The sequence below is a fragment of the Streptomyces sp. NPDC001339 genome, assembly GCF_042895955.1.
Taxonomy (GTDB): domain Bacteria; phylum Actinomycetota; class Actinomycetes; order Streptomycetales; family Streptomycetaceae; genus Streptomyces.
In genome coordinates this window covers 345,472-402,845 of sequence record NZ_JBIAWT010000007.1, presented here as the reverse complement: position 1 = coordinate 402,845, position 57,374 = coordinate 345,472, and the positions used below count along the sequence as shown (strand labels likewise).

General features: G+C 71.4%; 53 protein-coding genes (2 of these 53 only partly in view). 14 read left to right on the top strand and 39 right to left on the bottom strand.

Annotated elements, in window-relative coordinates; translation table 11 throughout:
* From trpC to hisI, 5 genes are all read right to left on the bottom strand, one after another.
* Positions 1-175, bottom strand: partial view of an indole-3-glycerol phosphate synthase TrpC gene (gene trpC, locus ACFY12_RS22695; protein ID WP_390717663.1) — the 5' portion only. 635 nt of this gene lie to the left of the window's left edge; only the first 175 of its 810 coding nucleotides appear in the window; the start codon lies at positions 173-175; the stop codon falls past the left edge of the window.
* Between the two features lie 387 nt (positions 176-562).
* Complete coding sequence (locus tag ACFY12_RS22690; RefSeq protein ID WP_390717662.1) at positions 563-808, bottom strand: HGxxPAAW family protein; 246 nt, start codon at positions 806-808, stop codon at positions 563-565.
* 163 nt (positions 809-971) lie between these two features.
* Positions 972-1,703, bottom strand: coding sequence for a TIGR02234 family membrane protein (locus ACFY12_RS22685; RefSeq protein ID WP_390717661.1), 732 nt, complete (start codon positions 1,701-1,703; stop codon positions 972-974).
* Between the two features lie 78 nt (positions 1,704-1,781).
* Positions 1,782-3,326 (bottom strand): anthranilate synthase component I, encoded by a 1,545-nt coding sequence (locus ACFY12_RS22680; RefSeq protein WP_390717660.1) that lies wholly within the window; start codon positions 3,324-3,326, stop codon positions 1,782-1,784.
* Positions 3,327-3,337: 11 nt separating this feature from the next.
* Positions 3,338-3,748, bottom strand: a complete 411-nt coding sequence (gene hisI / locus ACFY12_RS22675) for a phosphoribosyl-AMP cyclohydrolase (RefSeq protein ID WP_390717659.1) — start codon at positions 3,746-3,748, stop codon at positions 3,338-3,340.
* A gap of 32 nt (positions 3,749-3,780) precedes the next feature.
* On the opposite strand from hisI, the gene ACFY12_RS22670 reads away from it, so the two are divergent.
* Positions 3,781-3,957 (top strand): hypothetical protein, encoded by a 177-nt coding sequence (locus ACFY12_RS22670; protein WP_390717658.1) that lies wholly within the window; start codon positions 3,781-3,783, stop codon positions 3,955-3,957.
* Between the two features lie 125 nt (positions 3,958-4,082).
* Here ACFY12_RS22670 and ACFY12_RS22665 read toward each other — a convergent pair whose 3' ends face one another.
* Together ACFY12_RS22665 and ACFY12_RS22660 are read right to left on the bottom strand one after the other, a co-directional pair.
* Positions 4,083-4,715: a TIGR03085 family metal-binding protein gene (locus ACFY12_RS22665; RefSeq protein WP_390717657.1), complete on the bottom strand. Its 633-nt coding sequence runs from the start codon at positions 4,713-4,715 to the stop codon at positions 4,083-4,085.
* A gap of 9 nt (positions 4,716-4,724) precedes the next feature.
* Positions 4,725-5,747, bottom strand: coding sequence for a LysR family transcriptional regulator (locus tag ACFY12_RS22660; RefSeq protein WP_390717656.1), 1,023 nt, complete (start codon positions 5,745-5,747; stop codon positions 4,725-4,727).
* A gap of 150 nt (positions 5,748-5,897) precedes the next feature.
* Between ACFY12_RS22660 and ACFY12_RS22655 the strand changes: the two genes are divergently transcribed.
* The 3 genes from ACFY12_RS22655 to ACFY12_RS22645 are packed head-to-tail and all read left to right on the top strand — an operon-like array spanning position 5,898 to position 9,266.
* Positions 5,898-6,569, top strand: coding sequence for a succinate dehydrogenase (locus ACFY12_RS22655; RefSeq protein ID WP_390717865.1), 672 nt, complete (start codon positions 5,898-5,900; stop codon positions 6,567-6,569).
* Between the two features lies 1 nt (position 6,570).
* Complete coding sequence (locus tag ACFY12_RS22650; protein ID WP_390717655.1) at positions 6,571-8,523, top strand: fumarate reductase/succinate dehydrogenase flavoprotein subunit; 1,953 nt, start codon at positions 6,571-6,573, stop codon at positions 8,521-8,523.
* Positions 8,523-9,266 (top strand): succinate dehydrogenase/fumarate reductase iron-sulfur subunit, encoded by a 744-nt coding sequence (locus ACFY12_RS22645; protein WP_390717654.1) that lies wholly within the window; start codon positions 8,523-8,525, stop codon positions 9,264-9,266. Before ACFY12_RS22650 ends, ACFY12_RS22645 begins: the two co-directional genes overlap by 1 nt.
* 134 nt (positions 9,267-9,400) lie before the next feature.
* On the opposite strand, the gene hisF is transcribed toward ACFY12_RS22645, so the two are convergent.
* Genes hisF through hisD form a run of 8 tightly spaced genes read right to left on the bottom strand, consistent with a single transcriptional unit; the run spans position 9,401 to position 15,170 of the window.
* Positions 9,401-10,165: an imidazole glycerol phosphate synthase subunit HisF gene (gene hisF, locus ACFY12_RS22640; RefSeq protein WP_390717653.1), complete on the bottom strand. Its 765-nt coding sequence runs from the start codon at positions 10,163-10,165 to the stop codon at positions 9,401-9,403.
* Complete coding sequence (locus ACFY12_RS22635; RefSeq protein WP_390717652.1) at positions 10,162-10,560, bottom strand: RidA family protein; 399 nt, start codon at positions 10,558-10,560, stop codon at positions 10,162-10,164. Before ACFY12_RS22635 ends, hisF begins: the two co-directional genes overlap by 4 nt.
* Entirely contained in the window at positions 10,557-11,282 is a 726-nt protein-coding gene (gene priA / locus ACFY12_RS22630) for a bifunctional 1-(5-phosphoribosyl)-5-((5-phosphoribosylamino)methylideneamino)imidazole-4-carboxamide isomerase/phosphoribosylanthranilate isomerase PriA (protein ID WP_390717864.1), read from the bottom strand. Before priA ends, ACFY12_RS22635 begins: the two co-directional genes overlap by 4 nt.
* A gap of 8 nt (positions 11,283-11,290) precedes the next feature.
* The gene (gene hisH / locus ACFY12_RS22625) at positions 11,291-11,962 is read right to left on the bottom strand and encodes an imidazole glycerol phosphate synthase subunit HisH (protein WP_390717651.1); all 672 of its coding nucleotides are present in this window, start codon (positions 11,960-11,962) and stop codon (positions 11,291-11,293) included.
* Positions 11,953-12,117 (bottom strand): hypothetical protein, encoded by a 165-nt coding sequence (locus ACFY12_RS22620; RefSeq protein WP_390717650.1) that lies wholly within the window; start codon positions 12,115-12,117, stop codon positions 11,953-11,955. Before ACFY12_RS22620 ends, hisH begins: the two co-directional genes overlap by 10 nt.
* Positions 12,118-12,121: 4 nt before the next feature.
* Positions 12,122-12,715, bottom strand: coding sequence for an imidazoleglycerol-phosphate dehydratase HisB (gene hisB, locus ACFY12_RS22615; protein ID WP_066932313.1), 594 nt, complete (start codon positions 12,713-12,715; stop codon positions 12,122-12,124).
* Positions 12,712-13,845 carry a histidinol-phosphate transaminase gene (locus ACFY12_RS22610; RefSeq protein WP_390717649.1) on the bottom strand — a complete coding sequence of 378 codons (1,134 nt, stop codon included), beginning with the start codon at positions 13,843-13,845 and terminating at the stop codon, positions 12,712-12,714. Before ACFY12_RS22610 ends, hisB begins: the two co-directional genes overlap by 4 nt.
* The gene (gene hisD / locus ACFY12_RS22605; RefSeq protein ID WP_390717648.1) at positions 13,842-15,170 is read right to left on the bottom strand and encodes a histidinol dehydrogenase; all 1,329 of its coding nucleotides are present in this window, start codon (positions 15,168-15,170) and stop codon (positions 13,842-13,844) included. Before hisD ends, ACFY12_RS22610 begins: the two co-directional genes overlap by 4 nt.
* A gap of 308 nt (positions 15,171-15,478) precedes the next feature.
* On the opposite strand from hisD, the gene ACFY12_RS22600 reads away from it, so the two are divergent.
* From ACFY12_RS22600 to ybaK, 3 genes are all read left to right on the top strand, one after another.
* Positions 15,479-17,107: an oxidoreductase gene (locus tag ACFY12_RS22600; RefSeq protein ID WP_390717647.1), complete on the top strand. Its 1,629-nt coding sequence runs from the start codon at positions 15,479-15,481 to the stop codon at positions 17,105-17,107.
* Between the two features lie 67 nt (positions 17,108-17,174).
* The gene (locus tag ACFY12_RS22595; protein WP_390717646.1) at positions 17,175-17,909 is read left to right on the top strand and encodes an LON peptidase substrate-binding domain-containing protein; all 735 of its coding nucleotides are present in this window, start codon (positions 17,175-17,177) and stop codon (positions 17,907-17,909) included.
* A gap of 110 nt (positions 17,910-18,019) precedes the next feature.
* Complete coding sequence (ybaK, locus tag ACFY12_RS22590) at positions 18,020-18,514, top strand: Cys-tRNA(Pro) deacylase (RefSeq protein ID WP_390717645.1); 495 nt, start codon at positions 18,020-18,022, stop codon at positions 18,512-18,514.
* Positions 18,515-18,603: 89 nt separating this feature from the next.
* On the opposite strand, the gene ACFY12_RS22585 is transcribed toward ybaK, so the two are convergent.
* From ACFY12_RS22585 to ACFY12_RS22570, 4 genes are all read right to left on the bottom strand, one after another.
* Positions 18,604-19,287, bottom strand: coding sequence for an ABC transporter permease (locus ACFY12_RS22585; RefSeq protein ID WP_390717644.1), 684 nt, complete (start codon positions 19,285-19,287; stop codon positions 18,604-18,606).
* A 68-nt stretch (positions 19,288-19,355) separates the two neighbouring features.
* A complete protein-coding gene (locus ACFY12_RS22580) occupies positions 19,356-20,180 on the bottom strand; it encodes an ABC transporter permease (RefSeq protein ID WP_390717643.1) in 825 nt (274 codons plus the stop codon).
* Positions 20,181-20,349: 169 nt separating this feature from the next.
* A complete protein-coding gene (locus tag ACFY12_RS22575) occupies positions 20,350-21,363 on the bottom strand; it encodes an ABC transporter ATP-binding protein (RefSeq protein WP_390717642.1) in 1,014 nt (337 codons plus the stop codon).
* An 83-nt stretch (positions 21,364-21,446) separates the two neighbouring features.
* Positions 21,447-22,733, bottom strand: coding sequence for an NYN domain-containing protein (locus ACFY12_RS22570; protein ID WP_390717641.1), 1,287 nt, complete (start codon positions 22,731-22,733; stop codon positions 21,447-21,449).
* Positions 22,734-23,008: 275 nt separating this feature from the next.
* Between ACFY12_RS22570 and ACFY12_RS22565 the strand changes: the two genes are divergently transcribed.
* Positions 23,009-23,176: a hypothetical protein gene (locus tag ACFY12_RS22565; protein WP_390717640.1), complete on the top strand. Its 168-nt coding sequence runs from the start codon at positions 23,009-23,011 to the stop codon at positions 23,174-23,176.
* A 66-nt stretch (positions 23,177-23,242) separates the two neighbouring features.
* Here ACFY12_RS22565 and dnaE read toward each other — a convergent pair whose 3' ends face one another.
* Positions 23,243-26,800 (bottom strand): DNA polymerase III subunit alpha, encoded by a 3,558-nt coding sequence (gene dnaE / locus ACFY12_RS22560; protein ID WP_390717639.1) that lies wholly within the window; start codon positions 26,798-26,800, stop codon positions 23,243-23,245.
* 235 nt (positions 26,801-27,035) lie between these two features.
* On the opposite strand from dnaE, the gene ACFY12_RS22555 reads away from it, so the two are divergent.
* From ACFY12_RS22555 to ACFY12_RS22535, 5 genes are all read left to right on the top strand, one after another.
* A complete protein-coding gene (locus ACFY12_RS22555; protein ID WP_390717638.1) occupies positions 27,036-28,370 on the top strand; it encodes a DUF2252 domain-containing protein in 1,335 nt (444 codons plus the stop codon).
* A 79-nt stretch (positions 28,371-28,449) separates the two neighbouring features.
* A complete protein-coding gene (locus ACFY12_RS22550) occupies positions 28,450-29,106 on the top strand; it encodes a hypothetical protein (protein WP_390717863.1) in 657 nt (218 codons plus the stop codon).
* A gap of 65 nt (positions 29,107-29,171) precedes the next feature.
* Positions 29,172-30,029 carry a thioredoxin domain-containing protein gene (locus ACFY12_RS22545; protein ID WP_390717637.1) on the top strand — a complete coding sequence of 286 codons (858 nt, stop codon included), beginning with the start codon at positions 29,172-29,174 and terminating at the stop codon, positions 30,027-30,029.
* A 187-nt stretch (positions 30,030-30,216) separates the two neighbouring features.
* Complete coding sequence (locus tag ACFY12_RS22540) at positions 30,217-31,176, top strand: thioredoxin domain-containing protein (RefSeq protein WP_390717636.1); 960 nt, start codon at positions 30,217-30,219, stop codon at positions 31,174-31,176.
* Positions 31,177-31,328: 152 nt separating this feature from the next.
* Entirely contained in the window at positions 31,329-32,972 is a 1,644-nt protein-coding gene (locus ACFY12_RS22535; protein WP_390717635.1) for an alkaline phosphatase D family protein, read from the top strand.
* Positions 32,973-33,041: 69 nt separating this feature from the next.
* Here ACFY12_RS22535 and ACFY12_RS22530 read toward each other — a convergent pair whose 3' ends face one another.
* The 5 genes from ACFY12_RS22530 to ACFY12_RS22510 form a co-directional block, all read right to left on the bottom strand.
* The gene (locus ACFY12_RS22530) at positions 33,042-33,611 is read right to left on the bottom strand and encodes a dienelactone hydrolase family protein (RefSeq protein WP_390717634.1); all 570 of its coding nucleotides are present in this window, start codon (positions 33,609-33,611) and stop codon (positions 33,042-33,044) included.
* Between the two features lie 120 nt (positions 33,612-33,731).
* Positions 33,732-35,327 (bottom strand): Na+/H+ antiporter, encoded by a 1,596-nt coding sequence (locus ACFY12_RS22525; RefSeq protein WP_390717633.1) that lies wholly within the window; start codon positions 35,325-35,327, stop codon positions 33,732-33,734.
* An 81-nt stretch (positions 35,328-35,408) separates the two neighbouring features.
* The gene (locus tag ACFY12_RS22520; protein ID WP_390717632.1) at positions 35,409-36,350 is read right to left on the bottom strand and encodes an RluA family pseudouridine synthase; all 942 of its coding nucleotides are present in this window, start codon (positions 36,348-36,350) and stop codon (positions 35,409-35,411) included.
* 167 nt (positions 36,351-36,517) lie between these two features.
* Positions 36,518-37,126 carry a signal peptidase II gene (gene lspA / locus ACFY12_RS22515; protein ID WP_390717631.1) on the bottom strand — a complete coding sequence of 203 codons (609 nt, stop codon included), beginning with the start codon at positions 37,124-37,126 and terminating at the stop codon, positions 36,518-36,520.
* A gap of 165 nt (positions 37,127-37,291) precedes the next feature.
* Positions 37,292-38,074 carry a TraR/DksA family transcriptional regulator gene (locus ACFY12_RS22510; RefSeq protein ID WP_390717630.1) on the bottom strand — a complete coding sequence of 261 codons (783 nt, stop codon included), beginning with the start codon at positions 38,072-38,074 and terminating at the stop codon, positions 37,292-37,294.
* A 587-nt stretch (positions 38,075-38,661) separates the two neighbouring features.
* On the opposite strand from ACFY12_RS22510, the gene ileS reads away from it, so the two are divergent.
* Entirely contained in the window at positions 38,662-41,838 is a 3,177-nt protein-coding gene (ileS, locus tag ACFY12_RS22505; protein ID WP_390717629.1) for an isoleucine--tRNA ligase, read from the top strand.
* A gap of 179 nt (positions 41,839-42,017) precedes the next feature.
* Here ileS and ACFY12_RS22500 read toward each other — a convergent pair whose 3' ends face one another.
* The 14 genes from ACFY12_RS22500 to ACFY12_RS22435 all read right to left on the bottom strand — a co-directional run.
* Positions 42,018-43,112, bottom strand: a complete 1,095-nt coding sequence (locus tag ACFY12_RS22500; RefSeq protein ID WP_390717628.1) for a DivIVA domain-containing protein — start codon at positions 43,110-43,112, stop codon at positions 42,018-42,020.
* Positions 43,113-43,161: 49 nt separating this feature from the next.
* Positions 43,162-43,455: a YggT family protein gene (locus ACFY12_RS22495; RefSeq protein ID WP_360941721.1), complete on the bottom strand. Its 294-nt coding sequence runs from the start codon at positions 43,453-43,455 to the stop codon at positions 43,162-43,164.
* A gap of 102 nt (positions 43,456-43,557) precedes the next feature.
* A complete protein-coding gene (locus tag ACFY12_RS22490; RefSeq protein WP_066932143.1) occupies positions 43,558-44,178 on the bottom strand; it encodes a cell division protein SepF in 621 nt (206 codons plus the stop codon).
* Between the two features lie 123 nt (positions 44,179-44,301).
* A complete protein-coding gene (locus ACFY12_RS22485; RefSeq protein WP_390717627.1) occupies positions 44,302-45,027 on the bottom strand; it encodes a YggS family pyridoxal phosphate-dependent enzyme in 726 nt (241 codons plus the stop codon).
* A complete protein-coding gene (pgeF, locus tag ACFY12_RS22480) occupies positions 45,024-45,764 on the bottom strand; it encodes a peptidoglycan editing factor PgeF (protein ID WP_390717626.1) in 741 nt (246 codons plus the stop codon). Before pgeF ends, ACFY12_RS22485 begins: the two co-directional genes overlap by 4 nt.
* A 13-nt stretch (positions 45,765-45,777) precedes the next feature.
* Positions 45,778-47,034 (bottom strand): cell division protein FtsZ, encoded by a 1,257-nt coding sequence (gene ftsZ / locus ACFY12_RS22475; protein ID WP_390717625.1) that lies wholly within the window; start codon positions 47,032-47,034, stop codon positions 45,778-45,780.
* Positions 47,035-47,316: 282 nt separating this feature from the next.
* Positions 47,317-48,132: a cell division protein FtsQ/DivIB gene (locus tag ACFY12_RS22470; protein WP_390717624.1), complete on the bottom strand. Its 816-nt coding sequence runs from the start codon at positions 48,130-48,132 to the stop codon at positions 47,317-47,319.
* A 22-nt stretch (positions 48,133-48,154) separates the two neighbouring features.
* Positions 48,155-49,246: an undecaprenyldiphospho-muramoylpentapeptide beta-N-acetylglucosaminyltransferase gene (gene murG, locus ACFY12_RS22465; RefSeq protein ID WP_390717623.1), complete on the bottom strand. Its 1,092-nt coding sequence runs from the start codon at positions 49,244-49,246 to the stop codon at positions 48,155-48,157.
* Between the two features lie 6 nt (positions 49,247-49,252).
* Positions 49,253-50,722: a putative lipid II flippase FtsW gene (gene ftsW, locus ACFY12_RS22460; RefSeq protein WP_390717622.1), complete on the bottom strand. Its 1,470-nt coding sequence runs from the start codon at positions 50,720-50,722 to the stop codon at positions 49,253-49,255.
* 57 nt (positions 50,723-50,779) lie between these two features.
* Entirely contained in the window at positions 50,780-52,231 is a 1,452-nt protein-coding gene (gene murD, locus ACFY12_RS22455) for a UDP-N-acetylmuramoyl-L-alanine--D-glutamate ligase (protein WP_390717621.1), read from the bottom strand.
* On the bottom strand, positions 52,228-53,292 hold the full coding sequence (mraY, locus tag ACFY12_RS22450; RefSeq protein WP_390717862.1) for a phospho-N-acetylmuramoyl-pentapeptide-transferase: 1,065 nt from the start codon (positions 53,290-53,292) through the stop codon (positions 52,228-52,230). Before mraY ends, murD begins: the two co-directional genes overlap by 4 nt.
* Positions 53,293-53,297: 5 nt before the next feature.
* Positions 53,298-54,740 carry a UDP-N-acetylmuramoyl-tripeptide--D-alanyl-D-alanine ligase gene (gene murF, locus ACFY12_RS22445; RefSeq protein ID WP_390717620.1) on the bottom strand — a complete coding sequence of 481 codons (1,443 nt, stop codon included), beginning with the start codon at positions 54,738-54,740 and terminating at the stop codon, positions 53,298-53,300.
* Between the two features lie 86 nt (positions 54,741-54,826).
* Positions 54,827-56,587 (bottom strand): UDP-N-acetylmuramoyl-L-alanyl-D-glutamate--2,6-diaminopimelate ligase, encoded by a 1,761-nt coding sequence (locus tag ACFY12_RS22440; RefSeq protein WP_390717619.1) that lies wholly within the window; start codon positions 56,585-56,587, stop codon positions 54,827-54,829.
* Between the two features lie 18 nt (positions 56,588-56,605).
* A protein-coding gene (locus ACFY12_RS22435; RefSeq protein ID WP_390717618.1) for a peptidoglycan D,D-transpeptidase FtsI family protein crosses the window boundary here: on the bottom strand, positions 56,606-57,374 show its end. It continues 1,241 nt past the right edge of the window; 769 of the gene's 2,010 nt are visible here — the last part of the coding sequence; its start codon lies off the right edge, out of view; its stop codon occupies positions 56,606-56,608.

The window sequence follows — 57,374 nt, the reverse complement described above, 5'->3', positions numbered from 1 at the left end:
TGGAGCGCTTGACCTCGCAGATCACCCTGACGCTGTCGCTCTTGAGCGCCGCGACACCGTCCATCGCGGGGCGTGCCTTGCGGGCCCGCTCCTTGAGCTCGTCGAGGGTGACGCGCGCCTGCCGCTCCGCGAGGTCGGCGCGGACCCCGTCGATGATCTCGTCGAGCACACTCACGAGAGCGGCCTCCTTCTTGAGCGGTCAAGGCGGATCGTTGCCCCTGAGACGGGGTGCCCCAGCTGGCCCTCTGATGGTATCCGGGACGGGGAGGAGGTTTCGCATCCGGTTGACCGCACCCCCACGACCTGGACCTTTACGGTCCGCGGCGGCGTGCGCGCGCTGTCCTGGGCAGCGTGCGCGCACGGTCCGCGGCTGGGGTCCCCGCGCGCCGTTCAGGCGTGGGGGAATGCGCGAAGGCGCCGCTCACCGCCGTCGGGCGGGTGCCGGGAGAGCGGTCGGAAGCGGCCGGACGACGTCCCGGGGCCGTACGGGCGGCGGGGCTGCGGCGCCTTCGGAAGCGGGTGGCGGTCATGGCGCCGGGCGGCGGCGCCATCCGGGCGGGGCTCAGCCCTCCTGCGGCTGGGCCTTCGCCCGAGCGGCCGGGTTCGCCGAGCGCCGGGGCTCCTGGCCCAGACCGGCGGCGCGCATCAGGCCGCCCACCACGGCGCCGAGGCCGATCAGCACCATGCCGGCCCAGAAGCCGGGGGCACTCCCCGCCACGATGAAGGCTCCGGCGACGCAGAAGCCGATGAACGAGATGATGACGCCGGTCCAGGCGGCGGGGGTGTGTCCGTGGCCACTGCTCGACATTGACTGCTCCTCGTTGCTCTCTCGCGCCGGGGTCCGGCCGCGGTGATCCTCGCCGTCCATTGTCACCGATGCCGGGCGGCACCCCCTTACCGGGTCCTTACCGGGCGGGGTTCCAGGCCCTGCTGATCAGGGCTCTCGGCCCTGCCGGGCGGGGCTCTCGGCCCTACCGGGTGGGGTCCTCGCCGCGGTCCAGGGACTTCCAGATCTCCTCCGGACGCTCCAGGTCCGGGGCCGCCGGGGCGCGCCGCGGACCGCGGGCGCCGCCGGGTGTGCGCTCGTAGCGGCCGGACATGGCGGGCCAGTGGCGTCCGCGGAACAGCGCCAGCAGCCCGGCGGCCAGCAGCAGCACCCCGCCGGCCGTGGCCACCCACGGCCAGCCGGTGTGCGTGACGTTCTGCACATCGGCGCCGGCCAGTCCGACGGCGGTGGCGGCCTTCTCGCGCAGCGCCGAGGTGTCGCCGTTGCCCAGCACCGCGGCGGCGGCGACGCCCGCGCCGCTGAGCGTGAGCAGTGCGGCGACCAGAACCCGGCCGGTCCGGCGCACCGCGAAGACGGCGACCAGCGCGGCCAGGCCCACGACGGCCAGCGCGCCGGGCACGCCGGTGACATCGGCACCGGTCACGCTGCGCGGCAGCTCGCCCTGGGGCAGCAGCGCGGAGCCCTCGGCCCAGGTGCGGCCGGATGCCAGCAGCGCCAGGCCGGCACCGGCCGCGCCGGCCAGCAGCGCCGCCGCGAGGCTCCTTCTCGCGCCGCGGCCGGCGCCACGGCCGGGCGCGTGGGGCTCGGCAGGCGCATCGGGCGCGTCGGGCCCGGCGGGCACGGTCGCGGTGGCGTCCGTGGCGTCCGTGGCATCCGTGGGCGCGGTGTCGGTACGGGTCCGGGGTGCGGCAGTCACGCGTACCACTATCGCGCACCGGCCCGCCCGGACCGGTGCGCGGGGGTGGTCCCGCCGGGCAGCCAACCACCTGGGCAGCTAGCCGCCCAGGTGGTTGGCGGTGTGCACGGCCCGCAGAACCGCGGCCGCCTTGTTGCGGCACTCGGTGTCCTCGGCGACCGGGTCGGAGTCGGCGACCACCCCGGCGCCCGCCTGGACGTAGGCGGTGCCGTCGCGCAGCAGAGCCGTACGGATCGCGATGGCGGTGTCGGAGTCCCCGGCGAAGTCGAGGTAGCCCACACAGCCGCCGTACAGCCCGCGCCGGGTCGGCTCCAGCTCCTCGATGATCTGCATCGCGCGGGGCTTGGGCGCGCCGGAGAGGGTGCCGGCCGGGAAGCAGGCGGTGAGCACGTCGAAGGCGGTCCGCCCCTCGGCGACCTTGCCGGTGACCGTCGAGACGATGTGCATGACATGGCTGTACCGCTCGACGGACATGAAGTCGACGACCTCGACACTGCCCGGCTCGCAGACCCGGCCCAGGTCGTTGCGGCCCAGGTCGACCAGCATCAGATGCTCGGCGCGCTCCTTGGGGTCGGCCATCAGCTCGTCCGCCAGTGCCTGGTCCTGCTGGACCGTGGCGCCGCGCGGGCGGGTGCCGGCGATGGGGTGCACCATGGCCCGGCCGTCCTCGACCTTCACCAGCGCCTCGGGGCTGGAGCCGACCACGTCGAACGGCGGGGAGTCCGCACCGCCGTCGCCCTCGAAGCGGAAGAGGTACATGTACGGGCTGGGGTTGGTGGCCCGCAGCACCCGGTAGACGTCCAACGCGCTTGCCGTGCACGGGGTTTCGAAGCGCTGCGAGGGCACGACCTGGAAGGCCTCGCCGGCCCGGATGCGCTCCTTGATGTCCTCGACGGCGTCCTGGTAGGCCGGGCCGCCCCACTCGGCGGTGTACGGGGGGACCTCGGACGGCGGGAGCGCCGCGGCGCTGGCGGGGGCGGGCCGGGCGAGGTCGTCGGCCATGGTGTCCAGGCGGGCCACCGCGTCGGCGTACGCCTCGTCGACGCCGGTGTCGAGGTCGTTGTGGTTGATCGCGTTGGCGATCAGCAGGACCGTGCCGCTCCAGTGGTCGAGGACGGCGAGGTCGGAGCTGAGCAGCATGGTCAGTTCGGGCAGCCGGAGGTCGTCGGTGGTCCGCTCACCGATCTTCTCCAGGCGGCGCACGATGTCGTAGCCGAGGTAGCCGACCATGCCGCCGGTGAAGGGCGGCAGTCCGGCGCCCTCGACGAGGTCCCGCGGGGTGTGCAGCGCCTCGACGGTGGCACGGAGCGCGGCGAGCGGGTCGCCGTCGGTGGGGACGCCGACCGGCGGGGTGCCGAGCCAGTGCGCCCGGCCGTCGCGGGTGGTGAGGGTGCCGGCGCTGCGGACGCCGATGAAGGAGTAGCGCGACCACGACCGGCCGTTCTCGGCCGACTCCAGCAGGAAGGTGCCGGGGCGTTCGGCGGCGAGCTTGCGGTAGAGGCCGACCGGCGTGTCGCCGTCCGCGAGCAGCCGCCGGGTGACGGGGATGACCCGCCGGTCCTTGGCGAGGGTGCGGAAGGTGTCGAGGTCCGGATGCGCGGTGCCGGTGGTTCCCGTGGTCATGGCAGCGGAGCCTACTGGGCGTGGTCCTGTCCGGTGGGCAGTACGTCCGCATCGAAGCAGGTGCGGTCGCCGGTGTGGCAGGCGGCGCCGACCTGGTCGACCTTGACCAGCACGGTGTCCGCGTCGCAGTCCAGCGCGACCGACTTCACGTACTGGACGTGGCCGGAGGTGTCGCCCTTGACCCAGTACTCCTGGCGGCTGCGGCTCCAGTACGTGCAGCGTCCGGTGGTCAGGGTGCGGTGCAGCGCCTCGTCGTCCATCCACCCCATCATCAGCACCTCGCCGGTGTCGTACTGCTGGGCGATGGCGGGGATCAGGCCGTCGGCGCCGCGCTTGAGGCGGGCGGCGATGGCGGGATCCAGGGAGGGTGTGGCGGGAGAAGGGGGGCCGGAGTCGGCGGCGCTGGTGCGGCTGCTGGTCATGGGTCCATTGTGCCGTGCGGCATGCTGCGGACATGCACGATCGGCAGCCACCCTCCCCCATAGCCCCAAGGGCATGGGAGGTGCCCCCATCGCCACCGCCGCCGGATCCGGACCGGGCGGCGCGGGTGGCGCTGTGGGTGCTGGTGGCGCTGTTCGCCGCGGCCCTGGCGGTGGGTGTGGTGGTCGCCGTGCTGGTGCTGCGGAGGTAGGCGGCGCGCCGGGAATGCCCTCCGCACCCCCCGCGTTCTGGGCCCACAGGGGGCGCTCGTGACCCCTACGGGATCTGTTCGACCGCCCCCTACGGGAGCCCCCGGATCACCCCCCCAGCTTCGGACTAAATCCCCAGCTTCGCGTCGGTCAGCTGCGCGACCGCGTCCTTGTCGCCGTCCAGCTCCACCTCGGCCGCCTCCCGGCGTCCGAAGACGAACAGGGTCAGCTCGCCCGGCTCCCCGGTGACCGTGACCACCGGCGTCCCGCGGTGTGCCACCGCCGTCCGCCCGTCCGGCCGCCGCAGCACCAGCCCCACCGGCGATTTCCGGGCCAGCATCCGGGCGGCCCGTTCGAGCCTCGTCCACAGCGCGTCCGCGAAGACCGGGTCCAGCTCGCGCGGGGTCCAGTCCGGCTGCGCCCGCCGGACGTCCTCGGCGTGGACGTAGAACTCGACGGTGTTGGAGGCCTCGTCGATCTGCTTCAGGGCGAACGGCGACAGCTGCGGAGGGCCGGTCCTGATGAGCCGGATCAGCTCGTCGTACGGCTTGCCCGCGAACTCCTTCTGCACCCGTTCCAGCCGGGCCGCCAGGGGTTTGAGGAGGAGCCCGCCGGCCGCGTCGGGCCGTCGCTCGCGCACCACCACGTGCGCGGCGAGATCCCGCGCGGTCCAGTTCTCACAGAGGGTCGGTGCGTCGGGTCCGGCGCTCTCCAACAGGTCGGCGAGCAGGAGTCGTTCACGCTTCGCATGGGCCGTCATACGGCCACCCTACGACCGGCCGGGATCACCCGCCACGGGACGCCCGGACGCCACCGCCTTCCCCACCGGACTCCCGGACGCCACCGCCTCCCCCCTCGGGCGCCCGGACCCGCCGGACCCCACCGGACACCCTTCGGGACATCCCAGGTCCCGGTGCTCCATCAGGATCCGTTGCAGCTCACGGGCGGCGCGCGGCGGGGAGACGTCGCCACGGTGGGCGACGGAGACCACGCGGTGCATACCGGGGGTCGCGAAGCGGGTGACCCGCAGGCCGGAGCGTTCGGCGACCATGCTGGGGACGACGGCGATGCCCAGACCGGCCCGTACGAAGCCGAGCACCGCGTCCATCTCGCCGCCCTCGACGGTGAAGACGGGTTCGAAACCGGCCGCGCGGCACGCCGCGGTGGTGAACTCCCGCAGGTCGTAGCCGCGGCGGAACATGGCGAGCGGGCGGCCCCGGAGGTCCTCGACGCGGATCCGGGTGCGGCGTCCGGTCACCGGGGCGGGCCGGTCCGGGGCGGAGACCACGACCAGTTCCTCGCGCAGCAGGTCGGAGGTGTCCAGCGCGGGTGCCTGGACCGGGAGCGGGGTGATGATCAGGGCCAGGTCCAGGGCCCCGTCGGCGAGCGCGCGGACCAGGTCCTGCGAGCCGTCCTCGGTGATCAGCAGGTCGACGCCGGGATAGGCCGCGTGGAACGCCCGCAGGACGTCGGGGACGAGGCTGGCGCAGAGGCTGGGCGGGGCGCCGAGGCGGAGCCGGCCGCGGCGCAGCTGGGCGACCTCCTGGACCTCGCGGCGGGCGGTCTCGGCGTCGGCCAGGATCCGCCGGGCGATCGGCAGCAGGGTCTCGCCGGCGTCGGTGAGGGTGATGTGGCCACGGGCGCGGTGGAAGAGGTCGGCGCCCAACTCCCGTTCCAGGGCGCGGATCTGCTGCGAGAGGGAGGGCTGGGCGACGTGCTCGCGCTCGGCGGCGCGGGTGAAGTGGCGGGTGTCGGCCACGGCGGTGAAGTAGCGGAGCTGCTGGAGCTGCATAAGGGGAATGTACGGGGAACGTCCGGCGTCTCGATAGCTCTGGCCTATCGAGATGAGCCGAACCATGTCTTGGACTGATGGGGCCGTCCGGCCCTAGCGTCGGGACCCATGGCTCTGGCAACGCGGACACGGACGGACCGACGGCCGTCCGTGGCACGGACGATGTGGGACAGCTCCGTCGGCAAGAAGACAGTGATGGCGGTCAGCGGCCTGATCATGCTGCTGTACCTGGTCGCCCACATGATCGGGAACCTGAAGATCTACTTCGGGGCGGACGAGTTCAACCGGTACGGGCACTGGCTGCGCACGGTCGGCGAGCCGTTCATGCACTACACGTGGACGCTGTGGCTGATCCGCGTCGTCCTGGTCGTCGCCGTGGTCGCACACGCCGTCTCCGCGTACCAGCTCAGCCGCCGCGACATCAGGGCGCGCCCGAGCAAGTACGTGCACAAGAAGCGGCGCGCGAGCTACGCCACCCGCACCATGCGCTGGGGCGGGATCATCCTCGGCCTGTTCATCGTCTGGCACGTCCTCGACCTGACGACCGGCACCGTGCACTCCGGCGGCTTCCAGGAGGGCCACCCGTACCAGAACGTCGTGGACACCTTCTCCACCTGGTACGGCAACGTCATCTACATCGTCGCGATGCTCGCCGTCGGCCTGCACGTCCGGCACGGCTTCTGGAGCGCCGCACAGACCCTCGGCGTGGGCAGCCGCACCCGCGACCGCGCCCTCAAGACCCTTGCCAACGCCCTCGCGCTGCTGCTCACGGCGGGTTTCCTCGCCGTACCCGTGGGCGTCATGACCGGAGTGGTGAGCTGACATGACCGCTGAATTCGTCACCTACACGACCGGTGAGCCGCTCGTCGACACCAAGGCCCCGTCCGGCCCCGTCCACGAGCGCTGGGACACCCGCCGCTTCCAGGCGAAGCTGGTGAACCCCGCCAACCGCCGCAAGCACACGGTCATCGTCGTGGGCACCGGCCTCGCGGGCGGTTCGGCCGGCGCCACCCTGGCCGAACAGGGCTACCACGTCGTCCAGTTCTGCTACCAGGACTCGCCGCGCCGGGCCCACTCGATCGCGGCCCAGGGCGGTATCAACGCCGCGAAGAACTACCGCAACGACGGCGACTCCGTCCACCGGCTCTTCTACGACACCGTCAAGGGCGGCGACTTCCGGGCGCGGGAGTCCAATGTCCACCGGCTCGCGCAGATCTCGGTCGAGATCATCGACCAGTGCGTGGCCCAGGGTGTCCCGTTCGCCCGCGAGTACGGCGGCCTGCTCGACACCCGCTCCTTCGGCGGCGTCCAGGTCTCCCGTACGTTCTACGCCCGCGGCCAGACGGGCCAGCAGCTGCTGCTGGGCGCCTACCAGGCGCTCAGCAGGCAGATCGCCGCGGGGAACGTGGAGATGCATCCGCGTACGGAGATGCTCGACCTGATCGTCGTCGACGGGCGGGCGCGCGGGATCGTCGCCCGCGATCTGATCACCGGGAAGATCGACACGTACTTCGCGGACGCCGTGGTGCTCGCCAGCGGCGGCTACGGCAATGTCTTCTACCTGTCGACGAACGCCATGAACTCCAACGCCACCGCCGTCTGGCGGGCGCACCGGCGCGGCGCGTACTTCGCCAACCCCTGCTTCACGCAGATCCATCCGACCTGCATCCCGCGCACCGGCGACCACCAGTCCAAGCTGACGCTGATGAGCGAATCGCTGCGCAACGACGGCCGGATCTGGGTGCCGAAGGCGAAGGGAGACACCCGCCCGGCGAACAAGATCCCCGAGGAGGAGCGCGACTACTACCTGGAGCGCATCTACCCCTCCTTCGGCAATCTGGTGCCGCGCGACATCGCCTCCCGCGCCGCGAAGAACGTCTGCGACGAGGGCAGAGGAGTGGGCCCGGGCGGACAGGGCGTGTACCTGGACTTCGCGGACGCGATCCAGCGCATGGGCCGCAAAGCCGTCGAGGCGAAGTACGGCAACCTCTTCGACATGTACGCACGGATCACCGCCGAGGACCCCTATGAGGTCCCGATGCGGATCTACCCCGCCGTGCACTACACGATGGGCGGCCTGTGGGTCGACTACGACCTCCAGACCACCGTCCCCGGCCTGTTCGCCGTCGGCGAGGCCAACTTCTCCGACCACGGCGCGAACCGGCTCGGCGCCTCCGCTCTCATGCAGGGCCTGGCCGACGGCTACTTCGTGCTCCCCGCCACCATCAACGACTACCTCGCCCGCAACCCGCACAAGGACGAGGTGAGCGCCGGGCACCCCGCCGTGCGGCAGGTGGTGGCCGAGACCGAGGACCGCCTGAACCTGCTCCTGTCCGTCGGCGGCGACCGCACCCCGGACTCCTTCCACCGTGAACTCGGCGAGCTGATGTGGGAGTTCTGCGGGATGGCGCGTACGGACGAAGGCCTGCGGAAGGCCCTGGACCGGATCCCGCAGATCCGCGAGGAGTTCTGGCGGCGGATCAAGGTGCCCGGGACCGGCGAGGAGTTCAACCAGTCCCTGGAGAAGGCGAACCGCGTCGTCGACTATCTGGAGCTCGCCGAGCTGATGTGCCTCGACGCGCTGCACCGCGCGGAGTCCTGCGGCGGTCACTTCCGCGAGGAGTCGCAGACGCCGGACGGCGAGGCCGAGCGCCGCGACGAGGAGTTCTCGTACGCGGCGGCCTGGGAGTTCACCGACACGGGCGCCGCCCCCGTGCTGCACAAGGAAGACCTCGTCTTCGAGTACGTCCACCCCACGCAACGGAGCTACGCCTGATGAAGCTCACCCTGCGCGTCTGGCGGCAGCGCAACGCCGACGCCGAAGGCGCCATGTCCACCTACGAGGTCGACGGCATCTCGTCCGACATGTCCTTCCTGGAGATGCTGGACACCCTCAACGAGGAGCTGATCCTCAAAGGCGAGGACCCGGTCGCCTTCGACCACGACTGCCGCGAGGGCATCTGCGGCGCGTGTTCGCTCGTGATCAACGGCGATGCGCACGGCCCGGAGCGGACCACCACCTGCCAGCTCCACATGCGGTCGTTCTCCGACGGCGACACGATCGACATCGAGCCGTGGCGGGCGTCGGCCTTCCCGGTGATCAAGGACCTGGTGGTGGACCGGACGGCCTTCGACCGGATCATCCAGGCCGGCGGCTACATCACCGCGCCGACGGGTGCCGCTCCCGAAGCCCACGCCACGCCCGTTCCGAAGCCGGACGCCGACTTCGCCTTCGAGCACGCCGAGTGCATAGGCTGCGGCGCGTGCGTGGCCGCCTGCCCGAACGGCGCGGCGATGCTCTTCACCTCCGCCAAGGTCAACCATCTCAACGTCCTGCCGCAGGGCGCTCCCGAGCGCGAGACCCGCGTCCTGGACATGGTGGCGCAGATGGACGAGGAGGGCTTCGGCGGCTGCACCCTCGCCGGCGAATGCGCCACCGCCTGTCCCAAGGGCATCCCGCTGTTCAGCATCACGAAGATGAACCGGGAGTTCGTCCGGGCGGTCCGCAAGGCCCGCTGAGGCCGCGAGGCCGCCAAGGGCCGCCGAGGCCCGTTGAAGCGGCGCGGTCCGGGCCCTGGGGCACAACTCCCGCCTGCCCAACGGCCCGGACCGGTCGGCGCACCGGATGTCCGGTCAGCGCACCGGGTGTCCGGTCACCGCACCGGGTGTCCGGCCTCCCGCAGGGCGGACTTGACCTGGGAGATCCGCAGGTCACCGAAGTGGAAGACGGAGGCGGCCAGCACGGCGTCGGCGCCGGCGGCGACGGCCGGGGGGAAGTCGGCCAGTTTGCCGGCGCCGCCGGAGGCGATCACCGGGATGGTGACGTGCTTGCGGACCGCCTCGATCATCGCGAGGTCGTAGCCGTCCTTGGTGCCGTCCGCGTCCATGGAGTTCAGCAGGATCTCGCCGGCGCCCAGTTCGGCGGCGCGGTGGGCCCATTCGACGGCGTCGATACCGGTTCCGCGGCGGCCGCCGTGCGTGGTGACCTCGTACCCGGACGGGGTGCCGGCGTCGGTACGGCGGGCGTCGACCGAGAGGACCAGGACCTGGCTGCCGAAGCGCTCGGCGATCTCGCGGATCACGTCGGGGCGGGCGATGGCGGCGGTGTTGACGCCCACCTTGTCGGCGCCGGCCCGCAGCAGCTTGTCGACGTCCTCGGCGGTGCGGACGCCGCCGCCGACGGTGAGCGGGATGAAGACCTGTTCGGCGGTGCGGCGGACGACGTCGTAGGTCGTCTCGCGGTTGCCGGAGGAGGCGGTGATGTCGAGGAAGGTGAGTTCGTCGGCGCCTTCGTCGCCGTAGATCCTCGCCATTTCGACGGGGTCGCCGGCGTCGCGGAGGTTCTGGAAGTTGACGCCCTTGACGACCCGGCCGTTGTCGACGTCCAGGCAGGGGATGACTCGTACGGCCAGTGTCATGACTCGGGTGCCTCTCTGTACGCCTCCACTTCCACCTCGACGACCAGGCGAGGGTCCACGAAGCCGGAGACGATGATCATGGATGCGGCGGGGCGGACGGCGTCGAACAGCTCCTTGTGAGCCCGCCCGACCTCGTCCACGTCGCGGGCGTGGGTGAGGTACATACGGGTGCGGACGACGTCGTCCCGGCCGAGGCCCAGCTCCTCCAGCGCCGACAGCGCGGCATGGAAGGAGTTGACGGCCTGTTCGTACGGGTCGCCGGCGACGATCTGCCCGTCGACGACGGAGTTGCAGCCGGAGACCAGCACCAGGCCGTTGGGCAGTTCCACCGCCCGGGAGTGGCCGAACGCCTCCTCCCAGGGGCCGTCGGACGGGACGCGCCGTACGCCGCTCATGACGCCACGGCCTCCAGCGCCTCCTCCAGGGTGAACGCCTTGGCGTAGAGCGCCTTGCCGACGATGGAGCCCTCGACGCCCAGCGGGACCAGCTCGGCGATGGCGCGCAGGTCGGCCAGCGAGGAGACACCGCCGGAGGCGACCACCGGGCGGTCGGTGGCGGCACAGACGTTCCGCAGCAGGTCGAGGTTGGGGCCCTGGAGCGTGCCGTCCTTGTTGATGTCGGTGACGACGTAGCGGGCGCAGCCCTCGGAGTCCAGACGGGCCAGGGTCTCGTAGAGGTCGCCGCCGTCGCGGGTCCAGCCGCGGCCGCGCAGCGTGGTGCCGCGGACGTCCAGGCCGACCGCGATCCGGTCGCCGTACTCGGCGATGATCTTGGCGACCCACTCGGGGTTCTCCAGCGCCGCGGTGCCGATGTTGACCCGGGTGCAGCCGGTGGCCAGGGCGGCGGCCAGCGAATCGTCGTCGCGGATCCCGCCGGACAGCTCGACCTTGATGTCCATGGAGCGGGCGACCTCGGCGATCTGCGCGCGGTTGTCGCCGGTGCCGAAGGCCGCGTCGAGGTCGACCAGATGCAGCCACTCGGCGCCGGACCGCTGCCAGGCGAGGGCCGCCTGCAGCGGGTCGCCGTAGGAGGTCTCGGAGCCGGACTCGCCGTGGACGAGGCGGACGGCCTGGCCGTCGCGGACGTCGACGGCGGGGAGGAGTTCGAGCTTCGGCATCAGGGTGCTCACAGGGTGTTGATCCAGTTGGTCAGGAGCTGCGCGCCGGCGTCGCCGGACTTCTCGGGGTGGAACTGAGTGGCCCACAGCGGGCCGTTCTCGACCGCGGCCACGAACCGCTCGCCGTGGGTGGCCCAGCTGACCTTCGGCGCGGCGATATGCGGGTTGCCGGTCTCCAGCTCCCAGTCGTGCACCGCGTAGGAGTGCACGAAGTAGTAGCGGGCGTCGGCGGGCAGGCCGGCGAAGAGGTACGAGCCGTGGGCGGCGTCGACGGTGTTCCAGCCCATGTGCGGGACGACGTCGGCCTTGAGCGGGCCGACCGTGCCGGGCCACTCGTCCAGGCCCTCGGTCTCCACGCCGTGCTCGATGCCGCGGCCGAAGAGGATCTGCATACCGACGCAGATGCCCATGACCGGGCGGCCGCCGGCCAGCCGCCGGCCGACGAGCCAGTCGCCGCGCGCCCGCTTCAGTCCCCGCATACAGGCGGCGAACGCGCCGACACCGGGAACCAGCAGCCCGTCGGCGTTCATCGCCCGCTCGTAGTCACCGGTGATCTCCACGTCCGCGCCGACGCGGGCCAGGGCGCGCTCGGCGGAACGGACGTTGCCGAAGCCGTAGTCGAAGACCACGACCTTCTTGGTCGGCTTGGTCGGCTTGGCCGTCTGCGCGGTCAATTCCATACCTCCAGCCGCAGCACGCCGGCGACCAGGCACATCGCCGAGCCGATGGACAGCAGCACGATCAGGCTCTTGGGCATCTCCTGCTTCTTGAAGGAGTAGACACCGCCGAGGAGGAAGAGGCCGAGCACGATGAAGAGGGTCGACATACCGGTCATGGGGTTACAGCGCTCCCTTGGTCGACGGGATGATGCCCGCCGCACGCGGGTCCCGCTCGCTGGCGTAGCGCAGCGCCCGGGCCAGCGCCTTGAACTGGCACTCCACGATGTGGTGGGCGTTGCGCCCGTACGGGACGTGGATGTGCAGCGCGATCTGGGCCTGGGCGACGAACGACTCGAAGATGTGCCGGGTCATGGTCGTGTCGTAGGTGCCGATCATCGGCGCCATGTTCTCCGGCTCGGTGTGCACCAGGTAGGGGCGGCCGGAGAGGTCGACGGTCACCTGGGCGAGAGACTCGTCCAGGGGGACGGTGCAGTTGCCGAAGCGGTAGATGCCGGACTTGTCGCCCAGGGCCTGCTTGAAGGCGGCACCCAGCGCGAGGGCGGTGTCCTCGATGGTGTGGTGGGTGTCGATGTGCAGATCGCCGTCGGTCTTGACCTTGAGGTCGAACAGGCCGTGCCGGCCGAGCTGGTCGAGCATGTGGTCGTAGAAGCCGACGCCGGTCGACACCTCGACCTCGCCCCGGCCGTCGAGGTCGATCTCGACGAGCACGGACGTTTCCTTCGTCGTGCGCTCCACGCGTCCTACGCGGGTCATCGCTCGTTCTCCTTCAAGCTGCGTTCTTTGAACAGCGTGCGAACCGCGTCCAGGAACGCGTCGTTCTCGGCCGGGGTGCCGGCGGTGACCCGCAGCCAGCCCGGTACACCGTTGTCACGGACCAGGACACCCTGGTCGAGGATCGCCTGCCAGGCGGCGTGCGCGTCGTCGAAGCGGCCGAACTGTACGAAGTTGGCGTCAGAGGCGGTGACCTCGCAGCCGATCGCCCGCAGCTCGGTGACCAGCCGGTCCCGCTCCGCCTTGAGCTGCTCGACGTACTTCAGCAGGGTGTCCGTGTGCTCCAGGGCGGCCAGCGCGGTGGCCTGGGTGACGGACGACAGGTGGTACGGCAGCCGGACCAGCTGGACGGCGTCGACCACGGCCGGGTCGGCGGCCAGATAGCCCAGCCGCAGCCCGGCGGCGCCGAACGCCTTGGACATCGTCCGGGAGATCACCAGGTTCGGCCGGCCCTCGATCAGCGGCAGCAGCGAGGAGTGGTGGCTGAACTCGCCATAGGCCTCGTCGACCACCACCAGTGCCCCGGCGGTGCCGGCCTTCGCCGCCTGCGCGGCCTCGTACAGCGCGAGCACCGTGTCCGCCTCGACGGCGGTACCGGTGGGGTTGTTGGGCGAGCAGACGAAGACCACGTCGGGCCGCAGCTCGGCGACGGCTGCCCGGGCCGCCTCGACGTCGATGGTGAAGTCGTCGCGGCGCGGGCCGGAGATCCAGCCGGTTCCGGTGCCGCGCGAGATCAGCCCGTGCATCGAGTACGACGGTTCGAAGCCGATGGCGGTACGGCCCGGGCCGCCGAAGGTCTGCAGCAGCTGCTGGATGATCTCGTTGGAGCCGTTGGCCGCCCAGATCTGGTCCTTGGTGACCTCATGACCGCCGGTGCGGGTGAGGTAGCGGGCCAGCTCGGTGCGGAGCTCCACCGCGTCCCGGTCGGGGTAGCGGTTGAGGTGCCGGGCGGCCTCGGTCACCCGCTCGCCGATCCGCCGGACCAGCGGCTCGGGCAGCGGGTAGGGGTTCTCGTTGGTGTTCAGGCGTACGGGCACGTCCAGCTGCGGGGCGCCGTACGGGGACTTGCCGCGCAGCTCGTCCCTGATGGGGAGATCGTCGATACCGGTCACTTGGTGCTACCGGGAACCTTCCAGTCGAACCTTGCCTTGATCGCCGCGCCGTGCGCCGGGAGGTCCTCGGCCTCGGCGAGGGTCACCACGTGGTGGGCGACCTCGGCCAGTGCGTCGCGGGTGTAGTCCACGACGTGGATGCCGCGCAGGAAGGACTGCACGGACAGCCCGGAGGAGTGGCAGGCGCAGCCGCCGGTGGGCAGGACGTGGTTGGAGCCGGCGCAGTAGTCGCCGAGGGAGACCGGGGCATACGGGCCGACGAAGACCGCGCCGGCGTTGCGGACCCGGGCGGCCACGGCGGCGGCGTCGGCGGTCTGGATCTCCAGGTGCTCGGCGCCGTACGCGTCCACGACGCGGAGGCCCTCGTCGATGCCGTCGACCAGGACGATGGCCGACTGGCGGCCGGAGAGCGCCTGGACGATCCGGTCCTCGACATGCCGGGTCGCGGCGATCTGCGGGGCGAGTTCCTGTTCGGTCTTCTCGGCCAGCTCGACGGAGTCGGTGACCAGGACCGCGGCGGCCATCGGGTCGTGCTCGGCCTGGCTGATCAGGTCGGCGGCGACATGCGCCGGGTCGGCGGTGTCGTCGGCGAGGATCGCGATCTCGGTGGGCCCGGCCTCGGAGTCGATACCGATCCGGCCCTTGAGCAGGCGCTTGGCGGCGGCGACATAGATGTTGCCGGGGCCGGTGACGAGGTTGGCGGGCAGGCACTCGTCCGTGCCGTACGCGAACATCGCGATGGCCTGGGCGCCACCGGCGGCGTAGACCTCGTCCACGCCGAGGAGGGCGCAGGTCGCAAGGATGGTGGGGTGCGGAAGACCGTCGAAGTCGGCTTGCGGCGGGGAGGTCACGGCCAGCGAGGCGACGCCGGCCTCCTGCGCGGGGACGACGTTCATGACCACCGACGAGGGGTAGACCGAGCGGCCGCCGGGGACGTACAGCCCCACCCGTTCGACGGGGACCCAGCGCTCGGTGACCGTGCCGCCGGGGACGACCCGGGTGGTGACGTCGGTGCGGCGCTGCTCGCGGTGGACGATCCGGGCGCGCCGGACGGACTCCTCCAGGGCGGCGCGGACGGCCGGATCCAGCTCCTCCAGGGCGGTCTTGAGCGCCTCCGTAGGGACCCGGACCCGCTCGATCCCGACACCGTCGAACCGCCGCGCGTACTCGATCAGCGCCGCGGTGCCGCGATGGCGTACGTCCTCGCAGATGGGCCGCACCTTCTCCAGGGCGGCTTCCACGTCGAACTCGGCACGGGGCAGCAGGTCACGCAGGGCGCCGCCCTCGGGGAGGGCGTCACCGCGCAGATCGATTCGGGAGATCACGCCCCCAGTGTCTCAGACCCGCTCCCGGGCCCGATCGCCCGTATCGGTGGGTGATACACAGCGGCTGCACGGCGATGCACGGCCCAGGGGGCGCCGTACCGCGGCCCGGCGAAGTTGACCGGAGTTGGCCCTGACTATCCGTGTTCAAGTGGTCACGGTATGGGCAAGGGCCTGGTAGCGGCGCACGGGGGAGACCTGTGGGACGTATGCGGCACCGCGCGTCGGCCACGCGCGGCATACGTCCGACCGGATCGCGGCACGCACAGCGGCAGTCCGTACGGCAGACCGAGGGCAGTAAGGGGGAAACAGTGACCGAGCTCAGGGACGGCGACGCGCCCGCCGACCTGCGACTGACGTCGGCGGAGTGGAGCATGTGGCAGGCCTTCCGCAACGGCAGTACCTGCGATCTCCAGAACGGCGACCCCGAGCAGGACGATCCGCACGGGCAGCATCTGTGGGGCCCCGAGCGCCGGGTGCGGGCCCGGGTCGTGGCGCTGCTGCTGCTCGGCGGGCCGCCCGCGCAGCCGGGCCGGGTCGCCGCGCTCAAGCTCACCGGGGCGTACATCACGGACACTCTCGACGTCGCGGGCGGCACGATCAAGCCATTCGTCGAGCTGCGGGACTGCCGCTTCGAGGCCGAGGTGGTGCTGCCCGAGAGCCGGTTCACCACGCTGCGGATGGTGAACTGCGCGATACCCCGGCTGGAGGCGGCCCGGCTCCAGACCGAGGGCGACCTCCACCTGCCGCGCTGTGTGGTGCTCTCCGGCATCCGGCTGACCGACGCGCACATCGGCACGGACCTGATGCTCAACCAGACGGTGGTGCACAAGGACCGGCAGGGCCGTTCGATCAGCGCCGACGGGCTGACCGTCACCCAGGACCTCCAGGCGGAGATGCTCCAGTCCTACGGCGAGCTGTCACTGCGCGGCGCCACCGTCGGGGTGTCGCTGAGCCTGCGCGGCAGCCGGCTGAGCAACCCCTTCGGCCGCCGTGCGCTCAACGCCCCCCAGCTGACCGTGGAACGCACCTTCTACCTGACGGCCGCCGGCCTCGCCAACTCCCCCTTCTCCAGCGGCGCCACTCCCCCGTACGGCATCATCCCGCCCGCACCCCCCGGCGGCATCCCGCACACCCCCGTGGGCGGCAGCCGTATGCAGCGCTTCGAGTGCGAGGGCGGGATACGGCTGGACGACGGCCGGTTCGGTGACGCCGTGGACTTCGAGCACGCCCGCTTCACCATGGAGTCCGACCAGGAACTCTCGCTGCGCCGGATCCAGACGCCCGAACTGCGGTTCCTCGGCGAACGGCCGCAGCGCGGACGCGTCGTCCTCGCCGGCGCCCGGGTCGTCAACCTCGTCGACCGGGCGGCGAGCTGGCCGGGGCTCGGCCGGCTGCGGATGGCCGGCTTCGCCTACGAGACCCTGATTCCCCGCGGGCCCTTCCCGCTCGCCCAGCGATTGGAGTGGGTGGCGGCGGCGACGGCCGAGTACGCGCCCGAGCCGTACGAGATGCTCGCCACCTCGCTGCGGCGCAGCGGTGAGGACTCGGACGCCCGCGAGGTGCTGCTGGCCAAACAGCGCCGCCGCCGCGAGACACTGCCGCTGGCCGCGAAGGCCTGGGGCTTCCTCCAGGACTGGACGGTGGCGTACGGCTACCGCCCCGGGCGGGCCGCTGTCTGGATGGCCGTCCTGTGGGCGATCGGCGCGGTCTACTTCTCGGCGTCCCCGCCGGCGCCCCTCAAACCGGACGAGGCCCCGCCGTGGAACCCCTTCCTCTACGCCCTCGACCTGCTGCTCCCGGTGATCGATCTCCATCAGGGCGCCGCCTGGGAGCCGGCCGGCGCCGCCCAGTGGGTGGCGGCGGTGTTCATCCTCGCCGGGTGGGTGCTGGCGACGACGGTGGCGGCCGGCGCGTCCCGCCTGCTGCGGCGGCAGTGATCGCCGCGTCCGCCGGCCCCTCCCGCCGTGGGAAACGGGCCGGGGGCAGCGGTTAGGCTCTTGCGTCGTGACCTCTCTGCCGCTCTTCCCCCTCAACACCGTGCTGTTCCCGGGGCTCCTGCTCCCGCTGAACGTCTTCGAGGCGCGGTACCGGGCGATGATGCGCGATCTGAGTGCGGCGCCCGAGGAGCAGCGGCGCTTCGCGGTGGTGGCGATCCGGGACGGCCGGGAGGTCGCCCCCACCGCCCAGGGCATGCCGGACACCACCGCGGTGACCGCCCAGGGGCCGGCGGCGGGATTCGGTGACGACCCGGTGCAGGCGTTCCACACCGTGGGCTGCATCGCGGACGCGGCCACCATCCGGGAGAAGCCGTCGGACGCCGGCTACGAGGTCCTGGCCACCGGCACCACCCGCTTCCGGCTGCGGTCGGTGGACGCCTCCGGTTCGTATCTGACGGCCGAGGTGGACGAGCTGGCGGAGGACCGGGGCGAGGGCGCGGGTGCGCTCTCCTCGGGCGTGGTCCGGGCGTTCCGTACGTATCAGAAGCGGCTGGCCTGGGCGAACGAGCGGACCCTGGCGAGCGGGCAGGACCTGCCGGCCGATCCGTCGGTGCTGTCGTACCTGGTCGCCGCGGCGGCGGTGCTGGACGTCCCGGCCAAGCAGCAGCTGCTGGAGGCGCCCGACACCGCGGACCGCCTGCGGCAGGAGCTGAAACTCCTTCGCCAGGAGTCGGCGCTGCTCGGTAAGCTCCCGTCGCTGCCGGCCGTGGAGCTGACCCGGCAGCCGACCAGTCCCAACTGACGCGCGGCGCGAAGCTGGCGCGGGGCGCGAAGCTGACGCGGGGCACGAAGGCGCGCAGGCACAAGGCGCGGGAAGAGCGGGAAGAGCGCGAAGAGCGGGAGGGGCCGAGGGTGGCGAAGAAGTCCAGGAAGTCCGTCGGCACTCCGGCGACGGTCGCGCTCACCGAGGCGGGGGTCTCTTTCACGACGCACGCGTACGCGCACGATCCGGCCGCGGCCTCGTACGGCGAGGAGGCCGCCGAGGCGCTCGGGGTGTCGCCGGACCAGGTGTTCAAGACACTGCTGGCGGATGTCGACGGCACGCTGACGGTGGCGGTGGTGCCGGTGTCGGGGTCGCTGGACCTCAAGGCGCTGGCGGCCGCGGTGGGCGGCAAGCGGGCCGCGATGGCCGATCCGGCGGTGGCCGAGCGCACCACGGGATACGTGGTGGGCGGGATCTCGCCACTGGGGCAGCGCAAGCGGCTGCGGACGGTCGTGGACGCCTCGGCCGAGGGCCGGCCGACGGTGTGTGTCTCGGCGGGGCGGCGCGGGCTGGAGGTCGAGCTGTCGCCGGCGGATCTGGCGGCGCTGACGGGGGCGCGGTTCGCGCCGATCGCACGGGGCTGAGGCGGCCACGCCGAGACGGCCAGGGGGGCGACGGCCTGGAGGGCGGCCAGGGGGCGGCCTGGAGAGGCTGCCGCCCCCGAGGGGCCGCGTCAGTGGTCGGCGGGGGGACCGGCAGGGGGAGCCGGCGGACCGGCCGGGGGAGCCGCCGGGTGCTCCTGGTCGGCGGGCCACAGCCAGGGCGCCGGCTCCGGCTCCGGGTCGCGCGGGCCGAAGAGCCCGGTCAGCAGCAGCTGGGTGAGCATCGAGGCGATCGGCCAGAACAGCAGCGCGCCCATGGCCTGGAGGCGGAGCGGGCCGTCGAAGGTGACGCCGGGGCCGGCCTCCTTGGCGTGCGCGGCCAGGTCCGAGGTGGGGCCCACCGACATGCCGGTCTGCCAGGCCACCACCGCGCCCAGCAGTCCGCCCAGGGCGAGCGCCACGACCACCGGGATCCCGGCGCGGCGGCGAAAGAGGAAGACCGCGGCCGCGCTGAGCACACCGAAGCCCAGGGACAGCAGGATGAAGGTGACGTCGGCGCCGATCGCCTCCTCGCTCTCGGCGTACTTGAGGTAGACGTTGCGGCTGTCCGAGATCAGCGGGACATGCGGGGCGAGCCAGTTCCAGAGAAAGCCGAGGAGTACGCCGCTCACCGCGACCACGATCGCGATCAGCGCGGCCTCGCGCAGCTCGCGGGCGTCGGGCACGGCGGAGGCATCGTGGCCGTCGGAGGCGGCCCCGGAGTGCTGCGGCTCTTCGGGCGGTTGCTTGTCGGGGGGCGTCAGCGGTGCGGTCACCCCGTCATCGTGCCAGGTGGGGCTGGTGGGACCGGCGGCAGGACGGCCGTTCGGGGCGGCGGCGCCGGTCACCGGGTGGCCGCCCTGCGGTACGCCCAGGTCGCGACGGCCAGCGAGAGCACACCGACGGCGGCGCAGACGCCCAGGTCCGCGGCGACCATGGCCCAGTCCGGCTGCGGGTCGAAGCTGTGGGCCAGCGCCTCCACACCGTAGGTCGACGGCAGCAGATCCCGGGCCCAGCCGATCACCTCGGGCATCCCCCCGGCCGGCAGCACTCCCAGGAGCAGCGCCGCCGACATGCCCAGCTGGCCGCAGAGCGTGGCGAGTTCGGGGCGGGGGGCAAGCAGTCCGAGAGCCGCGCCGAGGCCGGCCAGCGCGGCTCCGGCGAGCGGGAGCACGGCCGCCAGCACCCAGAGGTGGGCCATCGGCAGCTGGAAGAGCAGACAGCCGGTGATCGCGGTGACGAGCGTGCCAGGCACGGTGAAGGAGGCGTAGGCGGCGGCCGCGCCGAGCACCACGGCGGCCGGCGGCACCGGCAGCGTCGCGTAGTGGTCGAGACCGCCGCCGGCCCGGAGCTGGCCGAAGTACTGGGCGAGGAGGTTGAGCGCCACGAAGGCGACGACCAGGACGCTGGAGCCGGAGACCACGGCCCGCGCGGGCTCGCCGCCGTCGACCACTCCGCGCAGCAGGACCATGATCCCGATGGACTGGAAGGTGGCGACGAAGAGGAGCGGGATCCGCGCGACCCGGGCCCGGGAGAGCTGGGCGCGGTAGACGGCGCCAAGCGCGGGCACGAAGCGGGCGCGCGGCGCGAGCGGGGCGCCCCCGTCCTCGGGCCACGCCCCGGCGCCGGGCGTCGCCCCGGCCACCGCCTGCGCGGGAACCACACTCACACTGCCACCCGGCCTTTCTCACAGCGTCCACGGTGATCGACGCAGTCGACACATCCGCCGTACCCAGCCCCGTTCACGCCTTCACCAGGCCCTCGGCCCGCCCGCCCAACGCCAGACCGCAACACCCGGGGGCCAACCCCCGGCCCCCCCGGCCGACAGCCGCGCCCGCTCACGCCTTCACCAAGCCCTCGGCCCGCCCGCCCAACGCCAGGTACACGTCCTCCAGGCTCGGTGTCGTGAGGCTGAAGTCGTCGAGGGCCGCGAAGGCGGGGCCCGCGGTGACCGCGGCGACGGCGGAGCGGGCCTGGTCGGCGGGGAGGCGGAGGGTCCAGCGGCGGCCGGAGGTGCGGGCGCCGGCCTCCAGGGCGGCGACCTCGGGGACGTCCAGCGGCGGGCGGTCGCGCCAGACCAGCTCCAGCCGGACCTCGTCGCTCACCATGTCCTTCAGTCCGCCGGGCGTGTCGCAGGCGATGACCCGGCCCTGGTCGAGCACCGCGACCCGGTCGAGCACGCTCTCGGCCTCCAGGACGTTATGGGTCACCAGCACCACCGTGGCACCGCGTTCGGCCCGGCGCCGGTCCACCGCGGCCCAGACGGCGCGCCGGGCGACCGGGTCCATACCGGTGGTCGGCTCGTCCAGCACCAGCAGCGGACGCGCGCCGATCAGCGCGGTGGCGAAACAGGCGAGCCGCCGCTGGCCGCCGGAGAGCTTCTTCAGTACGCGGCCCGCGAGGTCCGCCAGGCCGAGCTCGGCGATCACCGCGTCCCGCTCGGCGCGCGCCTCCCGGGTGCCGAGACCGCGCAGCCGGCCGGTGGTCTCCACGGCGAGGGCGACGGTCAGCTCGTCCAGTGCGGTGGACTCCTGCCCCAGATAGCCGAGCAGCCGGGCGGCCCGCTCCGGGTGCCGCACCAGGTCGTGGCCGAGGACGGCGATGCTGCCGGAGTCGGGGCGCAGCAGTCCGGTCAGCTGGCGCACCAGCGTGGACTTGCCGGCGCCGTTGGGGCCGAGCAGCCCGAAGATCTCCCCGCGGCGGACGTCCAGGGTGATGCCGTCGTTGGCCCGTACGGCGGGCGCCTGTGCCGCACCGCGGCGCCCGCGCATCGCGGGGTACGTCTTGACCAGATCGCGCACGGCGCACACCACCGGCCGCCCGCGCTCCGCCTGTGTTGCGCCCGTCCTCACGAGCTATGAGGGTACGCGTCCCCGGACCGCGCCCGGCCCGCGGGGCACCGGGGCGGGGCGGAACCGGGGCGGACCGGAGGCTGTCAGTCCGCGGCCGGGGCGTGTTCGGCGGCGGTCCGTACGTCGACCTCGCGCCAGAATCCGGCCCGGATGGCGTAGCGGTCGTGCTCGTCGATCTGGTCGTCCTTGTGGGCGAGCAGCCCGAACCGGGCGGCGTAGCGGAGCAGTTCGCCGTCGATGCGGTGCGGGATGCGCGGGTACTCCGTCGAGAGCTGCTGGAGGTGCGCCGGGTCGGAGAGCCGGTCGGTCCAGCGGCGGGCGAAGACCTGGCCGACCTCGAAGGGGTCGCCGCTGACGGCGGTGATGTCCTCCTCGCGGTCGGCCCAGCGCTGCTCGGCGCTGGTGAGCTGGGCGAGGGTGGGCAGGCCGGCGGTCCCGTCGGCTTCGCCGACCGGGCCGCCGCGCTCGACCCACCCCTTGTCGGACGACCAGCGCAGGGTGGCTCCGGCCACGGACTGGACGCCGTTGCCTGTGCCCTGCTGGCCGGCCGCGCGGTCCCGCCCGAGCCCGGCGAGGTCCTTGGGGGTGGGCACGCACCGGGTGCCGGCGGTGCCCGGCTCGGCGCCGGCCGTCCGGTCGCCGTCGGCCTCGGACCGCGCCGCTCCGTTGGAGCCGTTGTGCTCGGGCGTACGGCCGTCCGCCTCCGGGCCGGGTCCGGAGGCGGCGGCCGCGGCGGCGACCGCGGATTCGGGCAGCGGCGCGGAGAGGATGGCGGCGATCTCGGGACGGGGCGCGGGCGGTGTGGCACAGGGACCGCCGATCTCCTTGGCACGGACCGCCCCGGTGATCCAGGCCCGGTCGAGCACCCGCCGCTCATCGGCCTCGGCCACCAGGTCCTCGGACTGGTTGTAGTCGCCGTCGGCGGCCTGGACGGCCCAGAGGTGGACGGCGACACCGTGCTCCTTGGCCGACATCAGGCCGGGGAGCAGATCGCCGTCGCCGGTGACCAGGACGATGTCGGAGCAGGCGCGGTTGCGGGCCAGCTCGGTCAGTTCGGCGTGCATGGCGGCGTCCACGCCCTTCTGCGCCCAGCGGCCGTCGCTGCGGGTCAGGGCACCCAGCCGGACGGTGACCCGGGGCATCACCCGCAGTCTTCGGTGCTCGGGCTGGGGGACCCGGTCGGGCGCGCCGTCGAACCAGTAGATCCGCAGCAGGGGGCGTTCGGTGTCCGCCTCGGCGCGTTGCCGGAGGCCCTGGATGAGGGCGGCGTGATCGACGGTGATACGGGCACGGGCGGGTTCTCCGGCGAGCAGGCTCGCGGCGGCACCGAGCAAATACCCGGCGTCCACCAGGACGACACAGCGGTCCACGTTCCACCCTCTTCCCTGAGGTGCCTGAAAATCCGGTCGTCCCCCGGCTCGGCCTGTGGCACGAGTTTCTCTTCGGCTTCCTTCGAGTCTGCCCGACCGTACGGGTGTTATCTGCCGGAACTCGATCATCGGCGTGGCGGATTCGGCGGGGATCTCGGGCACAGCGTGCGATCGCCCGCACTACAGAGGGTAATTGCCCGAAATGCAGGGTTCTGTCCGGCGTGTAAGTCTGGTCCCGGCTCCGATCCCAGATTCCCCCTCAGGAGGCAACGGTCATGGCCAAGAACAAGAAACAGGACCGGAAACAGAAGTCCGGCGCACCGGCGGAGCACGGACAGCGGGAAGCCCAGCACACCGCCATGGAAGCCCAGACCAAGTCCACCGGAATCAGCCCCGGGGATGTCGCGCGCAAGCACCGCGAGAAGCGCTTCGGCCACAACTGACCCTCCCCATACCGTGAGGGGCGCGCCCGCAACAGGCGCGCCCCTAGGAGGTCATGGTGTGCGGACTCAGCCGGCCAGGCAGGACGGGCCGAGCAGCACCTTGAGATCACCGAAGAGCGACGGGTCGGGCGTGACCCGGTGCCGGTCCAGCCGCAGCACGGTGGTCTTGCGCGTCCCCAGCAGCTTGATCCGCACCTCGGTGGAGCCGCGGTGGCTGTTGAGGACCTCGCCGAGCTTCTCGACCATCGGCGGGGTGACCTTCAGCGTCGGAATGGTGATCGTCACCGGGGCGTTGGCGCCCGCCTCGGAGAGGTCCGGGACCATCAGCTCCATGGCGACCAGACGCGGGACGTCCTCGCGCTTGTCGAGGCGGCCCTTGACGAACACGATGGCATCCTCGACGAGTTGGGTGGACACCAGCTGGTAGGTGGCGGGGAAGAACATGCAGTCGAGGGAACCGGCCAGGTCCTCGACGGTGGCGATCGCCCAGGCGTTGCCCTGCTTGGTCATCTTGCGCTGCAGGCCGGAGATGATGCCGCCGATGGTGACGATCGAGCCGTCGGAGTAGTCGCCGCCGGTGAGCTGGGCGATGGCGGCGTCGGCCTTGTCGGACAGCACGTGTTCGAGGCCGAAGAGCGGGTGGTCGGAGACGTAGAGACCGAGCATCTCGCGCTCCTGGGCGAGGAGGTAGGTCTTGTCCCACTCGACGTCCGAGAACTCGATGTCCAGACCGAAGCCGGGCCCGTCGGAGGCGCCGTCGCCGGAGTCGCCGCCCAGGCCGCCGAAGAGGTCGAACTGCCCCTCGGCCTCCTTGCGCTTGACCTGGACGACGTTGTCGATCATCGGCTCGTAGTGCGCCATCAGGCCCTTGCGGGTGTGGCCCATCTCGTCGAACGCGCCGGCCTTGATCAGCGATTCGGTGGTGCGCTTGTTGCAGACCACCGCCTCGACCTTGTCCAGGTAGTCGGGGAACGAGGCGTACTTCCCCTTGGACTTGCGGCAGCGGATGATCGAATCGACGACGTTCTGGCCGACGTTGCGGACCGCGGTGAGGCCGAAGAGGATCACGTCGTCGCCCTGGGCCGCGAAGTTGGCCTCGGATTCGTTGACGTTGGGCGGCAGCACCTTGATGCCCATCTTGCGGCATTCGTTCAGATAGACCGCGGACTTGTCCTTGTCGTCGCGGACCGAGGTCAGCAGCGCGGACATGTACTCGGCCGGGTAGTTCGCCTTGAGGTAGGCGGTCCAGTAGGTGACCAGGCCGTACGCGGAGGAGTGCGCCTTGTTGAAGGCGTATCCGGCGAACGGGACCAGCACGTCCCACAGCGCCTGGATCGCCGCGTCGCTGAAGCCGTTCTTCCGCGCGCCGTCCTGGAAGATGGTGAAGTTCTTCGCCAGTTCCTCGGGCTTCTTCTTGCCCATCACGCGGCGCAGGATGTCGGCCTCGCCGAGCGAGTACCCGGCGATGATCTGGGCGGCCTTCTGCACCTGCTCCTGGTACACGATCAGGCCGTAGGTCAGGCCCAGCGTCTCCTTCAGGGGCTCTTCGAGCTCCGGGTGGATCGGCGTGATCTCCTGCCGGCCGTTCTTGCGCTCGGCGTAGTTGGTGTGCGAGTTCATGCCCATCGGGCCGGGCCGGTACAGGGCCGAGACGGCGGAAATGTCCTCGAAGTTGTCGGGCTGCATCTGGCGCAGCAGCGAACGCATCGGGCCGCCGTCGAACTGGAACACACCGAGCGTGTCACCGCGGCAGAGCAGTTCGTACGTCTTCGGGTCGTCCAGCGGGACCGACAGGAGCTCCAGCTTGACGCCCTTGTTGGCCTCCACCATCTTCACGGCGTCGTCCATGATCGTGAGGTTCCTGAGGCCCAGGAAGTCCATCTTGATCAGGCCGAGCGACTCGCACTGCGGGTAGTCCCACTGCGTGATGGTCACGCCGTCGGTGTGCCGCGTCCACAGCGGGGCGTGGTCGACGATCGGCTCGCTGGACATGATGACGCCGGCCGCGTGCACACCCATCTGCCGGACCAGGCCCTCGACGCCCTTGGCGGTGTCGATGACCTTCTTCACGTCCGGCTCGTTCTCGTACATCCCCCGGATCTCGCCCGCCTCGCTGTAGCGCGGGTGCTTCGGGTTGGTGATGCCGTCGAGGTCGATGCCCTTGCCGAGGACGTCGGCGGGCATGGCCTTGGTGAGGCGGTCGCCCATCGCGTACGGGTAGCCGAGGACCCGGGCGGAGTCCTTGATGGCGTTCTTCGCCTTGATCTTGCCGTAGGTGCCGATCATGGCGACCTTGTCGGAGCCGTACTTCTCCGTGACGTACCGGATCACCTCGACGCGCCTGCGCTCGTCGAAGTCGATGTCGACATCGGGCATGGAGACGCGCTCGGGGTTGAGGAACCGCTCGAAGATCAGCCCGTGCTCGATCGGGTCGAGGTCGGTGATGCCCATGGCGTACGCGACGATCGAACCGGCCGCGGAGCCACGGCCGGGGCCGACCGCGATGCCGTTGTTCTTGGCCCACATGATGAAGTCGGCGACCACGAGGAAGTAGCCCGGGAACCCCATCTGGATGATGACGTCCATCTCGTACTCGGCCTGCCGCTGGCGGTCCTCGGGCACACCGTTCGGAAAGCGGCGGATCATGCCGCGCCGCACTTCCTCCTTGAACCAGGTGGTGTTGGTGTAGCCCTCCTCCGGGATCTCGAACCTCGGCATCAGGTCGCGCTTCTCGAACATCCCCGTGACGTCGATCTGGTCGGCGACCAGCCGGGTGTTGTCACAGCCCTGCTGCCAGGCGTCCGAGGAGTCGATGGCGTACATCTCCTCGGTGGACTTCAGGTAGTAGCCGGTGCCGTCGAAGCGGAAGCGGTCCGGGTCGGAGAGGTTCTTGCCGGTCTGGATGCAGAGCAGGGCGTCGTGCGCGGTGGACTCGTGCGCGTAGGTGTAGTGCGAGTCGTTGGTGACCAGCGGCGGGATGCCGAGCTCCTTGCCGATCTTCAGCAGGTCCTCGCGGACCCGGCGCTCGATCTCGATGCCGTGGTCCATCAGCTCGAGGAAGTACCGGTCCTTGCCGAAGATGTCCTGGTAGTCGGAGGCGGCCTGGCGCGCCTCCTCGTACTGGCCGAGGCGCAGCCGGGTCTGGAGCTCACCGGACGGGCAGCCGGTGGAGGCGATCAGCCCTTCGGACCACTGGGCGATGGTCTCCTTGTCCATCCGCGGCCACTTCTGGAGCCAGCCCTCGGCGTAGGCGTCCGAGGAGAGCCGGAAGAGGTTGTGCAGACCGGTCTTGTCGGCCGCCCAGATTGTTTTATGCGTATACCCGCCCGAACCGGAGACGTCGTCGCGCTTCTGGTGCGGCTGGCCCCACTGGATCTTGCGCTTGTTGCGCCGCGACTCGGGGGCGACGTACGCCTCGATGCCGATGATCGGCGTCACGCCCGCCTTCTGCGCCGAGTGGAAGAAGTCGTACGCGCCGTGGAGGTTGCCGTGGTCGGTCATGGCGACATGCGACATGCCCATGTCGGACGCCGCCGTGAACATGTCCGACAGCCGCGCCGCACCGTCCAGCAGCGAGTACTGGGTGTGCACGTGCAGGTGGGTGAACGGCGGCTTGTTGGCCACGGCGCTGGACCTCCGGGGACGGCTGGGGGTGGGGTGGAACGGTGTCGAAGTCTACGACTCCCCACTGACAGCCGCAGGGCACGAGCCGCCCGTCCCGGGGCGATCGCGAGTAGCCTCGGCCGTTGTCGCGGCGGACGCGCGGCACCGGTGCGCGACGCCGCCCGGCGACGCGCGTCCGCCCCGGCTCCCGCTCCGTACATCCGCACGACATCCGCACGTCAGGAGGCACCCAGCGATGCCGTCCCAGTACGCCCCGGCGCAGGACGCCGCACAGCGCGGCGAGGAGATCCTCGCCGTCTTCGACACCGCGTTCGGGGAGCTGCTCGCCGCCGACCCCGCGGCCTTCCGCGTGAAGTTCCGCAAGATGGCGGCCTCCGCCTTCGCCTTCTACCGCGGCACGGCCTGCCTCTTCTACCACGACCTGGCGGCCGGGAAGCGGACCGGCCCGTACGAGGACGACCGGACGAGCCGGGTGTGGATCCACGGCGATCTGCACGCCGAGAACTTCGGCACCTACCTGGACTCCACGGGCCGGCTGGTCTTCAACGTCAACGACTTCGACGAGGCGTACGTGGGCCCCTTCACCTGGGACCTGATGCGCTTCGCGGCCTCGGTCGCGCTGATCGGCCGCGCCAAGGCCCTCAGCGACGAGCGGATCACCGCACTCGTACGGACCTACGCCGCCGCCTACCGCGAGCGCGTGCACGCCCTGGCCACGGGAGCCAAGGGCGACGAGGTACCGCCCTTCACCCTCGACACCGCCACCGGACCGCTGCTGGGCACGCTGCGCGGCGCCCGTGCGCGCACCCGCTCCGGGCTGCTGGCGGCGACCACCGAGATCCGCGACTTCGAACGCCGTTTCAAGCCGGGGAGGACCACCGTCGAGCTCGACGCCGCCTCCCGCTACAAGGTCCTGGCCGCGTTCGACGGCTATCTGGAGACGCTGCCCGACACGAGCCTGGTCCGCCCCGACTCGTACCGCGTCAAGGACGTGGTCGGGCGCCGCGGTATGGGCATCGGCTCGGCCGGACGGCCCGGCTACGACCTCCTCCTGGAGGGCGGCAGCGACGCCCTGGAGCACGACGTGGTGCTCTATATGAAGCGGGCGGAGATCCCCGCGGTCTCCCGCCACCTCACCGACCCGGAGGTACGCGGGTACTTCCAGCACGAGGGCCACCGTACGGTCGTCTCGCAGCGCGCGCTGCAGGCGCACGCCGACCCGCTGCTGGGCTGGACCGAGCTGGACGGCCACGGCCAGCTGGTGGCCGAGGACTCCCCGTACGCCCTCGACCTGGACTGGTCCGACATCGACGACCCGGAGGAGATCGCGGAGGTCGTCGCGGACCTCGGGCGGGCCACGGCCACGATGCACGCGTCGGCGGACGACACCTCCGGCGAGTCGCTCGTGCCGTTCTCCACCGAACGGGCCATCGACGCGGCCATCGCGGCCGACGAGGACGGCTTCGCGCCGCTGCTGGTGGACTTCGCGCACTCCTACGGCGCCCGGGTCCGCGCCGACCACCAGCTCTTCGTGGACCTCTTCCGCAACGGGCGGATCGCTGGTCTGTAGCGGCTTGTATACGGGCGTCCGGCCCTCTTATCGGCCCCTTAGGTGCCACTTATCCCTGCCCATGGCACACTCGGCAGCGATGGACATCTCGGCGGCACACCTGCGGACACTACGCGCAGCGCTCTTCACGGCGCTGTGCGTCACGCTGTCCGCGGCGTCCCATGTGCTGCTGTCCCGGATGCCGCTGCCGCTGACCACCGTCGCCGCGCTCTCCGCGGCCGTCTTCGCGCTCGCCTACGCGCTGGCCGGCCGGGAGCGCGGCTACTGGCGGATCGCGGCGCTGCTGGTCCCCCTGGAGCTCGGCGCCGACCTGGTCTTCAGCCTCGGCCAGCACGCCTGTTACGGCGCGGCCGGCGGCCCGGTGGCCGGCCCGCTGCGCTCGCTGGGCGTGGACCTGCTCTGCGGCAGCGGCGGGGTCGGCGCTCCGCTGGCCCGGCTCTCCGCGGACGCCCCCGCGCCCGCCGCCTCCTACCTGCTGCTCGCGGCGCATATCGCCGTCGGGCTGCTGGCGGCCGGCTGGCTGCGCCGCGGCGAGGCGGCACTGACCCAGCTGCTCGGCGCGGTGGCCGGCTTCGCCTTCCGCCCGCTGCTGATCGCGGTCGCGGTCATCGGCGCCACGCCGGCCTGCCGCCGCCCGGCGCCCGCCCCGCTCCGGACCGGACGGCCGGCCCGGCCCGTTCCCCTGCTCGTGCACTGTGTCGTGCGCCGTGGGCCGCCCTGCGCCCTCGCTGCGTAGGCGCGCAGCCCGCACCCGCACCACGTCCCACGGACCACACGGATCTCCACGGAGCAGGAACAGACATGAGCAACCGCAACAGCCAGGCCAACAAGCAGGCAGCCCGCGAGCGGCTGCGCGCCGAGCGCGAGCGGCAGGCGAAGAAGGACCGGATCCGCCGGCAGCTGACGGTCGGCGGGGCGATCGTCGGCGTTCTGGCGATCGCCGGCGGTATCGGGGTGGCGGTCGCCACCTCGGGCGGTGACGAATCGGGGGTGGCGAACGCCGCGGGCGGCAACTCCGCCTGGGTGAAGGCCGCCAAGGCCCAGCTGGTCAAGCCGGCCCACACCACCGGGGACAAGGGCACCACCATCGTCGTCGGCAAGGCGGACGCCAAGAACACCGTCAGCTTCTTCGAGGACCTGCGCTGCCCCGGCTGCGCGGGTGTGGAGCAGAACATCGGCGGCACCGTCGAGAAGGACCTCAAGGACGGCAAGTACAAGGCGTCCTACCACCTGGGCACGTTCCTCGACGCCAACCTCAAGGGCACCGGCTCCAAGAACGCGCTGAGCGCCCTGGGCGCCGCCCTCGACGTCAGCACGGACAGCTTCCTGAAGTACAAGTCCGCGCTGTTCTCCAAGGAGTTCCACCCGGACGAGATGGGTCCGGACAAGTTCGCCGACGACAGCTACCTGCTGAAGGTCGCCGACACCGTCCCGGAGCTGAAGGGCAACGCCGCCTTCAAGAAGGCCGTCGCGTCCGGCACCTACGACCGGTGGGCCCTGGAGATGTCCGATGCGTTCAACGGGTTCAAGGACGTCACCAGCACCCCGACCATCAAGGTCAACGACACCGTGATCGGCACGGACACCCCGCGGGGCAAGGCCGCGCCGTCCACCCCGGAGGCCTTCAACTCGATGGTCGACAAGGCCCTCAAGAAGTGACCCGGGACGCCCGGGAGAAGTGACCGGGAGGCCCGGGAGGAACAACCCGGGCCGGAACACCGGCCTTTGGCATCGGCCGGCCTGCACCTCCGCAGGCCGGCCGATGCCAAATCTTGACCCGGTCCCGCGCCGTGCTCATGGCAGACTCCCGGCCACGAAGGCGACTCCGTGAGGAACGGGACCCCCCATGAGCAATCGCAACAGCCAGGCCGCCAAGTCCGCGGCCCGCGAGCGGATCCGCGCCGAGCGCGAGCGGCAGAAGAAGCGGGACAGGATGCGCCGCCAGCTCGTCGTCGGCGCCTCCGTCGTCGGCGGCCTGGCGGTCGCCGGCGCCATCGGCTTCGGCATCGTGAAACTGACCGAGCCGACCGGCTGGGAGGCCGCCGCGGAGGCCCCGCTGGTCAAACCGGCCCACACCCAGGGCAAGAACGGCACCGAGATCCTGATCGGCGACCCGAAGGCCAAGGAGACCCTGGAGGTCTTCGAGGACGTCCGCTGTCCGACGTGCGCGTCCTTCGAGCAGACCACCGGTGCGGAGCTGCTGAAGAACATCAAGGACGGCCGGTTCAAGGTCCGTTTCACGATGTATACGTTCATCGACGGTATGGCGGGCGGCGAGGGCTCGAAGAACGCGCTGAACGCGCTCGGCGCGGCGCTGAACGTCAGCCCCGAGGCCTTCCTGAAGTACAAGTCGGCGCTGTACTCCGAGAAGTACCACCCCGATGAGCGCGAGGATCTCTACGCCAAGGACTCCGAGCTGCTCAAGGCCGCGGCCGAGGTACCGGAGCTGAAGAACAACGCGGCGTTCGAGAAGGCGGTCAAGAACGGCACCTACGACCGTTGGACGATGGACATGACGGCGCTGTTCGGCCGCAAGGGCGTCGAGGGCACCCCGACCTTCCTGCACGGCGACAAGAAGCTGGTGATGGACGAGATCCCGCGGCGCCGGATGACGCCGGAGCAGTACCGCGAACTCGCCGTGCAGAACTTCCGGAAGATGATCGACAAGGAGTTCGGCCCGGCGAAGGGCACGGGCGCCGGGAAGGACGCGGGAAAGGAGTCGGGCAAGGAGTCGGGGAAGGGCTCCGGCGCGGGCGGGGAGAAGGGGATCCGGGAGGGCGAGAAGGATCCGACCGGCACCCGCTGAGCGGTAGGGCGGACGGGGACGCCGCCACACCTTGAGGCAGGGGGAAGGGAGGGCGAACTCCCGGGAATTCCAGGGGAATTCCGAGGGAACTCCCGGATTTCCCCGGAGGAAGCCCTCCCCCATTCACCTACCCCCCAGTAGGGTGAACGGCCGTGAATGATCATGAAACGATCTCGCGCCGCACGGCCGTCACCGCCGTAGCCGCCACCGCCGCCCTCCTGCCGCTCGCCGGCGCCACCACCGCGGACGCCCAACCGGCCCCGGACCAGGGCCGGTTCTTCCGGCACGGAGTCGCCTCCGGTGACCCGCTCCCGGACGGCGTCCTGCTGTGGACCCGGGTCACCCCGGAGCCCTCGGCCACCCCGGGATCCGGCCGCGGACCGGCCACCGAGGCCGGCTGGGAGGTGGCGCGCGACAAGGACTTCGCCACCGTCGTCGCCCGGGGCCGCCTGACCACCTCGGCGGCGAGCGACCACACCGTCAAGGCCGACGTCCGCGGCCTGCGCCCGGCCACCGACTACTACTACCGCTTCACCGTCGGCGGGCAGCACTCCCCCATCGGCCGCACCCGCACCACCCCCGCCCACGACTCCGCGGCCGGCCACGTCCGCTTCGGCGTGGTCTCCTGCGCCAACTGGGAGGCCGGTTACTTCTCGGCGTACCGGCATCTGGCCGCCCGCACCGATCTGGACGCGGTGCTGCACCTCGGCGACTACCTCTACGAGTACGCGTCCGGCGTGTTCCCCTCCTCCCGGCACGTCGTCCGCCCGCACTCCCCCTCCCACGAGCTGCTCACGCTCGCCGACTACCGCGTCCGGCACGGCGTCCACAAGACCGACCCGGACGCGCTGGCCCTGCACGCCGCCCACCCGGTCATCGCCATCTGGGACGACCACGAGTTCGCCGACAACGCCTGGAAGGGCGGCGCGGTGAACCACACACCGGACACCGAGGGTTCGTGGTCCGCGCGGATGGCCGCCGCGAGACAGGCGTACTTCGAGTGGATGCCGGTGCGCCCCTCGATCGCCGGCACCACCTACCGCCGGCTGCGCTTCGGCAGCCTCGCCGATCTGCACCTGCTGGACCTGCGGACGTTCCGCGACGAGCAGGTCCGACCGGGCAGCGGCGCGGTCGACGACCCGGGCCGGACGATCACCGGACGGGCCCAACTGGACTGGCTCAAGGCCGGACTTGAGCGCTCGGACACCGCCTGGCGGCTGGTCGGTACCTCGGTGATGATCTCGCCGGTCGCCTTCGGCGCCATCCCCGCGCACCTGCTCGGCCCGCTCGCCGAGATCCTCGGGATACCCAAGGAGGGCCTGGCGGCCAACACCGACCAGTGGGACGGCTACACCGACGACCGGCGCGAACTGCTCGGCCACCTCAGCGACCGCGGTATCGGCAACACCGTGTTCCTGACCGGCGACATCCATATGGCCTGGGCCAATGACGTACCGCTGCGGGCGGCGACCTACCCGGCCACGCGACCGGTGGCGACGGAGTTCGTGGTCACCTCCGTCACCTCCGACAACGTGGACGACTTCCTGCACGTCGCCCCGCACACCGTCTCCCTGGCCGGCGTCGCCGCCGTCCGGGCCACCAACCGGCATGTGAAGTGGCTGGACATGGACTCGCACGGCTACGGGGTACTGGACGTCAGCGCCGAGCGTACGCAGATGGACTACTACGGCATCTCCGACAGGACCGACCCCCACGCGACCAGCCGGCACCTGCGCTCGTACCGCACCCGCAACGGCAGCCGACGGGTCGAGCGGGCGGACGGGCCGGTCGTCTAGGACGTCGAACGGGCTGACGGGCGGACGGGCCGGTCGTCCAGGACTTCGACGGGCCGGTCGCCCAGGAGTTCAGAGCCCGGCCAGGAAGCCCAACGCCACCTGCCAGGTGCGCTCCGCCGCCTCGGCGTCGTAGTCCGGCAGATCCGGGTCGGTGAAGAGGTGGCCGGCGCCGGCGTAGCGGTACACCTCTACGTCAGCGCCGGCCCGGCGCATCCGCAGGTACCAGGCGGTCAGCCAGTCGTGCGGCTCGTACGGGTCGGGCTCGGCGACGTGCAGCTGCACCGGCAGATCGTCGGCGGCCGCGTCCTCCGCGATATCGGAGGTGCCGTGCAGGAGGAGCAGCCCGCGGGCCTTCTCGTCGCCCAGCGCGAGGTTCTGCGCGACCGCGCCGCCGAAGGAGAAACCGGCGTAGACCAGACGGCGGTCGGAGTACGGCGCGACGGCCGTGATGGCGCGCTTGAGCAGCTCCTCCTGGCCGATCTCGTCCTTGATCAGGATGCCGTCCGGCACCGATCCGGCGGTCCGCCCGTCGAACAGGTCGGGGACGATCACCTCGTGTCCCGCGGCGCGCAGCCGGTCCGCCGCGGCGTGCACCGCGGGGCGCAGCCCGTAGACGGAATGGAACAGGGCAATCGTCAAGGGCCCGCCGGTCGCGGGCTCGGTGGAGGCCGGCACTGCATCACTTCCCTGGATCGGATCGTTCTGGCCCCATCGTGCCAGGTACGGGCCGGGCGACCGGACATCAGGACACCGCGACGGTCAGCCGACGCCGCCCCGCAGGCTGCGCATGTCCAGATGCCGCAGCACCCGGTCGACGACCTCCGGGTCGGCGCCCGGCTCGTTGCGCGCGGCCAGCACCTCGTGCCGGGCGGCCGAGAGCATCTCGCCATGGATGCGCTGGACCTTCTTCATGCGGGTGAGGCGCTTGTCGAAGAGCTCGCGCCGCTCGTCGTCGACGATGTCCGGTGCGATCCGGGCGCCGAGGTCGTAGCACCGGCGCGCCAGCTGGTCGCTGACCTCGTCGGGCACCTCCTCGACCGCGAGGATCTCCTTCAGCCGCCGCTTGGAGGCCTTGATGACGCGGAGCGCCAGCTCCCGCTCCTGGGCGTCCACGGCATCGGTGTCGGCCCGTACCCCGAGCCCGCGCACCAGCCAGGGCAGGGTGAGGCCCTGGACGAGGAGGGTGGAGAGGACCACCGCGAAGGCGAGGAAGAGGATCTCGTCGCGGGCGGGGAACGGGCCGCCGTCGACGGTGTACGGGATGGCCAGCGCCAGGGCCACGGACGCCACTCCGCGCATCCCCGACCACCACATGACGAGCGTCTCCCGCCAGCTCATCGGGATGTCCTCGTCGTAGTCGCGGCGCTTGTGCATCCGCTTGGCGAGCCAGGCGGCGGGCAGCAGCCACACCAGCCGGACGCCGACGACCACCGCGATCACCGCGGCGGCGGCGCCGAGCAACTCGCCCCAGCGGTGCGCGGCAATGCCGACGACCCTGTGCAGTTCCAGGCCGATCAGCCCGAAGGCGACGCCGGTGACGAGAGTGTCGACGACCTCCCAGAAGGTGTACCCGGTGACCCGGCCCATCACGTCGTCCGGGTCGACCGCGTACTGGGCCAGGTAGAGCGCGCAGGTCAGCACGGCCAGCACCCCGGATCCCTGGAGCTCCTCGGCGAGGACGTAGGCGACGAACGGCACCAGCAGCGTCAGCCCGGTCTGGAGTGTCGGGTCGCCGAGCCGTCCCATCAGCTTGTTGGCCGCCCAGCCGATGACCAGGCCGACCGCTATGGCGACGACGGCGGAGAGCACCAGCGAGCCGAGTGCGCCGGGCACCGAGAAGGTGCCGCTGACCGCCGCGGCGAGCGCGACGTGGTAGAGCACGATCGCGGTGACGTCGTTGAACAGGCCCTCGCCCTCCAGGATGGAGACCATCCGGCGGGGCAGCCCGAGCTTGCCGGCCACAGCGGTGGCGGCGACCGGGTCGGGAGGGGCGACCAGCGCGCCGAGCACCACCGCGGCGGCCACCGGCAGCCCGGGCACCACAGCCTGGGCGACCGCGGCGACCGCGGCGGTGGTGGCGAAGACCAGCGCGACGGCGAGCAGGAGGATCGGCCGGAGGTTGGCCGTGAACTGCCGCCACGAGGTGCGCTGCACGGCCGCGTAGAGCAGCGGCGGCAGCACCAGCGGAAGGATGAACTCCGGCGGCACCTCGACGTTGGGGACGAACGGCAGCAGTGCCAGGACGGCGCCGGCGACGGTCATCAGCACCGGCGCCGGCAGTCCCAGCCGGTCGCCGACCGGCACCATGACCACGGCTCCGAGGAGAAGAACGAACAGCAGAGCCAGCTGGTCCACGGTGGCTACGCTCCGGGGTGGGCGGATTCGATCACTTTCGCCCCAAGAGTGCCACGTACGGGCGGAAAACCCGCCCCGGGGTCAGCTGCTCTCGTCGCGCACGGTGTCGAGGGCGCGCTGCAGATCGTCCGGGTAGGCGCTCTCGAACTCGACCCAGCGGCCGTCGGAGGGGTGCTCGAAGCCCAGCCGGACCGCGTGCAGCCACTGCCGGCTCACGCCCAGCCGCTTGGCGAGGGTGGGGTCCGCGCCGTACGTCAGGTCACCGACGCAGGGGTGGCGATGCGCGGCCATGTGCACCCGGATCTGGTGGGTGCGCCCGGTCTCCAGCTTGATGTCGAGGAGGCTGGCCGCGCGGAACGCCTCGATGAGGTCGTAGTGGGTGACGCTCGGCTTGCCGTCGGCGGTGACCGCCCACTTGTAGTCGTGCTGCGGATGCCGGCCGATGGGGGCGTCGATGGTGCCGCTCATCGGGTCCGGGTGGCCCTGGACCAGGGAGTGGTAGCGCTTCTCGGGGACGCGCTCCTTGAACTGCCGCTTCAGTGACGTGTACGCCCGCTCGGACTTGGCGACCACCATCAGGCCGGAGGTGCCGACGTCGAGACGGTGCACGATGCCCTGGCGCTCGGCGGCGCCGGAGGTGGAGATGCGGTAGCCGGCCGCGGCCAGTCCGCCGATGACGGTGGTACCGGTCCAGCCGGGGCTCGGGTGGGCGGCGACGCCCACCGGCTTGACGATCACGACGATGTCGTCGTCGTCATGCACGATCTCCATGCCCTCGACGGGCTCGGCGACGATCTCCACGGGCGGCGCGGCCTGCGGCATCTCGACCTCCAGCCACGCGCCGCCGCGCACCCGCTCGGACTTCATCACCTCGGCCCCGTCGACCCGGACCTTTCCGGCGGCGGCGAGCTCGGCCGCCTTCGTACGGGAGAAGCCGAACATCCGGGCCAGCGCGGCGTCTACACGCTCGCCCTCCAGGCCGTCCGGTACGGGCAGGGTGCGGATCTCGGGAATCGTGCTCACCTTAAGGAGTATGGCAGCCTCGGCACCCCTCGTCGGGGCGGGCCGGGGCAGGAGCCGTGGGTGGTGCGGATCGGTGGACGTCGGCGCCCATGACAGCCTCGGCACCCCGCGTCGGGGCGGGCCGGGGCAGGAGCCGTGGGGGGGCGGATGGAGGGAGGCCGGCGCTGTCAGTCCTTGTGCACCGTGCCGTCCGGGTCCAGGCCGCGGAACGACAGGATCACGATCAGGATGCCGCCGCAGACGATCGCCGAGTCGGCGAGGTTGAAGACCGCGAAGTGCGCGGGGGCGATGAAGTCGACCACCGCGCCCTCGAAGATGCCCGGCGAGCGGAAGACCCGGTCGGTGAGGTTGCCGAAGGCGCCACCGAGCAGCAGCCCGAGCGCGAGGGCCCAGGGCAGGCTGTAGAGCTTGCGGGCGATCCGGGCGATCACCACGATCACCGCGGCGGCGATGATCGTCAGGAAGATCGTCAGCGCCTCACCGATGCCGAAGGCGGCACCGCGGTTACGGATCACCCGGAGCTGGAGCAGCGTCCCGACGATCTGGATGGGGTCGTGGTGCTCCAGCTTGGCCACGACGAGCATCTTGCTGACCAGGTCCAGCAGGTAGACGAAGCAGGCGACCAGCAGCAGCGCGGCGATCCGCCGCTTGCCCCGGCCGGCGCCACGCTCGCGCTCCTGCTCGGCCACCCCTCCCCCGTCGGAAGCCGGTGTCGGCTCCGCTCCGGATCCCGGCTCGGGTTCCGGCGTACCGGTCATGCGCTCCGCCTCTGCCACGTGTGAGTCCCTCAGCCCGTTGTGTCCGCGACCAGGCCGTGCCTGGCTGAACCACGAGAGTACGGCACACCCGTACGGCGCCGGGCGCTGTGGGTACCGCCCCGCGACGGGCCGGGTCCGCCCGGTCCGGCCGGCCGTCTCATCCGCCCGGTCCGGCCGGCCGTCTCAGCGGCGCTCCTGCTGCTGTTTGCACTCCACGCACAGCGTCGCCCGGGGGAAGGCCTGCATCCGGGCCTTCCCGATGGGGTTGCCGCAGTTCTCGCAGAGCCCGTAGGTGCCGGCGTCAAGACGGCCGAGGGCCCGCTCGGTCTGGTGGAGCATCTCGCGGGCGTTGGAGGCGAGCGCCAGCTCGTGTTCCCGGGTGATGTTCTTGCTGCCGGTGTCGGCGTCGTCGTCCCCGGCGCCGTCGCCGGAGTCGCGCATCATCCCCGCGATGGCGTCCTCGGCCGAGACGATCTCCAGGCGCAGCCGCGCCGCCTCGTCCATCAGCTCGGTGCGCGCCTCGGCGACCTCGGCCGGGGTCCAGGGGTCCTCGCCGGGCCGTACGGCGAGCTCGCCCGGCGCCGCGGCCATCGGGGCCGTGGCGAGAGCGGCACCACCACCGCCGCGCGCCTCGGCCGTCGCGGCCACCGTCTTCTTCGCCACCACCGTCTTGGCTCCCGTCTTCCTCGCGGGCGCTGCGGCCTTCTTGGCCGGAGCCTTCTTCGCGGCCTTCTTCGCCGTCGTCTTCTTCGCCGTCGTCTTCTTGGCCGCGGTCTTCTTGGCCGCCGCCTTCTCAGGAACGGCCTTCTTCGCCGGGGCCTTCTTCTCTGCCGTCGTCTTCTTCGCTTCTGCCGTCTTCTTCGCTGCGGCCTTCTTCAGAGCGTCGTTCTTCGGGGCAGGCTGCTTCGCGACGGCCTCGTCAGCAGGCGTCGTGCTCTTCTCCGCGGCGGTCTTTTTCGCCACCATGACCGCGCCCCTTTACATATGTGACTTTGTTCGCGAATCGTGACGGGAACGATAAATCTCCGCACGGCGGGCGGCAACGGGACGCACCGCCCCGAGGGGCCCTGACACCCGGCCCGGACGTGCGGTATGCCTCGGTTGTGCCCCGCTGCCCGCCCGGTAATCCGCCGGCCGGGCGGCGAGGACGGCTCCTGGCCATTCGGGTCACGCCGGAATTCGGTCGGCCGCTGTCGGCGGGGCCCCGTACACTGTGGGGGTGCCCCCTGCTCGAGCGAAGCCGAGAGCTTGGGGGAGGAGCGACAGGCATTGATGGGACGAGTAGCGTCGTACGCAGCCGCCAGCGACCCGGGGACGGTGGAAGCCCGGGGGGCGTGCACGACGTGAAGATCACCCCGGAGTCGCCGGAAGAAAGTTTTGGATAGTGGGCTCCGCCCACGGGCTCAGGCCCCCAGGACGAGTAGACCCGGCAGCGCGACCCCAATGAGGGGGCGGTGCGGCGAGCACCGCCAAGGAGGGTGGTACCGCGGGAGCCCAGGGCTCTCGTCCCTCCGGACGGAGAAGCAGCAGGTGTCCGCCGGAGGAAGCCCCCGATGAGTGAGCAGCCCCTGTACCGCCAGGTACCCGCCCAGGTAGACCTCCCCGCCCTTGAGCACGCGGTGCTCGAGTTCTGGCAGGAGCAGAAGGTCTTCGCCCGTACCCTCGCGCAGTCCGAGGGACGGCCCGAGTGGGTCTTCTACGAGGGCCCGCCGACGGCCAACGGCATGCCCGGTGCCCACCACATCGAGGCGCGCGTCTTCAAGGACGTCTTCCCCCGCTTCCGCACGATGCAGGGCTACCACGTCGACCGCAAGGCCGGCTGGGACTGCCACGGCCTCCCGGTCGAGCTGGCCGTGGAGAAGGAGCTGGGCTTCAGCGGCAAGAAGGACATCGAGGCGTACGGCATCGCCGAGTTCAACGCCAAGTGCCGCGCATCGGTGACCCGCCACACCGACGCCTTCGCCGCCCTCACGACCCGTATGGGCTACTGGACCGACCTCGACGACCCGTACCGCACGATGGACCCGGACTACATCCAGTCCGTGTGGTGGTCGCTGAAGGAGATCTTCACCAAGGGCCTGCTGGTCCAGGACCACCGCGTCGCCCCCTGGTGCCCGCGCTGCGGCACCGGCCTGTCGGACCACGAGCTGGCGCAGGGCTACGAGACCGTCGTCGACCCCTCGGTCTACGTCCGCCTCCCGCTGACCTCCGGCCCGCTCGCCGGCGAGGCGTCCCTCCTCATCTGGACGACGACGCCCTGGACCCTGGTCTCCAACACGGCCGCCGCCGCGCACCCGGACGTCACCTATGTCGTCGCCACCGACGGCGAGGAGAAGCTGGTCGTCGCCGAGCCGCTGCTGGAGAAGGCCCTCGGCGAGGGCTGGACCGCCACCGGCCGGTCCTTCACCGGACGGGAGATGGAGCGCTGGTCCTACGAGCGCCCGTTCTCGCTCGTCGAGCTGGAGGGCGCCAACTTCGTCGTCAACGCCGAGTACGTCACCACCGACGACGGCACCGGCCTCGTCCACCAGGCCCCCGCCTTCGGTGAGGACGACCTCAGGACCTGCAAGGCGTACGACCTGCCGGTGGTCAACCCGGTCCGCCCGGACGGCACCTTCGAGGAGCAGCTGGCCCTTGTCGGCGGCCAGTTCTTCAAGAAGGCCGACGAGCACCTGGTGGCCGACCTCGATGCCCGCGGCCTGCTCTTCCGGCACATCGCCTACGAGCACAGCTACCCGCACTGCTGGCGCTGCCACACCGCGCTGCTCTACTACGCCCAGCCGTCCTGGTACATCCGCACCACCGCGGTCAAGGACGCCCTGCTCCGCGAGAACGAGAACACCAACTGGTTCCCCGAGTCGGTCAAGCACGGCCGCTTCGGCGACTGGCTCAACAACAACATCGACTGGGCGCTCTCCCGCAACCGCTACTGGGGCACCCCGCTGCCCATCTGGCGCTGCGAGGAGAACCACCTCACCTGCGTCGGCTCGCTCGCCGAACTGACCGAGCTGACCGGCACCGACCAGTCCGGCCTCGACCCGCACCGCCCGTTCATCGACGAGGTCACCTTCGCCTGCACCGCCGAGGGCTGCTCGCTGGAGGCCACCCGCGTCCCCGAGGTCATCGACGCCTGGTACGACTCGGGTTCGATGCCGTTCGCGCAGTGGGGCTACCCGTACCGCAACAAGGAGCTGTTCGAGAAGCGGTACCCGGCGCAGTTCATCTCCGAGGCGATCGACCAGACCCGCGGCTGGTTCTACACGCTGATGGCCGTCGGCACCCTGGTCTTCGACAAGTCGGCGTACGAGAACGTGGTCTGCCTGGGCCATATCCTCGCCGAGGACGGCCGGAAGATGTCCAAGCACCTGGGCAACATCCTCCAGCCGATCCCGCTGATGGACCAGCACGGCGCCGACGCGGTCCGCTGGTTCATGGCCGCCGGCGGCTCCCCGTGGGCCGCCCGCCGGGTGGGCCACACCACCATCCAGGAGGTCGTCCGCAAGACCCTCCTCACCTACTGGAACACCGTCGCCTTCCAGGCGCTGTACGCCCGTACCTCGGGCTGGGCACCGTCCGCCGCCGACCCGGCCCCCGCCGACCGCCCGCTGCTGGACCGCTGGCTGCTCGGCGAGCTGAACACCCTGGTCGAGGGCGTCACCGAGGCCCTGGAGTCCTACGACACCCAGCGCGCCGGCAAGCTCCTCTCCTCCTTCGTCGACGACCTGTCCAACTGGTACGTCCGCCGGTCCCGCCGCCGCTTCTGGCAGGGCGACGCGGCCGCGCTGCGCACCCTCCACGAGGTCATCGAGACGGTGACCCGCCTGATGGCGCCGCTGACCCCCTTCATCACCGAGCGGGTCTGGCAGGACCTGGTCGTCCCGGTCACCCCGGACGCGCCGGATTCGGTCCACCTGTCGTCGTGGCCGGTGGCCGACTCCGCGGCCGTCGACCCGGCGCTGTCCGGGCAGATGCTGCTGGTCCGCCGGCTGGTCGAGCTGGGCCGTGCCACCCGCGCCGAGTCCGGCGTCAAGACCCGTCAGCCGCTGTCCCGCGCGCTGGTCGCGGCCCACGGCTTCGCGGACCTCTCCGAGGACCTGCGGGCGCAGATCGCCGAGGAGCTCAACGTCAGCTCCCTGGCCTCCCTCGCAGAATCCTCCTCCGGTCGAGGGGGCGGCGGCTCGCTCGTCGACACCACCGCCAAGGCCAACTTCCGTGCCCTCGGCAAGCGGTTCGGCAAGGGGGTCCAGGCGGTCGCCAAGGCCATCGCCGCCGCGGACGCCGCGGCCCTCTCGCTCGCGCTGCGCGACGGCACGGCGAGTGTGGAGGTGGACGGCGAGACCGTCCCGCTCACGCCCGACGAGGTGATCATCACCGAGACGCCGCGTGAGGGCTGGTCGGTGGCCTCCGACGCGGGCGCCACGGTCGCCCTCGACCTGGAGATCACTCCGGAGCTGCGCCGGGCGGGCCTGGCCCGCGACGCGATCCGGCTGATCCAGGAGGCCCGTAAGAACAGCGGTCTGGATGTCGCCGACCGGATCGAGCTGCGCTGGCAGTCCACGGACGACGAGGTCCGCACGGCCCTCACCGACCACGCCGGCCTGATCGCCGACGAGGTCCTCGCCGCGGCCTTCCTGGATGAGCTCAGCGCCTCGGGCGAGCCGGACGGAAGCTATGGCCCCGCCTTCACCGACGAGACCCTGGCACTGACGTTCCGCCTCCGTAAGGCGTAATCCCGCAATTCGCACCTGTGCCCCGGCGTTCCCCACGCCGGGGCACAGTGCTGGCCCGGGCAGAGTGCTGCGCGAGCCACCGGCTACGACAGCACACATACGACAGCGCAAAAGGGCCGGGCCCCGAGGAGAACCTCGGGGCCCGGCCCTGATTGCCGACGGTACGCGCTAAGCGGACCTCAGTTGTCGTCCTCGTCGATGAGGAATCCCCGCATCGGCGACGGCGTCTGCATCGGCGACGGGCTCTGCGGCCGCACCGGAGCCATCGGCTGGGTCATCGCCGGCGACATCTGCTGCTGACCGCCGTAGGACGGACCGCCGCTGGACTGCCCGGCCATGGTGTGGTTGCCGCCCATCGACGGACCGCCACCCATGGTGTGGTTGCCGCCCATGGTTCCGGCGCCGGCCGACGCCATCGACGGGGACGGCGGCAGCGAGGCGGCCGCCGGGGTCCGCGGCGGAGCCAGCGAGTCGTCCGACTGGTTCTCCAGCTGGCGCAGCTGGCTCTCCAGGTAGGACTTCAGCCGCGTACGGTACTCGCGCTCGAAGCCGCGCAGGTCCTCGACCTTGCGCTCCAGCGTCGCGCGGGCCGACTCCAGCGAGCCCATCGCCACACGGTGCTTCTCCTGCGCGTCCCGCTCCAGCGCGTCGGCCTTGGCGCGGGCGTCCCGCTCCAGGCCCTCGGCACGGCTGCGCGCCTCGCCGACGATCTTGTTGGCCTCGGAACGGGCCTCCGCGATCGCCTGGTCGGCGGTCTGCTGTGCCAGCGACAGCACGCGGGCCGCGCTGTCACCGCCGGGGCCGCCCTGCTGGCCGCCGCCGAGCTGCGGTCCGGGGCCCATCGGGCCGCCCATCGGACCGCCGGGGCCCATCGGGCCGGGGCCGTGCGGGCCCTGCGGGCCGGGGCCGTGGCCACCGGGGCCTGGAGGCAGCTGCGGTGCACCACCGGGCAGTTGGGGCGGGCCACCCATCCCCTGCTGCTGCGGCGGGACCGGCTGCGGACCGGATATGGCGGCGGGTACCGGAGCCCCGGGACGCTGCTGCTGCTCCTGCTGCTGGTCCGGCCCCTTGCGCAGACCCTGCTGCTGGTTCTGTGCCGCGGCACGGGTGGCGGCGGCCAGCTTGGCGCGCAGATCCTCGTTCTCCCGCAGGAGCCGGGTCAGTTCGGCTTCGACCTCATCGAGGAAGGCATCGACCTCGTCCTCGTCATAGCCTTCTCGGAGGCGGACGGTTGTGAACTGCTTGTTCCGCACGTCCTCGGGGGTCAACGGCATCTCTACTTCACCTCAACGTAGTCGTCGGCAATCGGCAAGACCGTATCGTTCACACCAACAACACCGACCTCACGACGGTGATCAGGATGTACACGATGATCATCAATACGAAGAAGGACAGGTCGAGCGCCACGCCCCCGAGACGCAGCGGCGGAATTACCCGCCGCAGAAGCTTGAGTGGCGGATCAGTGACAGTGTAGGCGGCCTCAAGAACGACCACCATCGCCTTGCCGGGTTGCCATGAACGGGCGAACTGGAACACGTAGTCCATCACCAGCCGGAAGATCAACACGATCAGGAAGCAGTACAGCGCGATATAGATCACCTGACCAGCGACACTCATCTCGCGCTTCCCTCTCCCCTGAACTACCCCCGCGGGTGCGGGGACGTCTTTGCCTTGCTGTCGTGTCGGCCTGCCGGCCGTGGTGTTGCCCGGTGTTGCGTCTCAGCTCTGGTTGAAGAACCCGCCCTCTGCGATACGGGCCTTGTCCTCCGCCGTGACATCGACGTTAGCAGGCGACAACAGGAACACCTTCTGCGTCACCCGCTCGATGCTGCCGTGAAGACCAAACACCAATCCGGCCGCAAAGTCGACAAGTCGCTTCGCGTCCGTGTCGTCCATCTCCGTGAGATTCATGATCACCGGAGTGCCCTCACGGAAGTGTTCCCCGATGGTACGGGCTTCGTTGTAGGTCCGCGGGTGCAGCGTGGTGATGCGGTAGGGCTCCCGCTCGGACACAACCTTGGGCATGATCACCGGTGCGTTCTTCTCCAGATTCGGGCGTTCAGGTGTGATGGATGCCACGGGGGCAATTCGGGCGGGTCGTCCGCTTTCTGACGCGAGCGGGGCCGGTTCGCGGGGCGCCGGGGGCGTCACCGCTCGGACGGGTTCGTCCCGTTCCGGGAGTGTTTCGGCCTGCACTTGGTGCTGCTGCCGCCGTCCCCGATCGGGCTCCGGGTCAAGCTCGGGCTCGAACTCGTCGTCGGGGTCGAAGCCCCGGCCGTCGTACCCATCGTCCTCCACGAGGCCGAGGTAGACCGCCATCTTGCGCATCGCGCCGGCCATTCTCTGCGTCCTCCGCTCTGTGGTGGATCGGCTCCGTCACCAGGGGCCTTGGATCCACGCGGCATCCCCGCTTTCTGCGGAAATGACCATATTTTGTGCTGTGGTCCGACCTGCTTGGCGACGTTACCCGAGCCGTGGTCGGACTCCGAGTACCGCGGTGCCGACGCGCACATGTGTCGCACCGGCCGCCACCGCGTCCTCGAGGTCCGCGCTCATCCCTGCCGACACCATGGTGGCAGCAGGATGGGTGGCGCGCAGGTCGGTTGAGATTTCCATGAGTCGTTCGAATGCGGCGAGTTGGCGCCCGGCATAGGGCCCGACCAGCGGCGCGACCGTCATCACACCGTCCAGACGCAGCCCTTGGGCCGCCGCGACCGCCTCGGCCAGCGCCTCGACACCGTCGGGTGCCACCCCGCCGCGCGCCCCCTGCCGGCCCGACTCCGCGTCAAGTGCCACCTGGATCAGGCAACCCAGCTCGCGCCCGGCGCGCACCGCTTCCCTGGAGAGCGCGGTGACGAGTCTGGCCCGGTCGACCGATTGAACAATCCCGGCATAACCGGCCACTGACCGCACCTTGTTGGTCTGCAGTTGTCCAACGAAGTGCCAAGTAAGGGGCAAATCAGCGCAATCGGCGGCCTTGGGTGCCGCTTCCTGATCGCGGTTCTCCGCGACCTGGCGCACCCCCAACTCCGCGAGCAACCGGACATCGCTCGCGGGGTAGGTCTTGGTGACCACGATCAGTTCTACGTCGTCACGCGGCCGGCCGGCCTCGGCGCAGGCCGCGGAGATACGTTCCTCCACCCGCGCCAGGTTGTCCGCCAGCTGCGTTCTGCGGTCGTCGTCCGTCACCGTTCCGTCTCTTCCAGCCACACATAGCTCGCGAGCCGTCCGGTCGTACGGTCGCGCCGATAGGAGAAGTGGTCGGCGGATTCACGGGTACAGATGTGGGAATCCTCACGCACCGCCACCCCCGCCGCGGCGAGTTGGGCCCGGACCCCCGCGGTGACGTCCACCGCCGGGGTGCCCCAGCTCGTCGTCGCGTACGCCTCGGGTACCACGGCGCTGACGTCGGCGCGCATCGCCTCCGGCACCTCGTAACAGCGCCCGCAGATCGCGGGTCCGGTGTACGCCAGGATCCGGGACGGCTCGGCGCCCAGCTTCCGCATCGCTTCCACGACCGCCGGCACCACCCCGGCGACCAGGCCGGGCCGGCCGGCGTGCGCCGCCCCCGCGACCCCGGCGGCCGGGTCGGCCAGCAGGACCGGGGTGCAGTCGGCGGTCAGTACCGCCAGTGCCAGGCCCCGGCGGGCCGTCACCACCGCGTCCACGCAGGGGATGTCCGCCTCGCGCCACGGTCCGTCGACCACCGCCACGTCCCGGCCGTGGACCTGGTTCATCCAGACCACCGCAGCCGGGTCGAGGCCCAGTGCGCCGGCCGCGCGGGCTCGGTTGGTGTGTACGGCGCGCGGGTCGTCGCCGACCGCGCCGCCCAGGTTGAGCTGCTCATACGGAGCGGCGCTCACCCCGCCCCACCTGTCGGTGAAGGCGAAGTGCGCGCCGCTCTCGTGGTGCTGTTGCCCTATCACTTCGGTGCTTTTGTCACTTCAGGAAGTCGGGAACGTCCAGTTCCTCGGCGGAGTCGGTGTACGACGGGCGGGCCGGGGGAACCTGCGGCGCGGCCGCGGGCGGCGCCGGTACCTCACCCAGTGAAGAGGACTCGGCCGGGGACGGCTCGCCCGCCCGCTCGGCGGAGGCGGTTCCCGCGTCCCGTACCGGGACCGAACCGAGGCCGCCGAAGGAGGAGGACGTCCGCGGCTCCGGCGGGGCGGCCGGACGGGCCGGGGCCGGTGCGGGCTCCTCACGCTTCGGGGACGACAGCGCGGCCTGCGTGTCGCGGCGGGCCGGCGGCTGACCGCCGTCGAAGCCCGCGGCGATGACCGTCACCCGGACCTCGTCGCCCAGCGCGTCGTCGATGACCGCGCCGAAGATGATGTTGGCCTCCGGGTGCGCCGCCTCGCTGACCAGCTGCGCGGCCTCGTTGATCTCGAAGAGACCGAGGTCGGAGCCGCCGGAGATGGAGAGCAGCACCCCGCGGGCGCCGTCGATGGAGGCCTCCAGGAGCGGCGAGGAGATCGCCATCTCCGCGGCGGCCACCGCGCGGTCGTCGCCGCGCGCCGAGCCGATGCCCATGAGGGCCGAGCCGGCCTCCGACATCACGGACTTGACGTCCGCGAAGTCGAGGTTGATCAGGCCGGGGGTGGTGATCAGGTCGGTGATGCCCTGGACGCCCGACAGCAGCACCTGGTCCGCGGACTTGAACGCGTCGAGCACGCTCACCTGGCGGTCCGAGATGGACAGCAGTCGGTCATTGGGGATCACGATGAGGGTGTCGACCTCTTCGCGCAGCTGGGCGATGCCGTCCTCGGCCTGATTGGCGCGACGGCGGCCCTCGAAGGTGAACGGCCGCGTGACCACACCGATCGTCAGGGCGCCCAGCGAGCGCGCGATGTTGGCGACGACGGGTGCGCCGCCGGTGCCGGTGCCGCCGCCCTCGCCCGCGGTCACGAAGACCATGTCGGCCCCCTTGAGGACCTCCTCGATCTCCTCTCGGTGGTCCTCGGCCGCCTTGCGCCCCACATCCGGGTTGGCGCCGGCGCCGAGGCCGCGGGTCATTTCGCGGCCGACATCGAGCTTGACGTCGGCGTCGCTCATCAGCAGCGCCTGCGCATCGGTGTTGATCGCGATGAACTCGACGCCCTTGAGCCCGACCTCGATCATCCGGTTGATGGCGTTCACGCCACCGCCGCCGATGCCGACGACTTTGATGACTGCGAGGTAGTTCTGCGGTGCTGCCACGTCGAAGGCCTCTCGCCTCGAGTTACGTGTCGTCGCCGCACTTCCGTGTGGACGCCGACTGATGCCGATGGGACGGTCCGTGTCGCCGACCCGAACCCTAACGTTGAACTTTAGGGTTACCTGTGTCTGTGGTCCTGGGTTCCATAGTCCCTTTGGAACGAGACACTAAGTCGACAAGGCGCGCGCGTTCAACGAACACGCCGAACCTCCCGTTTTTCTTTTCACCCTATGTGATCACCCATAGTCGTAGCCATCCAGGGTGCTGGCCTGCGGCTCGGTACGTCAACTCCGCGACACCGCCGGGGCGCTGGGGACGGAGACGTCGAAGTGGCGCGCGTCACGTGCCGCTTTCAGCAGCGCGGTGAGCACCTTGGCCTTTTCGGCGCCCTGTTCGCGGCTGCCCCAGGCGACCGTGCGCCCGCCGGTCAGCTCGAGGGTGATCGAGTCGTACGACCGTACCCGGACCGTGCGGACGTCCCGGTGCACGGCCGTGGGCAGATCCCGGGCGGCCTCGGCCCCGGCGCGCCGCAAACGGTCGATTCCGAACCGGCGCGGACCCGGGGAATCCGAAACGGCCAGGTCCAGCAGCGGAACGTCCTTGGGGGCGGTGGCGACAGTGGCGAACCGGACGCCCTCGACGTCCACTTCGACGAACTTTCCGTGCTCGCGCATCACGAGTTCCGGCGTTCTTTCGGTCACCTTCAGACCGATCGTGTCCGGCCAGGACCGTTCGACGTCAACGCTTTTGACCCGCGGCAGCCGGGACTTCACCCGGCGCGCCACCGCATCCGTATTCACCGAAATGAGCGGTGTGTCCATCGGGGCGTCCGCGGCGGCCACGACCTCACGCGGGGTCAGCACCTCGGTGCCGGTGGCCTCGACATGCGCCACCCGGAGCCAGTCCGAGACGTAGAGGGCCCAGGCCCCGGACGCGCCGAGCAGCACCACGAGGACCGCCATGATGATCAGACCGCGGCGGCCCGGCGCGCGGAACGGGACGGGCGGCCACCGGAGTCTCCGTCCGGGGGACGCCTTGGCGGAGGGCGGGCCGGGCCGCGACTTCTTCTCGCCGCGCCGGGCGGTCGTCGGTCCGGCCACGCTCCCTGCCCTCTCTCGCGCGCTACTTGCGGTGCTGCTCGATCGCCTCGTACACCATGCCGACCAGCAGCTCGTCGGCGTCCCGGCGGCCGAACTCGGAGGCCGCGCGGGACATCTCGTACAGCCGGTGCGGATCCGACAGGACGGGGAGCACCTGGCTCTGCACCCAGTCCGGGGTCAGCTGGGCGTCGTCGACCAGCAGGCCTCCGCCGGCGTTGACCAGCGGCTGGGCGTTCAGCCGCTGTTCGCCGTTGCCGATGGGCAGCGGGACGAAGGCGGCGGGCAGCCCGACGGCGGACAGCTCGGCGACGGTCATCGCGCCCGCACGGCAGAGCATCATGTCGGCCGCGGCGTACGCGAGATCCATCCGGTCCACGTACGGTACCGGGACATAGGGGGGCATGCCGGGCATGTTGTCCACATGCGGCACTTCATTCTTCGGGCCGACCGCGTGCAGCACCTGGATCCCGGCCCGCTGCAGCGCCGGAACGGTGGCCTGGACGACCTCGTTCAGCCTGCGGGCGCCCTGGGAACCGCCGGACACCAGAAGCGTCGGCAGGTTGGGGTCGAGGCCGAACGCGGCGCGCGCCTCGGGGCGGACCGCGGCCCGGTCGAGGGTGGCGATGGTGCGGCGCAGCGGGATGCCGACGTACCGGGCGCCGCGCAGCTTGCTGTCCGGCGTGCTGACGGCGACGAACTTGGCGTACCGCGAGCCGATCTTGTTGGCCAGACCGGGGCGGGCGTTGGCCTCGTGGACGACGATCGGCACACCGAGCCGCTTGGCGGCCAGATATCCGGGCAGTGCCACATAGCCGCCGAAGCCGACCACGCAGTCGGCCTTGGTGCGCTCCAGGATCTGCTCGGCGGCCTTGATGGTGCCGCGCAGCCGCCCGGGGACGGTGATCAGTTCGGGCGTGGGCTTGCGCGGCAGCGGTACGGCCGGGATGAGACCGAGCTCATAGCCGCGCTCCGGGACGAGCCGGGTCTCCAGGCCCCGCTCCGTGCCGAGTGCCGTGATCCCCACGGTGGGGTCCTGCCTCCGCAGGGCGTCCGCGAGGGCGAGCGCGGGCTCGATGTGGCCGGCGGTCCCCCCACCGGCGAGTACGACATGCACCGAAATTCACCGCTCTCCGGACGGCCGCTTCTTGACGCGCCGTCTCATCGTCTTCCATCTCACCCCAGCCGGTTTTCTGCCGAAGACCGGCTGCCGCATGGCCAACGCCGCCCGTGCGGCGGGCTCGTCACGCGCGAAGGCGATCAGCAGCCCGACGGCGAACATCGTCGGCAGCAGGGCGGAGCCTCCGTAGGAGAACAGCGGGAGCGGGACACCGGCGATCGGCAACAGGCCGAGCACCGCACCGATGTTGATCACGGCCTGGGCCGTGATCCAGGTGGTCACGCCGCCCGCGGCGTACCGTACGAAGAGGTCCTCCGTGCGTCCGGCCACGCGGATACCCGCATAGCCTAGAGCCGCGAAGAGGGCGAGCACCGACAGCGTCCCCGCAAGCCCCAGTTCCTCCCCGGTGATGGCGAAGATGAAGTCGGTGTGCGGTTCAGGGAGTTCTCCCCATTTTTCCATACTCGCGCCGAGACCGGAACCGAAGAATCCGCCTGAGGCGAGGGCGTAGATCCCGTGCACGGCCTGCCAGCACTGGTCACCGGTCCCCGGATCGGTCGCGCCGATACAGGCCAGCCGGGACATCCGGTTGGCGCTGGTCCCGATCAGCAGCGCGCCGATCACCGCGGCCGAGCCCAGCACCCCGACGAACAGCCGGGTCGGCGCACCGGCCAGCCACAGCAGCCCGAAAAGGATCGCGGCGAGAATGATCGCGGTACCCATGTCCCCGCCGAGCATGATCAGCCCGAGCAGCAGGAAGGCCACCGGGACCAGCGGCACCAGCAGGTGCTTCCACTGCCCCAGCAGCTTCTTGTCGTGCTTGCGGGCCAGCAGGTCGGCGGCCCACAGCACCAGCGCGAGCTTGCCGAACTCGCTCGGTTGCATCTGGAAAGGCCCGCCGATGCTGAGCCAGTTCTGGTTGCCGTTGACGGCCACCCCGACGTCCGGGATCTGCACCAGGACCATCAGGAACACCGTGACCGCCAGCAGCGGATAGGCCAGCGTACGGTGCACCCGTACCGACCCCCGGGCGGCGAACAGCAGCAGCCCGCCCCCGAGTACGGCGGCGAGCAGCTGCTTGCGGAAGAAGTACGTCGGGGCGAGACCGGACTGCAGCGCCTTGATCTGGGACGCCGAGTAGACCATCACCAGACCCAGCACCGTGATCAGCAGACTGCCGCCGAGGATGAGGTAGTACGCGGTCAGCGGACGGTCCCAGGCCCGCCTCAGCCGGGAGTGCAGCCCCCGGGGGCCGCCGCGCGCCGGACGGGTCCCGGCGGTCCGGCGCGGCGGACGCGGCGGGCGGGCGGGGGCCCGGCCGGCCCGGGCGGCCTTGTTGCCGCCTGACCGTGCCGCTTGGCTCCCGCCCGCCCGTGCCGCCTGGTTCCCGCCCCCTCGCGCTGCTTTGTTCCCGCCCTCCCGCGCTGCTTTGTTCCCGCCCGCCCGCCCTGTCTTCGCCGATCGGGCCGTCATCCTCGTCCCCTCCAGGGATCCGCGCCGTCCGTTGCGGCGGCAGCGGGGAGAAACCGGCTAGTGATCCTGTGCGGTCAGGGCAGTGACCGCGTCGGCGAAGGCGTCGCCCCGCTTGTTGTAATTGACGAACATGTCCATCGAGGCACAGGCCGGAGCCAGCAGTACGGTGTCCCCGGACTCGGCCAGGCGGGTCGCTTCCCGGACCGCCTCGGGCATCGCCCCAGTGTCGGTCCGGTCGAGGTCGACCACCGGCACATCGGGGGCGTGTCGCGCCAGGGCTTCGCGAATCAGCGCCCGATCGGCGCCGATCAGCACCACTCCGCGCAGCCGGTCCGCCGACCCGCGCACCAGGTCGTCGAAGGTCGCGCCCTTGGCGAGCCCGCCGGCGATCCACACGATGCGCTCGTACGCCGCCAGCGATGCCTCGGCGGCGTGCGTGTTGGTGGCCTTGGAGTCGTCGACGTAGGTGACGCCGCCGATCTCCGCGATGTGCTGGATGCGGTGCGCGTCCGGGCGGAAGGCGCGCAGTCCGTCGCGTACCACGCTCGCCGGTACCCCGAATGCCCGGGCCAGCGCCGCCGCCGCCAGGGCGTTGGCGATGGTGTGCGGTGCCGCCTTGCCCGACGAGGGCGCGAGGTCCGAGACCTCTGCCAGCTCCTGGGCCTGCTGGTGCCGGTTCTCGACGAAGGCGCGGTCGACGAGGATGCCGTCCACGACGCCCAGCTGGGAGGGGCCCGGCGTACCGAGGGTGAAGCCGATGGCCCGGCAGCCCTCCTCGACATCGGCCTCCCGGACCAGGTCCTCGGTCGCCGGGTCGGCGACGTTGTAGACGCAGGCGACGGTGTTGCCCTCGTAGATCCGGCCCTTGTCGGCGGCGTACGCGGCCATGGAGCCGTGCCAGTCGAGGTGGTCGGGGGCGAGGTTGAGGACGGCCGCGGAGTGCGCGCGTACCGACGGCGCCCAGTGCAGCTGGTAGCTGGAGAGCTCGACCGCCAGGACGTCGTAGGGCTCGTCGGAGAGGACGACGTCGACCAGCGGGACGCCGATGTTGCCGACCGCGGCGGTGCGCAGACCGGCCGCTTCCAGGATCGACGCCAGCATCCGGACGGTGGTGGTCTTGCCGTTGGTGCCGGTGACCGCCAGCCAGGGGGCGGCCCCGGGTCCGCGCAGCCGCCAGGCCAGCTCGACGTCGCCCCACACCTCGATGCCCGCCTTCTCGGCGGCGAGGAAGAGCGGGCTGGTGGGCTTCCACCCGGGGGTGGTGACGACCAGCTCCGTGCCTTCGGGGAGGGTATCTCCGTCGCCCAGGCGGACGGTGACCCCGAGCGCCTCCAGCTCGGCGGCCTGGGCGCGCTCGCGCTCGCCGTCGCCGCTGTTGACGACGGTGACGCGGGCGCCGAGGCCGGCCAGGGCGCGGGCGGCCGGTACACCGCTCACGCCCAGGCCGGCGACGGTGATGTGCCGGCCGGCGCACTCCGCCGGGGTCCGGATCGGGTCGTACGTGGTCACTTCGCCGCCTGCCAGCCGCCGTAGAAGATGCCGAGTCCCACGATGACGCACATGCCCTGGATGATCCAGAACCGGACCACCACAAGGACTTCCGACCACCCCTTGAGTTCGAAGTGGTGCTGGAGCGGCGCCATCCGGAAGACCCGCTTGCCGGTGAGCCGGAAGGAACCGACCTGGATGACCACGGACATCGTGATCAGGACGAAGAGACCGCCGAGGACGGCCAGCAGCAGCTCCGTACGGGAGCAGATCGCCAGACCCGCCAGCGCGCCGCCGAGGGCCAGCGAGCCGGTGTCGCCCATGAAGATCTTGGCGGGCGAGGTGTTCCACCACAGGAAGCCGAAGCAGGCACCCATCAGGGCGGAGGCGACGACCGCGAGGTCGAGCGGATCACGGACCTCGTAACAGCCCGGGCCCGCGGTGGGCACGTTGGCGCAGGACTCCTGGTACTGCCAGATGCCGATGAACGTGTACGCGCCGAAGACCATCACCGAGGCGCCGGTGGCCAGGCCGTCGAGGCCGTCGGTGAGGTTCACGCCGTTGGACATCGCCAGGATCATGAACAGCGCCCAGATCACGAAGATCACCGGGCCGATCTGCCAGCCGAAGTCCTGGGTGAAGGACAGCCGGTCGGAGGCCGGGGTCTGTCCGCGGGTGTCGGCGAACTGCAGCGAGAGCACCGCGAAGGCGATACCGACGATCAGCTGGCCGGCCATCTTCGCCTTGGCCCGCAGGCCCAGCGACCGCTGCTTGACGATCTTGATGTAGTCGTCGAGGAAGCCGACCAGGCCCATCCCCGCGAAGAGGAAGAGCACCAGCACACCGGAGAAGGTCGGATCGCTGGAGGTGATCACCTTCGTCAGGGCGTAGGCGATGATCGTGGCCAGGATGAAGGAGATACCGCCCATGGTGGGCGTGCCCTTCTTGCTGCCGTGGGTCCGCGGGCCGTCATCGCGGATGAACTGCCCGTACCCCTTCTTGGCCAGCAGCTTGATCAGCAGCGGGGTGCCGATCAGGGTCAGGAAGAGCCCGATCGTTCCGGAGAAGAGGATCTGCTTCATCGAGTTCATCGGGACGCGGCTCCGCCCTCAGCGCCCATCGGGCCCCCGTCGTCCAGCAATGCCGCGGCGACCCGCTCCAGCCCCACCGACCTGGACGCCTTCACCAGCACGACGTCTCCCGGCCGCAGCTCGCTGCGCAACAGGTCGACCGCCGCCCGTGTGTCGGACACGTGCACCGACTCCTCACCCCACGAACCCTCGTTCTTGGCGCCCATGTCGAGCCAGGCCGCTTCCCTGCCGCCGACCGCCACGAGCTTGCTGACGTTGAGCCGGACGACCAGTCGTCCGACCGCGTCGTGTTCGGCGAGTGACTCCTCGCCGAGCTCGGCCATCTCACCGAGCACCGCCCACGTACGGCCGCCCCCCGCCTTGCCGGCGGCGCCCATGGCGACCAGCGCGCGCAGCGCCGCTCGCATGGACTCGGGGTTCGCGTTGTAGGCGTCGTTGACGACCGTCACACCGTCCGCGCGCTCGGTGACCTCCATCCGCCAGCGGGAGAGCGTGCCGGCTTCGGAGAGCGCGGTGGCGATCTCGTCCACGGGCATGCCCAGCTCATGGGCGACGGCGGCCGCGGCGAGCGCGTTCGACACGTGGTGCTCACCGTACAGCCGCATGGTCACATCACCGCACCCGGAGGGTGTGTGAAGCGTGAAGGCGGGCTGTCCGCGCTCCGTGAGCCGGACATTCCCGGCACGTACGTCGGCGTCCGCGGCCTCGCCGAACAGGACCGTACGGGCCTTCGTCCGGGCGGCCATGGCGCGGACGTACGGGTCGTCGGCGTTGAGTACGGCCACTCCCCCGTCCTCGGCCGGGGGCAGCGACTCGACGAGTTCGCCCTTTGCCTCGGCAATCTGCTCGCGACCGCCGAACTCGCCGAGGTGCGCGGTGCCGACGTTGAGCACCACGCCGATCCGCGGCGGGGTCAGCTCGGCGAGGTAGCGGATGTGGCCGACACCGCGGGCGCCCATCTCCAGCACCAGGTGCCGGGTGGTCGTGTCGGCACGCAGCGCGGTCAGCGGCAGCCCGATCTGGTTGTTGAGGTTGCCCTCCGGCCAGACGGTCGGGCCGTGCCGCTGCAGCAGCTGCGCGATCAGGTCCTTGGTGCTGGTCTTCCCGGCCGAGCCGGTCAGGCCGACGACGGTGGTGCCCAGCCGCTCGACGACGGCGCGGGCGAGTGCGCCGAGCGCGGCGGTGACGTCGTCGACCACGATCGCGGGGACGCCGACGGGGCGGGCGGCCAGTACGGCCACCGCGCCCGCCTCGACGGCACCCGGTGCGAAGTCATGGCCGTCGACGCGTTCCCCGGCGAAGGCCACGAACAGGCCACCGGGGCGTACCGCCCGGGAGTCCGTGACGACCGGTCCGGTGACCTGGCGGCCGGCATCCGGTATGTCGTGCTGCTGCCCGCCGACGATGCTCGCGATCTCGGCGAGGGAAAGGGAGATCACAGGTCACCCCCGAGGAGGGGATGCAGGGCCCGAAGGGCTTCCACTGGCGGGCGGTGGCGGAAGGATTGTGCGCGCATGGCGGTGTGTCATCCCTGGTGGTTCGGCTGCGCTGACGCCTGCGACGACTGCGGCTGCGGCGCCCGCAGCGAGTCCTCGATGGCGTCGCGCAGCACCTGGCGGTCGTCGAAGGGGCGGACCACTCCGGCGATGTCCTGGCCCTGCTCATGGCCCTTGCCCGCGACGATCACGGTGTCGCCGGGCTCGGCGCGGGCGACGGCCGCGGCGATGGCGACGGCCCGCTCCTCCTCGACCAGCACCGTGCCGCGTTCGTGGACCGGCACCTCCGCGGCGCCCGCCAGCATCGTGGCGAGGATCGCGAGCGGGTCCTCGTTGCGGGGGTTGTCGGAGGTCAGGATGGCGGTGTCGGCGAGGCGGGCGACCGCGGCACCCATGGGGGCGCGCTTGTGCGGGTCGCGGTCGCCGCCGCAGCCGAGCACGGCGTGCAGCTTGCCGTCGGTGACCTTGCGCAGGGCGCGCAGGACCGATTCGACGGCGTCGGTCTTGTGGGCGTAGTCGACCACCGCCAGGTACGGCTGGCCGGCGTCGACGCGCTCCAGGCGGCCGGGCACGCCGGGCACCGCGGCCACGCCGTCGGCGGCGGTCTGCGGGTCGACTCCGGCGACGACCAGCGAGACGATCGCGGCGAGCGCGTTGGCGACGTTGAACGGGCCGGCGATCGGGGACGCGGCGCGCAGCGTCTGTCCCTCCGGGCCGTGCACGGTGAAGGTCGAGCCGAGCGCGCCGACCTCGACGTCGGCGGCGCGCCAGTCGGCGTCCGGGTGGCCCTCGGCGGAGAAGGCGGTGACCGGGACCTCGGACTCGCCGGCGGCCAGCCGCCTGCCGTACTCGTCGTCGAAGTTGACCACGCCGGCCCGGCTGCGGGCCTTGGTGAACAGCTGGGCCTTGGCCTGGAAGTAGTCCTCCATGCCGGAGTGGAACTCCATGTGCTCCGGGCTGAGGTTGTTGAAGATCGCCACGTCGAAGACGCAGCCGTCGACCCGGCCCAGGACCAGGGCGTGGCTGGAGACCTCCATGGCGAGGGCGCGGACGCCGCGCTCACGCATCACCGCGAAGAGCGCCTGCAGGTCGGTGGCCTCGGGGGTGGTCCGCTCGGACTTGATGCGCTCGTCGCCGATCCGGGTCTCGACCGTGCCGATCAGGCCGGTGAGTCCCCCGTCGGGGCGCTGCGCCGCCGCGGCCCGCAGTCCTCCCTCGATCAAGTACGCGGTGGTGGTCTTGCCCGAAGTGCCGGTGATGCCGATCTGGAGCAGGTCCTCGCCCGGGGCCCCGTAGATCGAGACGGCCAGGGCGCCCATCCGGGCCCGCGGGTTCTCGACGGCCAGGACCGGCAGACCGGTCGCAGCGGCGCGCTCGGCGCCCGCCGGGTCGGTCAGCACCGCCGCGGCGCCGAGGTCGGCGGCCTGGGCGACGAAGTCGGCACCGTGCAGACGGGCTCCGGGCAGCGCGGCATAGACGTCACCTGGGCGGACCGCCCGGGAGTCGTGGGTGATGCCGGTGACGGAGACCTCCGCGTGGGGCGCCGCGGGGGCCGGGATCCCCAGCTGCTCGGCGAGGTCCGCCAGGGGGGTGGGACGGACCTGCTCGGGGCGCGGAGCTCCGGGGTATGCGCCGGGGCCACCTCGCTCAGCGTGCTGGGTTTTCGGGGACTGATCAGAGCGTGACACGGCGGTGAGCGTACCGGGCCGATCGGCCCCGGGGCGAAGTGAGGGCCGGTTGAAGGTGCGGTCGAGCGGCTCCGGGGGGCCGTCGGAGGTGATGGTCGTCACGGCGGAATTGCCTCGATTTCATTGGCCTGGCGTGAAGGTGACCGGCAGTCGCGGGGGCTTGGCACCGGTCGGCGGTACCTGGAGGGATTTCAGCGCGAACGCCATGACCTGCTGGTAGATCGGGCCGCAGACCTGGCCGCCGAAGTAGCTGCCCCGGGTGGGGTTCTGGACGGCGCAGTAGACCGTGATCCGGGGCTTGTCGGCGGGCGCGAACCCGGCGAAGGAGGCGGTGTAGCCGTGGTAGCGGCCGGTCCTGGGGTCCACCCGGTTGGAGGTGCCGGTCTTGCCGCCGACCCGGTAGCCGTCGATCTTCGCCTTGGTGCCGGTGCCTTCCTCGTCGTCGACCACCGACTCCAGCATGGCGGCCAGCGTGCGCGCGGTCTCCTCGCCGACCACGCGGGTCCGGTCGGGGCGGGGCGCCGGTTCGTAGTGGCCGTCGGGCCCGGTGGTGCCGCGGACCAGGGTGGGGGCGATGCGCTCGCCGCCGTTGGCGATCGTGGAGTAGACGGAGGCGGCCTGGACGGCGTTGAGGGACAGCCCCTGGCCGAACGGGATGGTGTACTGCTGCGAGGTGTTCCACTTCTCCGGCTTGGCCAGGATGCCGGCGGTCTCGCCCGGGAAGCCCAGTCCGGTCGGCTTTCCGATGCCGAATTTGCGCAGGTAGGAGTAGAGGACCTGGTTCGCCTCGGCCTGGGTGCGGCCGAGCTGGCCGGTGGCGAGGATCGTGCCGATGTTGCTGGACTTGGCGAGCACGCCGTTGAGGGTGAGGTGCCAGGTCTTGTGGTCC

What these genes read in the sequence shown, in the direction of transcription:
- ACFY12_RS22690 (WP_390717662.1), bottom strand. Translation starts at nt 808, where the DNA reads ATGTCGAGCAGTGGCCACGGACACACCCCCGCCGCCTGGACCGGCGTC.
- ACFY12_RS22680 (WP_390717660.1), bottom strand. Translation starts at nt 3,326, where the DNA reads ATGACCACGGGAACCACCGGCACCGCGCATCCGGACCTCGACACCTTC.
- hisI (WP_390717659.1), bottom strand. Translation starts at nt 3,748, where the DNA reads ATGACCAGCAGCCGCACCAGCGCCGCCGACTCCGGCCCCCCTTCTCCC.
- ACFY12_RS22670 (WP_390717658.1), top strand. Translation starts at nt 3,781, where the DNA reads ATGCACGATCGGCAGCCACCCTCCCCCATAGCCCCAAGGGCATGGGAG.
- ACFY12_RS22665 (WP_390717657.1), bottom strand. Translation starts at nt 4,715, where the DNA reads ATGACGGCCCATGCGAAGCGTGAACGACTCCTGCTCGCCGACCTGTTG.
- ACFY12_RS22660 (WP_390717656.1), bottom strand. Translation starts at nt 5,747, where the DNA reads ATGCAGCTCCAGCAGCTCCGCTACTTCACCGCCGTGGCCGACACCCGC.
- ACFY12_RS22650 (WP_390717655.1), top strand. Translation starts at nt 6,571, where the DNA reads ATGACCGCTGAATTCGTCACCTACACGACCGGTGAGCCGCTCGTCGAC.
- ACFY12_RS22645 (WP_390717654.1), top strand. Translation starts at nt 8,523, where the DNA reads ATGAAGCTCACCCTGCGCGTCTGGCGGCAGCGCAACGCCGACGCCGAA.
- hisF (WP_390717653.1), bottom strand. Translation starts at nt 10,165, where the DNA reads ATGACACTGGCCGTACGAGTCATCCCCTGCCTGGACGTCGACAACGGC.
- ACFY12_RS22635 (WP_390717652.1), bottom strand. Translation starts at nt 10,560, where the DNA reads ATGAGCGGCGTACGGCGCGTCCCGTCCGACGGCCCCTGGGAGGAGGCG.
- priA (WP_390717864.1), bottom strand. Translation starts at nt 11,282, where the DNA reads ATGCCGAAGCTCGAACTCCTCCCCGCCGTCGACGTCCGCGACGGCCAG.
- hisH (WP_390717651.1), bottom strand. Translation starts at nt 11,962, where the DNA reads ATGGAATTGACCGCGCAGACGGCCAAGCCGACCAAGCCGACCAAGAAG.
- ACFY12_RS22620 (WP_390717650.1), bottom strand. Translation starts at nt 12,117, where the DNA reads ATGACCGGTATGTCGACCCTCTTCATCGTGCTCGGCCTCTTCCTCCTC.
- hisB (WP_066932313.1), bottom strand. Translation starts at nt 12,715, where the DNA reads ATGACCCGCGTAGGACGCGTGGAGCGCACGACGAAGGAAACGTCCGTG.
- ACFY12_RS22565 (WP_390717640.1), top strand. Translation starts at nt 23,009, where the DNA reads ATGGCCAAGAACAAGAAACAGGACCGGAAACAGAAGTCCGGCGCACCG.
- ACFY12_RS22555 (WP_390717638.1), top strand. Translation starts at nt 27,036, where the DNA reads ATGCCGTCCCAGTACGCCCCGGCGCAGGACGCCGCACAGCGCGGCGAG.
- ACFY12_RS22550 (WP_390717863.1), top strand. Translation starts at nt 28,450, where the DNA reads ATGGACATCTCGGCGGCACACCTGCGGACACTACGCGCAGCGCTCTTC.
- ACFY12_RS22545 (WP_390717637.1), top strand. Translation starts at nt 29,172, where the DNA reads ATGAGCAACCGCAACAGCCAGGCCAACAAGCAGGCAGCCCGCGAGCGG.
- ACFY12_RS22540 (WP_390717636.1), top strand. Translation starts at nt 30,217, where the DNA reads ATGAGCAATCGCAACAGCCAGGCCGCCAAGTCCGCGGCCCGCGAGCGG.
- ACFY12_RS22510 (WP_390717630.1), bottom strand. Translation starts at nt 38,074, where the DNA reads ATGGTGGCGAAAAAGACCGCCGCGGAGAAGAGCACGACGCCTGCTGAC.
- ileS (WP_390717629.1), top strand. Translation starts at nt 38,662, where the DNA reads ATGAGTGAGCAGCCCCTGTACCGCCAGGTACCCGCCCAGGTAGACCTC.
- ACFY12_RS22500 (WP_390717628.1), bottom strand. Translation starts at nt 43,112, where the DNA reads ATGCCGTTGACCCCCGAGGACGTGCGGAACAAGCAGTTCACAACCGTC.
- ACFY12_RS22495 (WP_360941721.1), bottom strand. Translation starts at nt 43,455, where the DNA reads ATGAGTGTCGCTGGTCAGGTGATCTATATCGCGCTGTACTGCTTCCTG.
- ACFY12_RS22490 (WP_066932143.1), bottom strand. Translation starts at nt 44,178, where the DNA reads ATGGCCGGCGCGATGCGCAAGATGGCGGTCTACCTCGGCCTCGTGGAG.
- ftsW (WP_390717622.1), bottom strand. Translation starts at nt 50,722, where the DNA reads ATGACGGCCCGATCGGCGAAGACAGGGCGGGCGGGCGGGAACAAAGCA.
- mraY (WP_390717862.1), bottom strand. Translation starts at nt 53,292, where the DNA reads ATGAAGCAGATCCTCTTCTCCGGAACGATCGGGCTCTTCCTGACCCTG.